A 55,704-nucleotide genomic window follows, 5' to 3' on the forward strand; every position below is an offset into this window, starting at 1 on the left:
GCGCTCGGCATCTTCCTCCTCGCGTCCCTGGCCTTCGGGTTCTACGTCGGGAACTTCAGCAGCTACAACCAGACCTACGGCGCGATCGGCGGAGTGATCATCTCCCTGCTCTGGCTCTGGATCCTGAACATGTCACTGCTCTTCGGCGCCGAATTCGACGCCGAAACCGAACGCGGCCGCCAACTCCAAGCCGGCATCAAAGCCGAAGAAACCATCCAACTCCCACCCCGCGACACCAAAAAAAGCGACAAACTCCAGGAAAAAGAAGAACAAGACATCACCCAAGGCCGCGAACTCCGCGAACACCACACCACCACAGACGGCGACAGCCCCGAATCACGAGGGCAGAGCGCTCGATCCGGCGGGGCCAGCACGATCGACCGCTCCGGCGAGGGCGGCTAGGCGGAGCATCACGGACGCGGATCCCGGGCAGCGGCGTAGGCACGCTCGCGCAGTTCACGCGCCCACCGGTAGGTGCCGGCGCCGGGCAGCGGATGCCTGACCGGGTCGAACCGGGTATTTAGGCCCGTTTCTCCGGGTTCAATGGTCAGCAACAGGGTGCCGAAGCGGATCCACGGCCCGGCGGGCTTGGCGTGGTAAAGCCCCAAAGCCCAGGTGCCGGTGGCAAGCCTCCGGCGGAACGCTGCGGGGGCGGCAGGAAGCCCCTTACCGGGCACGTCCGGCCGGGCCGCGAGCAGCACCGGTCCCCGGGACCCTCTATAGGGCATGAGTGAGGTCAGCGTGCTGGTGCTGGCGTAGCGGTGGAAGGTGAGCACCAGGCGCCCGGGCCAGGACAAGCCGGTCGATGCCAGTAAGACGTCCGCGGGTCCTTCCTCCGTCGTAATCCGAAGCGCCAGGCCAAGAATGTCCGGCCAGCCGGCAGGCAGGCCGAGGGACCGCGATAACCGGGCGCTCACCGCCGTGGTGCCGGGAGAATCGATCCACAGGATTCCGCTTTCGGGGGTACCTGGCAGTTTTTCGACGGTTCCAGTGAGTGCTACCCCCGCGGGATGGATGGGGCGGTCCGGGCGTACGATTTTCAGGGCTTTGAAAGCCGCCGCGAGTGCCCGGCCGGCAGCCCGGCTAAGAGAGTGCTTCATGCCGTGTTCCCTGCCGGGCAACGGTACGGTCCCTGGAGTAGCCATAGCCATACGTTACCGCCGGGCTACTATTGAGCCAACCAGTCGGCGTGCACTCCTGCCACGGCGGGAGCCGCCGGACAGCACCAGCAGGATTGGCCTCAGGACGCACCGGATCCGACCAGTCCGCCTACAGTTCCACGAAGTATTCGAACTTGGACGCCTACGTCGATGACCTCCTGGAGGTCTGTGCCGAACTTAACCTGCAGGACGTGGCGCTCGTAGGACACAGCGTCGGGGCCATGATGGCCGTCGGTGCAGCAGCCCGGGGCGACGGGCACCGGTTCAGCCGCCTCGTCCTGCTCACGGCATCGCCCGTCTACATGAATACGCCGGGCGCTCCCGAAATGGACCACGAGATCCAAGGCAGCTTCGGCCGGATCAACCCCCGGGTGGCACGCGACTTCGCCCGGGTGGCGTTCCTGTCCGATGTCCGGCACCTCCTCCGCGACGTCACCGTCCCCGTGCTGGTCCTGCAGAGCACTCACGACGTCGTCACTCCGGAGCACGTCGGAACGTATCTGCACCACGAACTCCCCAACAGCACCCTCGTGCGGCTCGCGGCCACCGGCCACTTCCCCCAAAGCAGCGCGCCGGAGGAAACGTCTGCGGCCATCCTCGAATACCTGAAGCAACGATGAGCGAGGCGACCGCGGCAGCGGTCAACTACCGGCAGCTCTTCCATCAGGCTCCCGCGGGGTACGTCGTGGCTGGCGTCGACGGGGCGATCCTCGCCGCGAACGCTACTCTCTGCGCCTGGGTTGGCGTCGGCGCCCTCGACGGGACGCGCCTGCAGGACCTGATGCCGGCGGGGGACCGGCTTATGTACCGCACGCAGGCCGGGCCGAAGCTGGAACGCGACGGCCACTTTTCCGAACTCTCGATCGAGCTGCTGGGCGCCGACGGGCAACGCCGGCCGGTGCTGCTCTCCGTCACCCGGACTACCGACGGGCCGGAGCCGCGGGACTTGATGATCTTCTTCGGGGCCCCGAGCGGCGGCGGTTTGAGCGTGAACTGGCCAGTGCGCACCGGCTGCTCGAGGACGCTGAGGCGGCGCGGGCCAGACTCCTGCAGGAAGCGCGCCACCGGGCCCTCACCCCGGCGAGTTGGAGACAGTGGCTGGGCTGGCCCGGGGCTGCCTCGCTGAAACTGTCACCGTCGCGGGCACGGAGCTCCAACTGGGCATGTCCGTCGGGCGGGCAGACACCGCCGTGCCAGCGGACGCGGGCGAGGCCGGTCACCAGGAACTGGCCAAAGCGCTGCTGATCGCCGCCGACCAGGACATGTACCGGGTGAAAAGCGAAAGGCGGCGAGCCGCGCTCCGGCGGCCGGCTGAGCCGCGCGGCCCGGCATCGGAACTGACGAACAGAAACAGAACGACGACGGCAGGAGATTCCCGCCGTCGTCGTGCCGTTACCTGGGCTGCGGGTCCTAAAGGTTAACCGTTTCGAGGTTCGCGGCGCCGTGACGCAGGCTCAGCGTGAAGGTGTTGGGTCCGCTGGCGTGGACGGCGATGTTGGTCTTGGCGGTGTTGTGGCGGACCGACAGGTCGTGAACCAGGGCGTCCAGTTCGCTGTGCATGCTTGCGCGGTCCCAGAGCTTGTGGGTTACCGATGAGTTAGCAGTTTCAAACGTCATTGTTCAGTGCTTCCATTCGTGATCCGGAGGTCCGGGCGCCGCACCGTTGCGGCTTGCCGGCCGGGACGTTCCCGTCCCAGGCTTGCCATTTCATGATGCACAGCGCCGGGAGGGGGTCTCAAGCCAAACGGCGATTATTGCAGGTGAGACTCCTCACAGTCCGGCCCGGACCTCCCATCTGGATGTCCGCCGGCGTTAAAAAGGATACGGCGCGATCTCCGGGCGCATGGTGAGCCACTGGACCTCGGTGAAGGCCTCGATATTCGCCGTGGCACCGCCGAACCGTGACCCTGTTCCGGAGGAACCCACACCGCCAAACGGCGCATTGGCCTCGTCCAGCACCGTTTGCTCGTTGATGTGCACCTTGCCTGAGTGGACCCGGTCTGCGAGTTTCATCGCCGTCCCGACGTCCCCCAGGATTCCTACGGAGAGGCCGTATTCATTGGCGTTGACGAGGGCCACCGCCTCGTCCACGGTGGAGAACTTGATGACCGGGGCGACGGGGCCGAAGATTTCCTCGGCGAAGGCCGGGTTGTCCGGGCTGAGGTCGGCCAGCACCGTGGGCCGGTAGAAGAGTCCGTCATGGGTGCCGCCGGCGGATAGCCGTGCGCCGGCCTGGACAGCGTCCTCCACGATTGCGTGGATGCGTTTGAGCTGTGTCTCGTCAATGATCGGTCCCAGCGCCACCGTGCCGCTTGCCGGGTCGCCGACCGGGAGGTGCGCGGCTTTGTCACTGAGCGCAGCCACGTAGGCGTCGTAGATGGACTCGTGGACGAGGTGCCGGCCGGTGGTCATGCAGATCTGGCCCTGGTGCATAAACGAGCCGAACGCACCCGCGGATGCGGCCTTGGCGAGGTCGGCGCCTGGAAGCACGATCAGCGCGTTGTTGCCGCCGAGCTCAAGGTGCGCCCGCTTAAGGTGCCGGGCTGCCGCCTCGCCCACCTTGCGGCCGGCCGCCGTCGACCCGGTAAACGAGACCACCCGGACCTCGGGGGCTTCGACGACGGCGGCGCCCGTTTCCGCGCCGCCGGGCAGGAGCGAGAGAAGCCCGGCGGGCAGGCCGGCTTCCTCGAAAACCCGCATCAGCGCGACGCCGCCGGACACTGCCGTCCGCGGGTCCGGCTTCAGCAGCACGGCGTTGCCCAGGGCCAACGCCGGGGCCACGGAGCGGATGGACAGGATGAGGGGAAAGTTGAACGGTGCAATCACGGACACGACGCCGGCCGGGCGGCGCCGCGCGAACGACCACCGCGCGTCATTGGAGGGCAGGACCTCCCCCGCCGGGTGCGAGGGCAGCGCGGCGGCCTCGTAGCATTCGTTGGCCGCGATGTGCGTCTCCAAGGCCGCCTTCGCCGGAATACCGCCGCTTTCGCGAATGATCCAGCCCTGGATTTCTTCGGCGTGCTCCTCCCAGAGTTGGCCGGCACGGCGAAGAACGGCGGCCCTTTCCTCGGGACGCGCGGCAGCCCACGCCTGCTGGGCGTCGGCGGCCGTGGTGGCGGCGAGCCCCACGTCCGCGGCCGTGGCGACGCCGACGCGGCCCAGGACGGCACCGGTGGCCGGCTCGATGACGTCCAGGCTTCCACCGGAACCTCCAATCCAGCCGGCGATGTTGATTTTCCCGTCCCAGCGGGCGGTGTCGAGGAACGTGTCGAGAATGGTGGGGGAGACAGCCATGGCGTGCCTTTCGGTGGAGTGGATCAGAACGGGGAGACGGTGGTGATGGGGACTTCGATCAGGGTGGGGCTGCCGGAGGCGAGCGCCTTGGTGAAGCAGTCCCGCAGCTTCTCCAACGAATCGGCGCGGTCCGCGTCCACCCCGTAGCCCGCGGCGAGCGAGACGAAGTCGATCCCGGGGACGTCCAGGCCGGGCGCGTCGAGGGCGTTAAGCTTGGCCGCGAAACCGCGGAGGGCCCCGTAGGTGCCGTTGTTCAGAATCACGAACACCACGGGGATCCCGTACTGCGCCGCCGTCCAGAGTGCTGTGATGCCGTAGTTCGCGGAGCCGTCGCCGATGAAGGCCACCACCCGGCGCTCAGGTTCCGCCAGTTGGACTCCGACCGCGGCCGGCATGCCGAACCCGAGCCCGCCGGAAGCGGGGAAGTAATAGCTGCCGGGGTGGCGCATGTCCATCCGGTCCCAGAAGGCGCCGACCGTCGACGTCGTCTCGTTGACGTACACGGCGTCCTCCGGGGCGAGCCCGTTGATGAGATCGAAGACGGCCTCCGGAGCCAGCCCGCTTCCGTCACCCGGTTCCTGCGCGGTCGGTGCGGTCAGGCCGCGCCTCTGACGCGGCTGCTGCTGCGCACCGTGCGGTGCCACTGCCGCGGCCAGGCGGCGCAGCGCCGGGCCGATCGACGCCACCAGCGCGCGCCCCATCGGTGCGCGGGCCGCCTCTGAAGGGTCGCAGGTGATCTGCAGCAGGGAGGCGCCCGCGGGGAGGTAGTTCCCGGGTTCGTATTGGTGGTACCGGAACACTGGGGCGCCAACCACCAGGATCAGGTCATGCCCGGCCAATACGCCGGTGATGCCCGCGACGGCGGCGGGCAGCACGCCGCGGAACGCGGGGTGGGTGGTGGGGAAGGGGCAACGCGCGGCGGACGGTGCCACCCAGACCGGGGCGCCGAGCCGCTCGGCGAGCGTGACGGCGTCGGAGTTCCCCCGGGCGGAGTCCACGTCAGGTCCCAGGACCAGCACCGGGTTCGCGGCGCCGTCGAGGGCTGCCACCAGGTCCGCGAGCTGGCCGTCGGAGAGCTCACCGGCGTGTTCGACGGCGCGTGCGGCCAGGTGCTCTTCTGCCGGTCCGGTCTCCTCCGCCCAGTCGTCGTAGGGGATGGAGACGTAGACGGGTCCGGACGGCTCAAGCGTTGCGGTGTGGATAGCCTGGCTGATAGTCCGGACGACGTCGTGCGGCGAGGCCGGCTCGGCGCTCCATTTGACGAGCGGGCGGGGGAGCGAAGCGGCGTCCACGTTGGACAGCATCACCTCCTGCCCGATGGTGGCGCGGACCTGCTGGCCCGCGGTGATCACCAGCGGCGTGTGCGAGTACCAGGCATTGGTGAGCGCGCCCATGGCGTTGCCCGAGCCCGAGGCGGCATGCAGATTGACCAGGGCCGGGCGGCGGGTGGCCTGGGCGTAGCCGTCCGCCATTCCTGCCACCACTCCTTCGTGGAGGCCCAGGACATACCGGAAATCCGCCGGCATGGCGGCGAGGAACGGCAGCTCGTTGGAGCCCGGGTTCCCGAAGATTGTGGTGAGTCCATGCTGGCGCAGGAGCTGGTACGTGGCGTCGTTGACAGTGGTCATGGTGGTGCGTTCCTATCCCGGGGCTGCTGGTCCTACAAAACTAGGATCCGAGCCCCTATGCCGACAAACAAATAATTCCATGCACCCGCATAGACGCTCTCTATGATGGGCTGGTGAGCCTTGACCTGAACCTGATCCGGACATTCCTGAGCATCTATGACCACCGTTCGGTGACCCGGGCTGCGCAGGAACTGTCGTTGACGCAGCCCACCGTCAGCCATGCCCTCGGCCGGCTGCGGCGCGCCTTGCATGACCCGCTGTTCGTCCGCGGCCCGGCCGGATACGCGCCCACAGCCCGAGCCTCGGAACTGGCGGCGGTGTTCCGTCAGGCAGTGCTCGCCGTTGACGACGCCGTGGACGCGGACCGGGTGTTCGATCCCACCCGCACTATCCGGACATTCCGGCTGTGCCTGACGGACATTGGCGAGAATGCGTTCCTGCCGCGGATCATGAAACAGCTGGTGGTCCAGGCACCCGGCGCCAGCCTGGAAGTGGTGCCCATGCAGATTTCCCAAGTCCGGACCTGGCTTGCCCACGGTGAGATCGATGGAGCCATCGCGAGCATTCCGCTGGAGGTCTCCGGCCGCCGCACCGTCGTGGCCGATGACCGCTACGTCTGTGTGCTGCCGGCCGACGCGGCGGCTCCGGGGCCGCGCATTGGCTGGGAGGACTTCCTGGCCCTCAAGCATGTGGCGATGGACCCGGCCGCGGGCCACGACCAGGTGGAACAGGCGATCCGGTCGCAGCAAGTGGAGCGGGTCATTGCTTTGCGGGTTCCGCACTTCTCCGCGCTTGCGGAGGTGGTGGTGGGCTGCCGCATGATGGCCATCCTGCCCCGGCAGATGGCCACCCGGATGGCGCAGCGCTGGCCCGTCGCCATCCGTGAGCTGCCATTCGATATGCCCCGGTTCGAAGTAAGCCTCTACTGGGATGCGGCCGTCTCGTCCACCGGCGCTGCGGCCTGGTTCCTGGAACTGGTGGCTGATGCGCTGGCCGAACCGGAGGAGTAAGGGCACCGGCGACGGTGACCGGTCCCGGGCGGCGGGGCCGGGCGCCGGACCGCGGCGCACGGGAGTCTCCGGCATCGCGGCGGCAACCTAGGAGATGCCGGCAGGCTTGGCCGACCCGGCGGGGGACTCCTCGGTGACCTCCGGGGCGCCGAGCTTGACCTTCGGGATGACAGCCACCGCGGCGACACCCAGCAGTGCGGCTGCCGCGAAGACGTAGAAGCTGAAGGGGTAGGCGATGCCGGCGACCACCAGCAGGCCCGTGATCCAAGGGCCCGAAATCGCGCCGAGGCGGCCGACGGCGGACACAAACCCCATACCGGAGGCCACGATGTGACGGGGGTAGAGGTAGCCCACGAAGCCGTAGACGAGCACCTGGGCGCAAAAGACGAAGAAGCCGGTGACGAAGACGATGCCGTTCAGCACCAGCTGGTTCTCCATCTTGATGCTCAGGATGGCCAGCAGTACGGCGGCAGCCGCGAACCAGAACATCGTGGTGCCCTTGACGCCGCGGCGGTCGGCGACCCGGCCGCCGACCAGCAGTCCGGCGATGGCACCCACATTCAGGACGAGGAGCAGGACGAGGGAGTCAGCCACGTTGTAGCCGGCTCCGCGCATCAGCTGCGGCAGCCAGGTGTTCAGGCCGTACACCAGCATGAGGCCCATGAATGCAGCGACCCAGAGGCCCAGCGTGATGCGCAGGTAACGCCCGCGGAGCAGACTGCCGATGCGGACCTTCGGCGCAGGCGCGCCCGCGGTCTTCGAGGCGGCAACGATAGGAGACGTTTCCGGCAGCTTGGCCCACATGAGGGGTACTGCGAGCAGCCCGAGAATGCCGCCGGCGTAGAAGAGCCATTCCCAGTGGCGGCCGACCAGCAGCGCGAGCAGCGACGCTGCGACGGCACCTACGTGGTAGCCGGTCATGGTGATGGTGCTGGAGTGCGCTTTGCCGTTACTGGCCGCAGCTTCCTGCATGGCCGTCACGGCGACCGGCATGCATCCGCCGAGCCCGAGTCCGGCCACCAGCCGGAGAATGCCCATCAGAGCCACGTTGGGCATCAGGGGGAACAGCAGGGTGAAGACGGAGAAAAGCGCCACGCAGATAATCAGGGGCAGGCGCCGGCCGAAGCGGTCCGAGATGGGACCGATCAGGGCCGCGCCGATTCCAACGCCGACGAGGGAAATCGTGGCCACGAAGGTGGCGCCCGCCGGGTCAATGCCTGCATGCTTGGTGTCCAGCAGGGTGGGAATAGAGGCGCCCAGGGCCACGAGGTCGAACCCTTCGAAGACGACCGTAAGCCAACAGAGAATGACGATCCATTTTCGTTGCGTTTGCATAGTGTGAACGTCCTTGGTCTACACAGCGGACACGGAAGCGTCCGGCGAAAATTTTGTTACTCCAAGTCTGGTGAGACCCACGACACATGTCCAATAGATAATAACGGCCCCGCGCATAGATGGGCTCTATGCGCGGGGCCGTTACAACAACCCGGGTTACGCGCCCTGGACCCGGTCCAGGAACTGCCGTGCGCGAAGCCGCAGGCCATGGATCTGGCGTTCGACAACCTCGGCAGGGTCCGGGTCGATCCCACTGACTGGCCGTGGCACGCGCACGTTGCCCGAGCACAGGAAGTCCGCGCAAGGGCATCTTGTCCTCCCGCCAACCGAGGACGTCCACATCCTCCCGCGTCAGCGTGCCAAAGAGGCGGGGAAGGTTGAGTTCGGCCGCCCGAGCAGCAGCCGACCTGCTACGGCAGCCGGGACGGCCGCAGCAACGTTGGGGTACCGGCCTGCCCGGGATCCAGGGGCACGGGGCTGATGAGCACCGCTGGTCCGCGGTGCAGGATGCCGTTCGAAAGCGGCTGGCAGCGGATGCCGCCCCGGCCCCGCATCGCGGCGTGCGCACCGGGGGCGAGCATCCGGTCCATCCAGGCACACGGATGGGCAGGCCGCCCGGCATGGAGCCGTACCAGGCCGCCCCGCGATTCCAAGCCGAACTCCCCGCCCAGCAGCGGGGCCAGCTGGGCGCCTCTGATGACCACATTGCGCCGGGTCAGCAGCGGATCAAACGGTCCGGTCCCCAGTTCCGCGGCCATGGCCTCAAGAGCCTCGGCGGAAATCAGGGTGACGGCCGCATCCATATGCGCGGCCTTGCCAAAGAACCGGTCCCCAACGATGCCCTTGCCCGCAACCAGCTCCACGCTCTCCGCATCAGCCGTCGGGACATCGGCTGCGCCGTCGCGGGCACGGCCGAAGTACGCGTGGGCCGGCGAGACGAGAAGGTGCAGGATCTCAACGTCATACCTGTAGCTGGGGGTCATACGTTTAAAACTATCCGCTGGCGGGGCCACCGACGGGGTCCTCTCCGCCGGCCTACCGCTGCCGGCCGCCGGCAAGCCGCAACCGGCCCACCCGCTCGCCCAGGATCCGCCGGGCCTCACCGGGCAGGCCTTCGTCGGAAATGAGTTCGTCGGCGTCTTCAAGACCGGCGATGGTGCTGATGCCCAGGGTGCCCCATTTGGTGTGGTCGGCCAGCACCACCACGCGGCGGGCCGCGGCCACGAACGCGCGGTCCGTTTCGGCCTCCAGCACGTTCGGCGTGGTGAACCCGGCGTCGGCGTCCACGCCGTGAACACCAAGGAACAACACATCGAGGTGCAGCTGCTTCAGGGCGGATGTGGCCAGCGGCCCCACCAGGGCATCGGAGGGGGTTCGCTCGCCGCCGGTGAGGATCACCGTGGACGGGGAGGAACTCTGGTGGAACACATCTGCGACGCGCACCGAGTTGGTGACCACCGTGATCCGGGGTCCGGCGGACAGCAGGTGGGCCAGGGCCCAGGTGGTGGTGCCGGCGCTGATGCCCACGGCCATGCCCTCGCGCACCTGCGCGGCGGCCTCGTGGGCGATGGCCATCTTCTCGTCCTGCAGCTGCGTTACCTTCAGGTCAAAGCCGGGTTCATGGGTGCTCACACCGCCGGGCAGTTTGGCGCCGCCATGGATTTTTTCCACAGCGCCAGCGGCGTCGAGCGCATCGATGTCCCGCCGGACTGTCATGAGTGAGACTCCCAACATGCCTGCGAGGTCCGCGACGCGAACGATGCGCTCGCGCTGGACTTCCGCGACGATGGCGGAGCGGCGGGCTGCGGCTAGCATGGAGCATCCTTCGTGGGGTGTTGAATTGGTAGCGGGGGAGTGGGGTGCGGGATGAACGCCAGCTTCCTCCTGCACATCCTAACTCCGCAGCCCGGTGCTTCATTTTGTTCTCTATTGTTTGATAATGTTTTGTCGTGTAGAAATGGATCCATGACGCGCATCACGAAGACCCGGCTGGGCGACGGCCGTGAGCTTTTCTACTTCGACGACGACGGCTCTGCCGAGCGGCCGGCCGCCTCCCTCGTGGACCACCGCGGACTGCCCAAACGGCCGCTGCCCGCTCAGCTGCGCTTCGATGCGCTAAGCCGCGAGTGGGTCGCCGTGGCCGCGCACCGCCAGTCCCGCACGCATCTGCCGCCCGCGGACCAATGCCCCATCTGCCCGACGACGCCAGCCAATCAAACCGAAATTCCGGCCCCGGACTACGATGTGGCCGTTTTTGAAAACCGGTTCCCCTCCCTCGGCCCGGACGCCGGCGGGATCCCCGCGGCACCGGGCTGGGGAACCACTGCGCCCGCCATCGGCCGCTGCGAGGTGGTGGCCTTCACCCCGCAGCACACCGCATCCTTCGCCGGCCTGGGCTGGCGTCGTGCCCGCACGGTGATTGACGCCTGGGCGCACCGGACGGAGGCCCTCGGCGCGCTGCCCGGAATCAAACAGGTCTTTCCGTTCGAGAACCGGGGCGCAGAAATCGGCGTCACCCTGCACCACCCGCACGGTCAGATCTACGCCTACCCCTACGTGACGCCCCGCGGGGCAGCCCTGGCCGCCGCGGCCGGCGCGTACCGGGAGGCGTCGGCCGGCATGGCAACGCTCACGTCGTCTTTGCTGCGGGCCGAACGCAGCGACGGCAGCCGCATGGTGCTTGAGGGCGAGCACTTCAGCGCCTACGTTCCGTTCGCGGCGCGCTGGCCGCTGGAGGTCCACCTGGTCCCGCACCGCCAAATTCCGGACCTGGCCGCCCTGACCGGGGCCGAGCGCGACGAACTGGCAGAGCTCTACCCGGAACTGCTGAAGCGCTTCGACGCACTGTATCCCACGCCGACGCCCTACATCGCGGCCTGGCACCAGGCCCCGCTGGAGCCGGCCCTGCGTCAGGCCGGTCACCTGCACCTGCAACTGACCTCGCCCCGGCGCGCGGCGGACAAGCTCAAATACCTGGCCGGCTCCGAGGCCGCAATGGGGGCCTTCATCAATGACACCACCCCCGAATCCGTTGCCATCCGGTTACGCGAAGTAGCGGGCGCCACGGTCCCCTTCGTCGCTAGTGAACCGGCCGGCGCCGCACGCCGCACCTCTCCAACCCCGGAAAGCACCCCCGCATGAACACCACACCACGCATCGACGCCGGGGCCCTGGCCCACCGATTCGAGTCCGTCTTCGGGGCGGCCCCGGACGGTGTTTGGGCCGCCCCCGGCCGGGTAAACCTGATCGGCGAGCACACCGATTACAACGACGGTTTCGTCCTGCCGTTCGCCATCGACAAGCGGGCCCGCACGGCCGTCCGGCTGCGCAGCGACGGCACCATCCGGCTGCTCTCCCTCTTTGGCGACCAGGGAATGGTCGAAGCCGATGCCTCGGCCCTGGCCCCGGGGGGCATCAAAGGCTGGGCCAAGTACCCCCTCGGCGTCATCTGGGCACTGCAGCAGCGCGGTATTGCAGTCCCTGGTTTTGAGCTGTTGCTCGATTCCGATGTCCCGCTCGGCGCGGGGTTGTCCTCCTCGCACGCGATCGAATGCGCCGTCGTCACGGCCCTGAATGACTTGACCGGCGCGGGGCTGACAGCCCAGGACATGGTCACACTGACCCAGCATGCCGAGAACGCGTTCGTTGGCGCGCCCACGGGGATCATGGACCAGTCCGCGTCATTGCGCGGCGCCCGCGGGCACGCGGTCTTCCTCGACTGCCGGGACCAGTCCGTGGAACTTGTCCCGTTTCAGGCGCAGGACGCCGGTCTGGTGCTGTTGGTCATCGACACCAAGGTGGCGCATTCCCACGCCGACGGCGGATACGCCTCCCGCCGCGCGTCCTGCGAGCTCGGCGCCGATCTCCTGGGAGTCGCGGCCCTGCGGGATGTCACCGTGGCCGACCTTGCGGAGGCCCGCGGGCTCCTCGATCCCGTCACCTTCCGGCGGGTCCGCCACGTGGTCACCGAAAACGACCGTGTGCTGCAGACGGTGGAGATCCTCCGGTCCCAGGGTCCGGACCAGATCGGCAGCCTGCTCGATGCCAGCCACGCCTCCATGCGTGATGATTTCGAGATTTCCTGCCCCGAGCTGGACCTCGCCGTCGATACCGCACGCGGTCACGGCGCCATCGGCGCCCGGATGACCGGGGGCGGTTTCGGCGGTTCGGCCATCGCGCTGACTCCGGTCGAAGCTGAGCAGGAGGTCCGGGACGCCGTCGCGCGGGCCTTCGGGAAGGCCGGGTTCACCGCGCCGGACATCTTCACCGTCACGCCGGCAGCCGGCGCAGAGCGACTGTCCTGACGACGACGGTTCTGCTAGGGCTGGAGGGGCAGGTCCAGCACGGTGAAGATTCCCAGCACGGCGAGAACCACAACGCAGCAGGCAATGGCTGCCGTCCCCTTGATATTCGCAGCCATCGCGGCGCCGCCGATGCCGCCGGCGTGGTGGTGGTAGCGGCGCCGCTGCGTCAGGGCAATGCCTGCGGCGGCCAGGAGGGCGGCCGTTACCAGGGTGCCGGCAAACCAGCCATGGAGCGGAACCCAGCGCAGGAAGACGCAGGCCGCGGTGACCAGCGTCAGTGCGGTCCGGCGCCAGGCGAGATCCGTGCGCTCGGGCTGGAGACCGGGATCATGGTGCAGCCTGGCGGGCCGGGCACCGGCCACGGCTAGGACGCCCGTCCGAGGACGAAAACCATCAGTACGGCAGCCACTATGGCGCCTCCTGCCGCCAGGACCGGGGCGAGCAACGGCGCGGGGAGGGGAATCTGTCGGCGCATGGCACGCTCCACATTGAGCCAGCGGAAGAACGAGCCACCACCGGTGACCAGGCCCAGCAGGAGTAACAGTACGGAGACCGTCTTGCGGAGTTCCGGAGTGAACAGTTCCAGGGTGAAGGCCTCGACGGCGATGCCGCCGGCCACCATGGCCAGCGAGGTCCGGATCCAGGCCAGGAAGGTGCGCTCATTGGCCAGTGTGAAACGGGGGTCGGGGTCGGTGCCGCCGCCCAGGGCGCGGGCCAGCAGTCCGCGCGGGCTCTGCCCGGGGTCCGGACCATTACCCACAGGACCGGGTGTGTTGTGTGCGTCTTCAGATGCGCTCATAGTGCTTTTAGGATGTCACTCAACCGGTGAAATCCACACTCTGCCGCCGCGGACCCTGCTACTCAGTTCTGAATGGCCGCATACATATTCAGGCTCGCCGAGAACACAAGCCACGAGAGGTAGGGCAGCATCAATAGTCCGGCAACCCTGCTGATGGGTCCGAAGTGGAGGACCGCGGCGGCCGCCGCCGCGGCGTGGGCACCAATGACGAGAAGTGCCAGCCACAGGGCGGCGGTCCCCAGTACCGGGTACAGGCCGAAGAACATCAGCGGCCACAGCAGGCACAGGAGCAGCAGCGCAGCATAGATCCTGAGTGCCGGCCGGCGGGCAACGTCCTGCTGCCGCCACACGAGCCACACCGCGACGGCCATGGCGGCGTAGAGCACCAGCCACGCGGAGCCGAACATCCATCCCGGCGGCGTCCACGGTGCCTTCTCCGCGGCCGCGTACCAGCCGTCTCCGGCCATTCGGATCGGCAGGGAGCCCAGCGCAGACACGCACCAGGACGCCGCCAGGAAGCCCAGGAGGGCCACCCTTTGCCGTCCCCGCGGGCCGCCTTCGGCCAGGGTGGGGCGCAGGAGGCTGTTGTTGGGGTTCGCGGGCACTGACCCACGGTGGCCAATCGGGGCCCGCGGGTCAAATGACAACGCTGACCTCCGGCCCGGCTACGCGGTTCGAACCAAGCCTCAGGCCTCCGGCACCCGCAGCACCTCCACGGCGGCCAGCAGGTACGGCACGGGATCGGGGTCCGTGCCTGCCGCCCACTGCATCCACGCTTCAAACGTTGCGGCAAGATAAGCCGCGCACAGGTACCCTGCTGTGGCCTCGGGAACGCCGAGACCCATGAGGTAAAGCCGTGCCCGTTCGCGCTGGGAGGCGAGGGACTCGTAGCTCCGGCTGGCCAGTTCCGGATGTTCGGCGATCAGCCGCAGCCGTCCGCGCGACACCGACAGATCGGGGATCACCGCCACGCCGGCGGCGGCGGCCGCTCGCAAGCCCGCCATAACTCCGCCGCCGTCAAGGCCACTGCCGGTCATCTCGAGGGCGTGCCCCGAGGCCTCGATCACCGGCTCCATGCCGCCCCAGATCAGATCAGCCTTGTTGGCGAAGTACCGGTAGAGGCTCTTGCGCCCGATCCCGGCTTCCCGGGCGATGTCCTCCATGGAAGTCCGTTCGTAGCCATTCTCGGCGAACAGGCGCAGTGCCAGGCTGGCGATGGCGTCCGGGTCAATGGTCGCCGGGCGCCCTGCGGCACGCCTGCCGGCGGGCTGGGGGCAGTGCGGGGACATCCCACCAGTATTCACCCTTTCATTATGACACAGCGTGTCATAAGGTGGTGTGATCAACAGCGGAATCATCGGAAAGGTCATTATGGGCAGCGAAGCCACTTGGCAGGAAACCATCACAGCGGGCCGCTTCACCGGCAGGACAGTGATCGTGACGGGCGCCGGATCCGGCATTGGTCTGGCTACGGCCCTGCGCGTCGCAAAGGAAGGCGGAAGAGTAATCGCCGCCGACATCAGCACGGAACGGCTGGACGAACTGGTCGCCGGGAACAGCAGCCTGGATCTGGTTCCTGTCGCCGGTGACATTGCGGATGAAGGCGTCGTCGCCGCCGTCGTCGCTGCTGCGGGCGGCCGGGTCGACGCCCTCGCGAATGTCGCAGGCATCATGGACCACTTCGCCCCGATCCATGAGGTTGACGACGCCACCTGGGAGCGGGTCTTCCTCATCAACGTCACAGCCTTGATGCGCCTCACCCGGGCGGTGGTGCCAGTGATGCTTGAGGCTGGTTCCGGCTCCGTGGTCAACGTCGCTTCCGAGGCAGGGCTGCGCGGTTCGGCCGCCGGCGCCGCCTACACGGCGTCCAAGCACGCCGTCGTCGGCCTCACCAAGAACTCCTCGGTGATGTATGGGCCGCGCGGCCTGCGCTTCAACGCCGTGGCTCCCGGTGCCACCCTGACCAACATCGAAGCAACCTGGGGCTCCCAGTTGGCGGCCGAGCGGCTCGGCCCGCTGATGGGCGCCAACATCCCGGCTCCGGCCACGGCGGCCCAGCTGGCGGCTTCGATCACCTTCCTGCTCAGTGACGACGGAACCAATGTCAACGGTGCAATCCTCGCCTCCGACGGTGGCTGGTCAGCGGTTTGATCTCAGCCGCCGAACGCGCCGATCCGGAAGAACGGACCGCTCTGGACGAGACAGGCGGACAACGGAAGCGGACGACGGCGGGAGCTACCCGCCGTCGTCCGCTTCCTGCTTGTCCGGCTGTTTGCCAGCCGCCGGGCCGGACTAGGCGGGCTTCAAGGCCGTCCGCCACACCGAGACGGCCTTGGCACTGAACGTCCAGGTGGCTGTTCCGCTGGCCCCCGCGGTGGCTTGCACTTTGTCCGCCAGTTCAGCAATCTGCGCATTGGCGGCCTCCCAGCGCTCGGTCCAGCCGCTCGGGGCGGTTGCCGCGGGTAAGGAGCTGTCGAAGCCGACACCGCCGATCAGCATCGCCTTGTTGCTGGCTGTGGTGATGCTGGGAGCCGTGATGCTGGTGGCTGTGTAGGTGGTGTTCGTGGCTGTCACCACCTTGGTGTCCAGCGGCGTGGTTTTGTTGACGCCCCGGTAGGCCGTCATGCCCCCGCCCCATTTCACCGCAGTACTTAGGGTCCAGCGATAGCTGGCAGGGTCAGCGGAACCCACCACGTGGTAGTACGCAAACACCCGCGCTCCGCTGCTGATGTTGAGGGTGTTCACGATCGGGGTCCAGCCCGAGGGGGCGCTGGCTGCCGGGTTCTTGTCCGCAGTGAAGGACGCGACCAGGACGTCGCCGGCAGCGGTACCTGAAGGCTTGTTCAGCGTCACGGCAGTGGTGGCCGTGTTGGCGGTCGTGGTGGTGGACGCGCCGACGGTGATACTCGACGTCGGCGGCGGGGGTGTGACCCCGCCCAGCGTCCGGTAGGAGAACCAGTAGCGCTTGGTGACGTTGTTGCTGGCCAGCACCACCAGGCCGGTGGTGCTGTTGACGCTTTGCTTGCTGGTGGTCACATCATTCATGTTCGAGCTGGCCCCGTCCTGGATGATCGGGGTGCCGCGTCCGGATTTGAAGACGGGGTTGTCCATGGAGGCCGTCTTCTCGTAGATGGCGCCGGGGATGCCGGAGTAGGCGCAGCCGCTGACACCGGTGCCGGGCGCCGTATAGAACGCGTGCACCACGTTGTTCTGCGTATCCAGGACGATCTGCGGGCGGGACACGCAGTCACCGAGCGTGGCGACGGTGGATCGCGTGAACGCGCCCGTAGCCGGCTTGAAAACCACCAGCAGCAGCTGTGGCAGGGTCTTATCGGTCGAGCTGTCGTTGAGGCCGGTCTTGATCGCCGCGAAGACACGGCCGGTGCTGTCGGACTGGAGTGTCTTAATACTCAAGTGGTCGTCGGCGAGCTTGTTCCCCTTGACGGCATCCTGGACCTTCCATGCGGACGCCGCGGTCGGACTCGTCCCGTCCGTGTGGGTCGCCCAGTGGACGGCACCGGCGCGCTGGTCGCTCCACATGATGCCGATCTTGTTGCGGCCGAAGGCCACAATGGCCGAGATGTCATCCGGGGCAGGGCGGGGGTTCACGACAGGAAGGACGAACGGAGAGCTCCAGCTGGTGCCGCCCACTGCGGAGCGGTTGACGTAGACGGTGTTGGTGAAGCCGCTGGTGGAGTTGCCGGCGACCTGCGTCCAGGTGGCCCAGATGGCTCCGGTGCTGTCCCTGTCAATCGTCAGTGACTCACTGCTGTTATTGGTGATGGTGGTTGGGAAGCCACTGTCCAGGGTGAACTTCCCCGCAGCGAAGCTGTAGCGGTAGAGCTTGGCCGGCTGACCCGAAACAGAAGCCTTGGGTGAAGAGTCACCGGACACGGTCACCACATGGGAGGCGATGTACAGGTGGCTGCCGTCCCACAGGGTGTCGGACAGTGTGGAGGCGCGGGTGTCGTTGGTGAGGCCGGTGCTGACCCACGTCTTCGTTGAAACGTTCAGGCGGTAGATTTGCCAGCCCTTGCCGGAGGTCCACATATCGGCCCACCACGACCCGCCCGTGAACCACAGCTTGCTCTGCGGTTTATCCGACGTTGGCGGGTTGCTGACTCCGGTGTAACTGATGCTCGGATAACCGTAGTTGGTGGCCGCCGAGGCGCTGCTGGTGATTCCCAGCAGGCCTCCGGTCACAATTAAGGCCATGACCAGGCTTTGACTAATCCAGCGGACTGTTTGTTTCATCGTGATCGCCGTTCCTTAATACGCATAATCGCGGTTTGCATGACGAGCTGCCAATATCTCCCGACTACGGTGATGCCAGCTACTCTTCCCGGAAGTGAAAAGGGTTCTTTCGCTAGTGGAGTTTTCTGTCTTTCGTGGCGGAGAAAGAGCTGACATGGAATACGCGATATGTCCCCCCGGGTGTCAGGCAACCTGCACCCGGCATCCCGTTTCCCCCAAAGTCGCAGCCGCGGGCAAGCGCTGCCTCGACTGCGGTGCGCCGGCCCTAGACCTTGTGCTGGGGGCGGCGTACGGTTCCAGTATCTGCACAAAAGCGCTCAAACTCAACGAATATCGGCGTCAAATCCACCGAGTGAGTACACCGCCGAAGAGCCAGTCCCGGTTCCCGAGTAGGCAGCCCCGGACACCCAAGTAGAGGTGCAGGGATAACGTAGTCCGCGGAACGGACAACCAAGTATTAGCCACTCGTGACACAACATTGGGTGAACTTTAGGCTCAGACCAGGTCACCCGCCGGTGGCCGCTGGGGGTTCGGGGTCGCGCATAGTTTGACGAATATCTCTGAATTCGTCCTTTAGGTTCTCATTCGCTGGTGGCAATGCTGTTAGCGTCCGAAATTTCATGAAGTGGTGAGGCTTTTGTCTATTCCAAACTTAGTTCCAGATTCGCCGAGTGAGCGAATCGACGGCTCGCCGAGAGCTTCGGTGAGCGTGGTAATTCCAACTCTTAATGAAGAAATGAATTTGCCCTGGGTGCTGCGGCGCATGCCGTCCTATGTGGACGAAGTGGTCATCGTCGACGGTCGGTCCCACGACCACACGATCGACGTCGCCAAGGCGCTGAGGGTGGACGTTGTTGTCGTGGCGGAACCGCGCAAAGGCAAAGGCATCGCGGTCCGCGCCGGCTTCGCAGCGGCGTCCGGAGACATCATCGTCATGCTGGACGCAGACGGAAGCATGGACCCGCAGGAAATCGGCTGGTTCGTCTCCCCGCTTCAGCATGACTATGACTTCGTCAAGGGTTCCCGGTACGTCACGGGGGGCGGGTCGGAAGACCTGACCTGGTTGCGGAACGCCGGAAACCGGGTGCTGACAGGGCTCGCGAACACGGTGCTCAGGAGCAACTATTCGGACCTGTGCTACGGCTACATAGCACTCCGCCGGGAGTGCCTTGAGGTTCTCGAGCTGGAGTCCGACGGCTTTGAAATTGAGACGGAACTGATCGTCAGGGCCGCCCGTGCGGGTCTGCGGATCGCGGAAGTCCCGAGCTTCGAACTTGACCGCATCTCCGGTGTTTCAAACTTGCAGACCTTCCGCGACGGCTGGCGGGTTCTCCGGACCCTGGCGAAAGAGTGCACTGCGTGGGAAGCGCCGACCGCGGGGGCAAGGCCGGAAGCCCTCCGTCGGGTCAAGTACACCTATCCAAATGTCCGCTTTGCCCGCACACCTACGGACCCGCGGAGCGTGCTTACCGCGGTGGAAGGAGCCTAAGGTGCTCGACTTCAATTTCCGACCCAACGCCTCCGTGGTCATCTGCTCCTACACCGAGCAGCGCTGGGACCTGCTCATGGACGTCCTTGACTCGGTCCACGCCCAGACACTTCAGCCGAAACAGGTGATCGTTGTGGTTGACCACAACGAGGACCTGTATAAGCGGCTGGTTGCCGCTGTTCAGGACGTCACCCTGGTGGAAAGCACCGGGCTGCAGGGACTTTCCGGGGCACGGAACACCGGCGTCGGCCTGGCCACGTCGGAGATCGTTGCATTCCTGGATGACGATGCTGTAGCGGCTCCGGACTGGCTTGAAAAGCTGACGGCGCTCTATGACGATTCCGATGTCCTGGCTGTCGGGGGCAAGGTTGAGCCTTCGTGGGAAAGCGGACGCCCCGGACATTTCGGCCCTGAACTGGACTGGATTGTGGGGTGCAGCCACCGGGGCATGCCCAAGGTGGCCTCCGAAGTCAGGAACGTCATCGGCGCCAACATGTCCTTCCGGCTGCAGGTTCTGCAGCAGGTGGGCGGCTTCAACCTTTCCCTTGGCCGCCAGGGCACCAAGCCGCTGGGTTGCGAGGAGACCGAGATCTGCATCCGGGCCGGGGTCGGTTCCCCGGGTTCGCGCATCGTGTATGAGCCCGCAGCCTTGGTCCATCACTACGTCCCCCTGCAGCGCGGCACCTTCCGCTACATGCTGGAGCGTTCCTGGTCGGAGGGAATTTCCAAAGCCCAGGTCAGCCACATTGTGGGCCACAAACGGGCGCTGGGCCCCGAGCGGCGCTACGTGCGCAGCGTCCTGCCGCGAGCGGTTTTTTCGTCCCTGGCCTCGTGGGGCCGTGGTTCCGACCCTCAGGGTCTGCGCAGGGCGGGAACCTACGTGGCCGTTCTGGCTGTTACGGCGGCGGGATACTTCCGGGGCCGCCGTTCTGCCCACGGCGCCGGATCTCTCCTGGCCGGCTCCACTCCCGTCCCCCTCAGCGGCCCTCCCTGGAGGGAAGCCACGTGATTGCAGTCGGAAACGAGTTTGTGGTGGATATCGCGGACGCAGGGTTGGATCTCGCTCCTTCGATGGCAAACGAAGCCGTCCCCGACTGGTCGGGAGCTTTGTGGGTAGGTGCGGTGGATCTGGAGTCCCTCGCGGGCTACACCCATCTAAGACTGCAGGATTCGGTGGGTTACCACCGTGCACGCCTGCTGGTGCGCAGCGGACCATCCGTCCGGGGCTTCGTCGACGTCGACGCTCCGGGCGGTGTGGTGGATCGGGAGGATCTTGAGACTGCCGCGTCGGCTCTGCCGGCCGCGGTGGCACAGCAGGAGTCCTCGACGCCCTCCATCACGGTGATTGTGTGCACCCGGGACCGTGTGTCCCAGTTGCGTGGCGCCATCGCTGCGATCTTGCGTCTGGACTATCCAAACTTCGACGTGATCATCGTGGACAACGCGGCAAGCGCCGACGAAACCCGCGAGCTTGTGCGCAATGAGTTCCCGGACCCCCGGCTGACACTGATATCGGAACCACGGCCCGGGCTCTCCAGGGCCCGCAACGCCGGCATGTACCGCGCCGGCGGCGACATCGTCGCGTTCACCGATGACGACGTCGCGGTGGACACTTACTGGCTGCGGGGCATTGCCGCCGGGTTTGAACAGGCTCCTGATGTTGCGTGTGTGACCGGGCTGGTGCCGGCCGGAGAGTTGCGGTCGCCCGCGCAGGGCTACTTCGACGACCGCGTCAACTGGTCCAAAATCGTCGCACCAAAAGTTTTCTCCATGGCGGATCCGCCGGCCGACCTGCCGACATTTCCGTTTTGCCCGGGAGCTTTTGGCACGGGAGCGAACTTCGCACTGGATCGGCGTTCCGCCCTGGCGCTGGGAGCCTTTGACCCGGCGCTAGGCGTCGGTACGCGCACGGGAGGGGGCGAGGACATTGACATGTTCACCCGGGTAATACTCGAAGGTCACTCGCTGGTGGTCCAGCCCTCAGCGATTGTCTGGCACCGCCACCGTGCAGAGCTCGATGACCTGATCGTGCAGGCCCGCGGGTACGGCAAGGGCCTCGGATCATGGTTGACGAAGATCCTCTTGAACCCGCGCACAGCACGGTTCGCGATCGCCCGAAGCCCGCAGGGTGCCCTGCATTTCCTGAAGAACGCCCGGAACCATTCCTTGGGACAAAGTGCGGCAACGTCAGTCCCGGCGCACCAGGACCCTCGCATCGCGAAGGTCCTGCGCGCTGAGCTGGTCTCCGTCGGACGGGGACCACTGAACTACCTTCTTGAGCGGCGGTCGGGACACACATAGGCAGGCTTCCCGGCCTCCGGCACGGTATTCAGAGTTCCTTGGGGGAACGCGTCAGAAGGGGACGCTGCCTTCCTACCTGCACAGTCCCCGAAGATCGATCAAGAAAGTATCACCGATATGGGTCTCTTACTCCACGATGAAACACCCTCCGCCAAACGCCCACGACCAACGGTGGCGGCGCTGAGGGCAGACAGGCCATTGGATTTCGTGCTGGCCCTGGCAGGCCTCGTTCTTGCCGTCCTCATCCTCCTTGACCTCGGCGGCCCGATCCTAGCGCCTGTGACCTTCCTCGGCTGCCTTGTGCTGCCGGGGTGGGCCCTGGTGCGGCGCCTCCCGGATGCTGATCCGGCGGCCCGGGTGGTGTGGACTGTGGTGATGAGCGCGGCCATCTACACCGTTCCGGCCGCGGTCATGGCGTGGGTCCATTTCTGGCAGCCCCGGCCCGTGGCAGCTGCCATTCTGATTGCTGCGGCGGCCCTCATCGCACTTTTCCCCCCGCCGACCAGAACGGGCCGGCACGCAATCTACGGGCACCCGGTCAGCCGGCGCTCGCCGGATTGGCGTTCGCTGTGGACCCTGGGGGCATTCCGCGGCCACGGCCTCTCAACCTACCTGCCGTGGGCAGTGCTTACGGTCGCGCTGATCCTCTGGGGAATGGCGCTGGCGATGACGGGGGAAGCACTCGTCGGGAACCGGGGGCTCCTGACAACGTTCCCCCTGCTCTGGTACGTTGCCCTGGCCGTCGTCGTAGCGCTGTGCATCTGGGCCGTGGCCGCCAAGGAAATGGCTTCCAATACTTTCCTGGCCGCCTCCACGACGGGCCTCGTCGCCATGCTGTACGCCTCGGCCCCCATGCTGGTCAGTGTTCCGCGCCTGCCATGGTCCTACAAGCACATCGCGGTAACGGACTACATCGGTGCTACGGGCCAGGTGGATCCGTCGATCGACATCTACAACCGGTGGCCCGGTTTCTTTTCAGTCAGCGCGTTCATGGGCGAGGTCGTCGGGTACCGCGACGCCGTGGACTACGCGGCCCTGGCGGAGTTCGGCTTCGCCTTGCTAAACGTTGTGATTGTTCTCGCCATCGCGAGGACCCTCACCTCCAACCCGCGAATTTTCTGGACCGCAACCCTGGTCTTTGCCCTTACCAACTGGGTGAACCAGAATTACTACTCACCGCAGGCGTTCTCCTACACCCTCTACCTCACGATGTGCCTGATCGCGTTGACGTTCCTCCGCGGCACACCGGTGAGCATCGCCAGCTCCATTGAGGGCCGGCTGCACAAACTGCAGGGCCGGTTCAACCGGAAAGTTCCGGCGACCGCCAAGCTTGACGAAATTCACTCCAGCCGCGCCATGGTGTTACCCGCCACGGTGGCGATCCTCCTTCTGCAGGCCGTGACGGTGGTAAGCCATCAGCTGACGCCCTACATGGCGATCCTGGCGCTCTTCCCGCTTTTCGTCGTCGGGTACTTCCGGCCGAAGTGGATTGGCCCGGCGATGGCGGCCATGGCGATCCTCTACCTGCTGCCCAACCTGGACTACGTGGACAACAAGTATGGCCTCTTCAGCGGATTCGACATCTTCAAGAACGCCAGTTACGCCCCGCCCCAGGTCATCAATATTGAAGACGCTTCCGGCTGGCTTGGCCGCGCACCGGAAGTCCTCTCGCTCGTCGTCGGCCTGCTGGGTGTGGCCGGGCTGTTCCGCAACTTCCTCCGTGGCAACGTCAGGCAGACCGTAATTGTGGCTTGGCTGGCGGTGGCCCCGCTGTTTTGGCTCCTGGGCCAGTCCTACGGCGGAGAGGCCAAATTCCGGGTCCTGCTTTTCGCCCTGCCGTGGCTGGCGATCGGTACGGCCTGGCTGTTCTGGTCCGGGCCGGTCCGCACCCGTAAAGCGGTCACGGGCGCCATCGCTTCGCTGACCATTATGGCCGTCCTCTTCACGATTGTTTATTTCCAGGCCGAAGCGAAATTCCGGGTTCCCAAAGCGGACGTGGAGGCTGCGCAGTGGCTGGACGCCCGGGTGGGTCCGCGGGACGTGATTTTCGAAACCAACGCCTTCTTCCCGCTGCTGATCGGGCCAAACTACCCCAGCTACCTCGAATGGGGCCGGGTGACGTCCCTGACCAAGTTCCTCCAGGGCTCCCAACGCAGCCTGACACCGGAGGGCGTGCAGCAGTACGCGAACAACAACTGGAAGCCTGAGCGCGTCTTTGTTGTCTTCTCGGATTCACAACGGGACCAGGCGATCAAAGACAAATTGTTCGATGCCAACATGCTCCCCGCTCTTGAACGGGAGATAGCCGTAGGGGATAAATCCGATCATGTCTATGACAATGGAGCCGTCCGTATCTACCAGATCAAAAAAACCGGCTAACTTGGGGACGGGCGGCGGCAAAACCGCCAAAGCCATTATGGTCGTCGTCGCAGTAGCGATGCTGGTCGCGGTGGCTTTGTTCTTCCCAAGGCGGCCGGATCCCACCGGCATGCCGGTGGGCGACCTCCCCGGCTGGAAGCAAACCGGAACCCAGGATTTCACCACACCGGCCCGGCTGGGCCGGGTGGGGGAGGTCTACGGACCTGACATGCGCGGTTACCACGATCTCGAGGACACCTCCGGTGAAGGCCGCTACACGCCGGACTCCGTGCTCTCCGTCAAGGACGGAAAGCTTGACTACTATCTCCACACGAAGAACAGCACCCCGCGGGTAGCCAGCATCGTCCCCTTTGGCTACGAGGGCCAGACCTACGGCCGCTATTCCATCCGGTTCCGGTCGGACAGCCTGCCAGGCTACAAGATCGCCTTTATGCTGTGGCCCTCCAGCGATGACTGGCTGGACGGCGAGATTGACTGGCCGGAGGGCGAGCTGAACGGGAAGATGTACGGGGTCTCCGCTATCAAGGATTCTCCTTTGAAAGGACCGGAGAGATTTGACCCGGCCACACGGTATTACTCGAAGACCGATGCGACGGACTGGCACGTGGCGACGACGGAATGGACGCCCGGAAAAGTGAAGTGGTTCTGGGACGGTGAGTTCGTCGGAAAGACGACCATCCCGGAAGGTGTTCCCACCAACAACATGCGGCTGACGCTGCAGGCGGAGACGAAGGACGGAGCCGACAGTTCGTCGCCCCGGCCCGAAACCGCCGGCCATCTGGAGGTTGATTGGGTCGTGCAGTATGCCTACGCTCCCTAGAACGGTCCGCGTGAACAGTCCGGCAGGATTTGCCGACATGATTTCCAGTGTTACGGCGGAGGAACAGATGGAAGTCTCGAGCAACGGCCCGGCCGACCCGGGGGAGTGGAACGGTGAGCAGCCGGAGATCCACCCCATGATTGCGTCGGCGTTCCGGGCGCTTGACGGGCTGGGCCCCTGGGTCCTGTTGCGGGGCGAAGATGATCTGGTCCGCCCCACCGGCGACGTCGACGTCTTGGTGGGAGACGGCCACATCCAGCACCTGGACGAGATGTTGGAAGGCGTCGGATTCCGTCGGCTGCTGGCACCAGGGCACGGAAGTCACCGGTTCTATTTCTGCTACGACTCCGCAGCGGACCTGTGGCTCAAACTGGACGTCGTCTCGGAGATCTCCTTCGGCCCGTATCAGCAGTGGCAAACCCCGCTGGCTCGCGGGTGCCTCAGACGCCGCATCCGCAACGGACTGCTGTGGCTCCCCGCCACAACCGAGCAGGCCTGGCTCCAGCTCCTTCACACCATGCTGGACAAGGGCGGCAGGGTCAGGCCCGGCCGCCTGGACACCGTCCGGATCGCCGGCACCCTGGCCTCGACCAATGATGCGGTCGCAGCTTACGTCGACCGGCAAGTAGGGCCGGGAACGGCCGCTCAGTTACTCGAACTCGCCAGATCCGGCAGCGTTGAGGATTTGCCCGGGCCGGCCCACCGCATGGCGGCGGCCCTGACAGCGAACGCGCCGTTGCGCTCCCGGCTGCTCGCTGGTCGAAACAGGGCGTCCCGGCTGATCAGCCCGACTTTTCGGGGGCGCTTCGGCCGGGGGATTGTGGTCGGCGTGGTGGGCCCGGAGGGTGAGGCCAAAACGGCGCTGCTGCGCGGACTGAGGGAGGCGTTTCCCGTGCCCGGCCGCCTCGTGCACGTGGGCGGGGATGAACCCGGACGGTGGGACGACTGGCTCAGAAGGGTCCCCGGCGGCCGGCTCGGCCCAGAAATGATCAAGCGGCTCCGTGGTGCGGTGGCCGCCCGGTACCACTGTCGACGGGGCCGGCTGGTCCTCATGGACGGTCCGGCCTACGAGTCATCGTTGCGCCGTTCTGCCGGGCCCGCTGCCGGAGGCCGTCGGCGGGGGTCCTGGGCGCCCCGACCCGACGTGCTGCTCGAGCTGGACGCGCCCGGCCGGACTGTCTCGGGGGCGAGACGTCTTCGCAACAGGTGGGTTCTCGATTCTGCCGAACCTCAGCCGACACTCCAGCGGCTTGCCGCCGGGATAGTCTGGGCGCAGGTGACGGGGTCCGCCCCGGCGCAGGCCGCGTCCGGGGGTCCAGCGACGCAGGATGGGAGCGTGGGAGAGCAGGCATGAACTTTATCGATTCGGTACTCCGTGAGCACCACCGCGAATGGGACCTGGCGGCCTTCGGGCTGGGGGCAGAGTGGTCCACCGTCCTGGTCACGCCGCAGTTCACCACGTCCCGGCATGTTGTGGGCCTCGTTTTCGCGGCCGGGGACCGCCACCCAAGTTTGGTGGTCAAAGTGCCCAGGTGCCCCGGAGACAATGAAGGTGTCCAGCGGGAGGCTGACATGCTCCGGCAACTGACCGCGGTCAGCCGCGGGCGGGTGGAAGGAATTCCGCGCGTCGTGGCAACCCTGGACCGGGGGGACCACACTGTACTCGTGGAGACAGCCCTGACCGGGTCTCCGCTGGACCCGGACCGGGTGGCAGAAAATCTTCCCGCGGCGGTCACCCTCGGGATGGACTTCGTGGCGGCCCTGCCCTGTACCCGGCCGGGCGCGGTTAACGGGGACTGGTACGAACGGGCCGTCGCCCGTCCGATGCAGGCCCTCGCCTCGCTGCTCCCCGGTGATGCCGAGGTTTCCGGCCTGGTTCACCGTACCCACGAGCTGCTCGCACCCCTCCGGCTCCGCGCGCTGCCGGCCGTTTTTGAACATGCCGACTTGAGCCACCCCAATCTTCTGGTCCAGGCCGGTGGGCACCTCCAGGTTATGGACTGGGAACGTTCGTCGCTTCACGGCATGCCCGGGCACGACCTCATCTTCTACCTCCAGTACCTCAGCGAGTCGTCCGATATGGCGTTCAACCGGGTCGCCCAAATGGCGGCGTTCGACAAAGCCTTCGGACCCGGCGGGTGGGCGCTGGCGCCGCTCCGCGACCACCTGGTGCTCCGGGACGTTGACCCCGGGTTGCTCCCGCTGCTTGTGATTGCTGCCTGGGCCCGCTCGGCATCCACCCTGGCCTACCGCCTGGCAAGCGAGGGCACCCCGGCGCCGGGATCAGCCCGGCTGCGGGCCGCGGTACTGGATGACCGGGACTTTTGGTTGTGGCGGCATGTGGTGACCTCGGGTGTGAACTAGACCTGCCGGACTGGTCCCGCTGGACCGGTCCGGATTCGCTGGCAGCGGCGGTTCACGGCAAGATGTTGACCATGGAGCACACTGACCAGCAGCCCTGGGTGAAGAACTACCAGCCGGGCGTCCCGGCCGATATCGAACTGCCCACGGAGTCCCTTGCCGTGATGCTGGAGCGGTCCGTTGCGGAGGCCGGCACCGCGCCCGCGCTGGAGTTTTTTGGGCGCCGAACCAGCTACACCGAACTGGGGGAACAGGTGGACCGGGCGGCCGAGGGACTGCGCCGGCTCGGGGTCCGCGCCGGCGACCGGGTGGCCCTGATCCTGCCGAACTGCCCGCAGCATGTCATCGCGTTCTACGCCGTGCTGCGTCTGGGCGCGGTGGTCGTCGAACACAACCCGCTGTACACCTCGCGCGAACTCCGGCACCAGTTCGAAGACCACCAGGCCCGCGTCGTCATCGTCTGGGACAAAGCTGCTGCCGCCGTCCGGGATTTCCCGTCCGACATCGAGATTGACCACGTGGTCTCGGTTAACCTGCTTGAGGCTTTCCCTGCCGTCAAGCGCCTCGCCCTGAACCTGCCCGTCAAGAAACTGCGGAAGTCCCGCGCGGCGCTGACCGGCCCCGCACCAGGGACCACCCCGTGGAAGGAACTCCTCCGCCACGGCCGGATAAGCCCGGACCACCCCCGCCCCTTGGTCAACGACCTCGCCGCGATCCAGTACACCTCGGGAACCACCGGCCGGCCAAAAGGCGCGATGCTCACCCACTTCAACCTGCACTCCAACGCCCTTCAGGGTGAAGCCTGGATGCACGGGGCGGAGTACCGCAAGGAGGTTTTCTACGCGATCCTGCCGATGTTCCACGCCTTCGGCATGACGCTTTATTTGACCTACGGCATCCGCAAGCAGGGTCTGCTGGTTCTGTTCCCCAAGTTCGAACCGGATCTGATCCTGGCGGCCATGAGGAAGTCCCCTGCCACGGTTTACTGCGCGGTCCCGCCGATTTACGAACGCACCGCCATGGCTGCGAAGGAGGCAGGCATCTCACTCCGGTCCTGCAAATTCTGCATCTCCGGGGCCATGAACCTGCCGGACCACGTGGTGGAACTGTGGGAGTCAGTCTCCGGCGGGCTGTTGGTGGAAGGCTACGGAATGACCGAGTCCTCTCCCGTGGCGCTGGGCAACCCCTTCCACCCCACCCGCCGCAACGGCACTATCGGCGTACCATTCCCGTCGACCCTCATGAAGGTCGTCAGCCTGGACGATCCCACGGTCGAGGTAACGCCGGGGCAGCCGGGGGAGTTGCTGCTGAAAGGACCGCAGGTGTTCCAGGGCTACTGGAACAACCCGGAAGAAACAGCGAAGACCCTCACCGCGGACGGCTGGCTGCGGACCGGGGACGTCGTGACAGTGGACGCGGACGGTTTCACCACGATCGTCGACCGGGCCAAGGAGCTCATCATTACCGGCGGCTTCAACGTCGCACCCACCGAAGTGGAGGCGGTGCTGCGCCTGCACCCGGACGTCAAGGACGCTGCCGTCGTCGGCAGGCCACTGGAGCGGGGCGGCGAGATGGTGGTCGCCGCCGTCGAACTTGAGCCGGGCAGCACACTGGACGAGGACGGCCTCCGTGGGCACTGCCGGGAGCACCTGGCCGGCTATAAGGTGCCCAAGCGTATCGTTGCCATTCCGGACCTTCCCCGTTCAATGCTGGGCAAAATCCTTCGCAAGCAGGTCCGGGAGCAGGTGCTGCCCACACTGTGAGAAGGCGGAGCGAGTAGGCGCGGGTGGGATGGAACAGCCGGCCCAAGTAGCACCCGGGCACCGGTCCAGAAGCCGCTACTAGTGACACCCGTTGGTGTGGATCGTAGGCTTCAGTACACAGTTGGGACGGCTGTTCCGTGACTGGAAACCCTGGCCAAGGAGGTCTCACCCCATGGTTCATCCGCTCCGGAGCGCCGCTCCTGCACCGGCACTGCCACGGCACGCCCGACGGCGGCGCGCATGACCGCGGACCCGCTCGCCACCCCTTCGGCGGTCCACCCGACGGTCGCCAAAGCCTTCCAGGCACTTGAGGCAACGGGTGTGCCCTGGGTGTTGCTGCGCGGCGAAGACGATCTCCTCCAGCCCTCCGGTGACGTGGACATCCTTGTCGCCCCGGATCTGCTGCCGGATCTGGACCGGGTGATGAACGGAATCGGGTTGTGCCGGGTACACGCCACCGGACACGGAAGCCACCGCTTCTACTTCGGCTATTCGGAGTCCGGTGAACTGTGGCTGAAACTGGACTTCGTCACGGAGATTTCCTTCGGGCCGTTCCAGCAATGGCAAACCCCCTTGGCGCCTGGTTGCCTGGCGCGCCGCATCCGGAAGGGTGACTTGTGGCTGCCCGCCCCGGCCGACCAGGCGTGGCTGCAACTGCTGCATCTACTGCTGGATAAGGGCAGCATTGAGCCGCAACGCCAGGAAACCGCCCGGGCCGCCGCCGCCGTCGTGACCCCCGAGGACGTTATCGCCCGCTACGTCGATGGTCGCAGCGGAGCAGGCACCTCTGCCCGAATACTGGGCCTGGTCCGCTCCGGCAGGTTCGGCGGGGCGCCCGGGATGGCCGCGGGGCTGCGGTCCGGCTGGACTGCCGGGGGGCCGCTGCGCACCCACGGGCTTGCCCTGCGGAACAGGGCGATGCGCCAGCTCAGCCCGAGGCTCCGAGGCCGGGGCCTGGTGGTGGGTGTGATGGCTCCCGACGGCGCGGGCAAGACCACCTTGCTGAACGGCCTGCGGGGGGAGTTTCCCATTCCCACGGCCTACGTGTACATGGGCTTGTGGGGCGCTGGCCCCTGGGACGGCTGGCTCCACCGGGTTCCCGGCGGACGGACCGCGAAAAAGATGTACCGGGTCCTCAAGGGCGGGACGGCCGCACGGTACCACCGCGCCCGGGGCCGGGTGGTCCTGATGGACCGGGTGGCCTACGACGTCCTGCTGCCCAGCGCCGCGCCCGGCAAAACAAAGTCCAGTGTGTCCGATTCGCTCGCTGTGCGGCTGGCTGCTGCCCCTGACCTCCTTCTGGTCCTGGACGTTCCGGGCGAGGTGATGTTCTCCCGCAAAGGAGAGCACACGGCGGAGATTCTGGAGGGCTGGAGGCAGTCCTACCTCCAGCTCGCGGACCGGCTGCCCGGATCCCGCATCCTTGACGCCGCCCAGCCCCAGCATGTGGTCCAGGCCCAGGCAACCCAGACGGTATGGGGCAGTATGTGCCCGGGAACCGCCGGGGAACTCCCGGAGGATGCTGCCGCCCTTTCGCTGCACTTGTGGCGGCTGCTCGATTGGCGGTTCCTGGTGCCGGTGCTGCAACCCCGCAATGTGGGCTACGGCGGCGCGGTGGGCGCGGATCTACTGGCAGCGCTTCATCTGCTGGACCCCGACGCTGTGCGCATTCCGCTGGGTGGCGAGGGCATAGCGGCTGATGCGTTCGACGTGGTACTTCTCCGGGAACCTGACCTGCAGCTCTTTGGCAATGCAGCGTCGGCGGTAGAACCCGGGGGGTGGATGTGCGCCCAGGTGAAACGTTCGTTCCTGCGGCGTTCCGGTCCGCGCACCCTGGCTGGATGGAAGCGGACGTTTAAGCGGCGCGGCTTCGATGACGTTAGTGTTCACTGGAACGCCACCACCCTGGACAGCCCGGGCCGGCTGGTGCCGACCGCATCGGGCACCGCGGTCCTGGACACGCTGTCGCTGCACAAGGGAGTCCGCTTCGGGCTGGCAAAGGCTGTTATGGCACGGCTCGCCTTGATGTTGCGGCTGTTCGACGCTGCCGTCCCGGAAGGAACCGTGACGGGCCGCAGGCCCGGAACCTGAGCAGCTCCACAGGTTCAGGCGGTGCCGGCGGCGGGGGCCGGTCCGGCGGCACGCCTGCTCACCGGCGTCGGATCAGCTGCACCAGCTCGTCATGGAGGGGCCGGAAACCGAAGCGGAGAATCGCGTAGACGACCGCGACGGCGCTGGGCACCACCAGGGCCAGGGTGAGCACTTCGCCCAGCACCGGCGCAGCCAGGACACCCAGCCCAACCACTCCCACGGCCACCCCGCAAACCAGGCCGGGAGCCATCGCGCGGAGCAACTCGCCGGTGCGCAGCTCGATCACCCTGGCGGCCACGAGCTGCATGCCGCACGCAAACAGCACCGCCACCACGAACTGGGCGCAGGCCACGCCCACGATGCCCCACTGGGTGGCCCACAGCAAGACCGGGAGGAGAATGACGAGACGGACGAGCGAGACCCAGATGGAGAGGCTCGGCCTGCCGATTGCCTTATAAACGTCGTTGGCGCCCGCGCCCAGGGAGCGGGCCGCGGCATAAAGGGCAAGGAATACGAGTGGCAGCACAGCGTCCAGCCACTTCTCCCCGAAGACCAGCGGCACCAGCACTGGAGCCACCACCGCCAGCCCCACGCCCGTGGTGACCCCGTACAGGGACTGGACCCGAACGCTGGTCAGATAGCCGGAGCGGAGCCGTTCCGGTTCGCTGCGGACTTTGGCGTACAAGGGAAACAGGACAGTTGAGAGCACGAAGAAGACGTTGAGGATCAGTGCCTCGGGGAGGCGGAATGCCAGGGTGTAGTAGCCCAGGGCGTGCGCCCCGAGTAGCAAGCCAATGATCAGATAGTCGATGTCGAAGATCAGCCGGGCAAGCATGCTGCTGCCGGCGACCGGTGCTCCGTATTTCAGGTTGGCTTGGAGGGCATCCTTGCGAACACGCCAGATTTGCCAGGGCGCCGCTCTGCCCACCAGGAACCAGCACGTCGCCGCGTACGCCACCGACCCTGCAGCCGTTCCCACCGCCAGCGACCATGCCCCGTGGCCCGTGAAGGCCAGGCTGAGGGTGACCGTCCCCATCGTCGCGGCACGGATGACGGGGGCCGCCGTGAGCTTCCGGAATTGCAGATCGCGCCGCAACAGGGCTTCGGGAACGGCGCCGAGCGATGTCGCCAGCACCGAAATGCCCAGGACCTGCACCAGGGGCTGCACTCCGGGAAGGCTGAAGATCTCCGCCACCAGCGGCGCGAGGAGGAATGCGCCCAGCCCTAAAAGGAAGCCCAGCACCGCGGAGATGAGCAACGCGGATCTCGCAATGACACCGGTGCGTGGCAGGTACACCAGCGCCTGGGCCACGCCGGCGTCGGCGATCGTCTCCGCGTAGCCCATGAGCACGAGGGCCAAGGCCACCAGGCCGTATTCCTCGGGCGACAACAGCCGCGCCAGCACGATGGTGGTGACCAGGACGATTATTCGTCCGCCGGCGAAGGCCAGCCCCTGCCACACGGCGCCGCGGACGCCGGTCCGGGCCAGTTCCCCGGGCGCGTACGTCATGCCGGTGAACTTCCGAGGGGAAGGCCGGCGTTGCCGGATCGAATTGCGTTGCGCAGCTCGTCCAGGTATTCCTGGGTGCACACCTGCCAGGTCCGGACCTCGCCGGCGGTCCGTTCTGTGTCTTCCGGCCGCGGCCCCGTCAGCCGGTTGATGACGTGGTCGGCAAAGCTCGCGGAGTCCTCTTCGATGGTCAGCAAGGGGTGGGGGTCCTGCTCGCGGGCGGCGACGGGGGTGGCGACAACGGGGAGCCCGGAAGCCAGAGCTTCCCGGACGGAGTTCCGGATGCCGACCCCGTGTTCGTCAGGGAACGCTGCCACATCAGCGGACTGGAAGACCTCCAGGACCGACGGCACGTTCGCCAGGACCTCCACCCGGGGGCCCGCCAGGGAGAGAACCTCAGGTTCCGGCCGGCGGCCGGCGAGGACGAACCTCGCGTCCGGGACCTTCTCCCAGACCAGGGGGGCGATGGTGCCGACGAGGACTTTGGCGCTGTCGATGTTGGGTCCGTAGTTCAAGCTGCCGACAAAGCAGACCACAGGCCCGGATCCCCTGACGGCAGGACGGAGGGCCTGCTCGGCTCCGTTCGGGATGCTCCGCACCGGCCGCGCCAGACGGCGGGACCATTCGACGGCGTCCTGGGCTCCCACCGTGAGGAGGCGGGCCCGGCCGGGGAGTCGGCGCTCGGCCTGCAGCGCCAGGCGCTCTCGTGCTTTGTACGCAGGCCGCAGCCGGCCGGCGATGGCGGTGTCCATCCCTGCCCGGATCGACCAGGGATCCACAGTCTGCAGGACCAGCGGTCCCTGCACCTGGCGGGCAAGGAAGAGCGCGTGCGGACCGTGGATCAAGGTGGCGTCGCACTGCGCGGACAGCCTCGCTGCCGCCACGAGGGCCTCCGCCGTGGAACGCTCATGCTTTCCCACGCCGTTCAGGCCCCCAACCGACAGCGCCAGGGCCGACCGGCGGCTCCGGGGAGCCAGGACGTGCACCTCCGCGCAGCGGCCACGCACCTCGTCCGGAAGTTCGACGGGACCCGCGAACGTCAGCAGAATCACGTCCACCTCAGCCGGCAAATTCCGCAGGATCTCATAGGGGATCATCGAGCTGCCATCACCGAAGACGGGGTCCCGGTTGGGCACACTTTCTGTAATGTACAGAAGCTTCATTGCACGAGTGTACTGGACCGCGCGGGCGCGGGGCCGGGCTTTTGGCGGCCGGTTTTGGCCCGCGGGCCTGAACCCCCTGAAGTCAGCCCAGCAGGTCGTCCACGTAGCACCAGCGCCAGTTCTCGCCCGGTTCGATGCTCCGCATAACGGGATGGCCCGTGGCGGCGAAATGCTTGGAGGCATGGGTGCCGGACGACGAATCACAGCACCCCACGGTGCCGCAGGCCAAACACATCCGGAGGTGGACCGGCGTCGTGCCTTCCCGGACACAACCCGCGCACAACGCATCTGCGGCCACCACGGGATCCGGCGCAGTCTCCAGGTGCGGGCACACCCCGCCCGGCTGCGCGAGGCCCTCGCCGCCGCCGCTGGACAGGTCCAGGTCCTCCACCGCCGCGTCCAGCATCGATTCCTCCACATCCAGCCGTTCCAGGACCGAGCTGAGAACCTCATGCGGGTACCCGCCTCCGCGGCGCAATTCCAGCACCTTGGTCCGTTCAGCATCCAGCATCGCAAGACGCAGCTGGGCGTAGCGTTGACTCGGTGTTGCCGCCTCGGCCGAGGGCCTGCCCAGGCGCTCCCACGCCGCCAACCCGCGCTCCTGGGCCCGCCGTTTAAGCATCGCCATAACCTCGGGCGGATCGGCCTCGGTCCGGAGTTCATGCAGCCGTTCCACCCCGGCCGCCGTGGCCAGCTGCATCAGGGACGCCTGATTAAGGGCGTCCTCCCGCTGGTCAGGGCCCTGGACGCGCAGCAGCCGGACCAGTGAAGGCAAGGTAAAGCCCTGCAGCGCCAGAGTTCCGCCCACCACCACCATGGCTGCCAACACCAACACGGAACGGTGCTCCAGATCCGCAGGCAGCACCAGCACCGCCGCGAGGGTAACGACGCCGCGCATGCCCGCCCAGGACACAATCGCGGCATATTGCCACGGCGGGGCGGGCTCCTTCTTGCGGACGGCCGGAATGAGCCGGGGCAGGTACGTTGCGGGAAAAACCCAAACCGGCCGGAGCAGGAGCACGGCCAGCAGGATCACGGCGCAGCCGGCCCAGATCCGGGGCGCACCCAGCGAATCGCCCTGAACGCCCTGGATGATGGTGCTGACCTGGAGCCCGATCAGCAGGAAGACAGCGTTCTCCAGCAGGAACTGCACCGTGTGCCAGTTGCTGCGCTGGCTCAACCGCGCAGCCCCGTTCGGCATGGAAGGAGCCTTCGTGCCCATCACCAGGCCGGTGACGACGACGGCGAGTACCCCGGAGGCATGGATCGCCTCCGCCGGGAGATAAGCGATAAAGGGTGCCATTAGCGAGATGGACGTGTTGATCGCGACGTTCCGGATCCGTTTGCGCAGTTGTGTCAGCACAACGGCCGCGGCCAGGCCCACCGCGAGCCCGCCCCCGGCGGCGAGGAGAAACCCGCCGGCCAGCCCGGTAACCGAAACGGTTCCGGCGATGGCGGCGATGGCCGCCCGGAGGCAGACCAGGGCGGTTGCATCATTGACCAGGGATTCACCTTCGAGGATGGTGACGATCCGGCGGGGCATGCCCACCTTCCGTGCGATGGCGGTCGCCGCGACGGCGTCCGGCGGCGCCACCACGGCGCCCAGGGCGATCGCTGCGGCGAGCGGTATCTCGGGGAACAGCCACCAGACGACCAGGCCCACGGCGATCGTGCCAAAGATGACGTAGCCGACCGATAGCAGGCCGATGTCGCGCCGGTTCGAGCCGAAATCGAATAGCGACGTCCGCAGCGCCGCGGCATAGAGAAGGGGCGGCAGCAATCCCACCAGAACGAGCTCGGGGTTCAACTCAATGTCAGGGACGAACGGCAGGTACGACCCGATGACGCCTGCAAGGACCAGCACCAGGGGCACGGAGACGTTGATCTTCCGGCCCAACGCGCTGCCCGCGCAGATTACTGAAGTGAGTGCAAGCAATCCCAGAGCGACTTCCATGGGGCTATTGTGTCAGGCGGGGCGGGAAGGCCGGCCGGCAGCCCGGCGCCCGGCCGGGTCAGTACGCCGCGATCTGCGCCAGATACCCGTAGTACTTCCCGTCGATCGGACGGAACGGATCGCCGTCGAAACCGAAGCTGCGGTGCTGGCCGTTGTAGGCGGCGGTGATGTCGAGAAATTGGGACATCAGTGCTTTGCCCGAGCCCTCGCACTCACCGTCACTGATGCACAACGCCAGTGAGCCGGCGACGGCGGGGCTCGCAAAACTGGTTCCGTGACCCACTGCATAACCCTCCGGCTCCGGGGACGTGGAAGCCACGCAGAACCCGGGGCCTGCGATCGTGTGGGCCACGTCCCTGGACCGGCTGGCGAAGTTGGAGAAGAAGGCCGGCTGGTCGTCCAGTTGGCCGGCAGTGGACCAGTCCTCCGCCCCGCAGATCGGGGACGCGAGGCCGCCCCGCTTGCCATCGAAGTCTGCCATCGCCGTCGCCGTAAGCACCTCGTCGTAGGCGGCGGGAACGAAGCCGGCAATATCTTCGCCGGAATTTCCGGCGGCTACGGCGTAGGCGACGCCGGCCTTGACCGAGCGGCAGATGGCGTAATGCATCGGATCCGTACCCTTACCGCAGTCGGGGGTGTCCGCGCCGCGCCCGCCGATGCTGATGTTGGCCACCTCAATGTCATTGTCCGGGTCCGCGTCTTTGCGGGTCGACGTTACCCAGTCGATGGCGCAAATGAGCATTTCCTCGGTGATCATTCCGTTGTTGTTCACGACGCGCACGGACCACAGCGGCGTTCCCGGTGCTGCGCCGATCACGCCCTGATGGTTGTCTTTCGCGCCGATTACACCGGCCACGAAGGTTCCGTGTCCGACTTTGTCCGTCGAGGTCACTTTAACCGGCGATCCGGTGGAGCAGTCGATGCCGCCGCGAACGTTAAGGTCCGGGTGGGTGGCATCAATGCCGCTGTCGATCACTGCCACGTTGACGTCGACAGCGTTGTCCGCTCCGTGGTGTGTCCGGTCACCAGGGGTGCCGCCCATCCTCTGCCACCAGTCCGGTGCCAGTTGGGTGCTGGGTTGCGGGTCCGTGGGCTTCTGGAATTCCCGGGCTGCAGTGACGAAGTCAACGCCCGGGTCGGCAGCGAGGCGGGCCGCCGCGGAGGGGGTCATGGTGGCTGCGTAACCGTTCACTGCACTGCGGTAGACAGTGGAAACCGTCAGCCCGTAGCTGCCCTGCTGGGCCGCCGCCGCGGCTCCGGCGTCCGCAACACTGTCCTTCAGCACCACAATGTAGCTTTGTTCCTGCTCGGACGCGGTGGAGGGGACTGCCGCGACGAGGACCCCGGCCACAGCCAGGGCCAGTGCTGCAAGCCCGCCTGCCAAGGACCGCATCCGCAGCCTCCGCAACGCCGCGGACGGCGAAGCCGCGTTGCCGGGATTCCGAGGCGGGCGCGCTGCTGCGATCGCCCGTCGCCGGTACGATCCTGGGTGTCGGACGTGGCTGAACATAGTGGCCTCCTCAAGCGTCTACGCTAACGAGTGCCCCCCGGTCATAGCTTAGGCCCGCGAGTGTGCATTGCACACGGACTTATGCCCCTAGGCCCTTAGCCAGTCCTGTTCGAAGTCCGGGTGGTCGAAATAGGGCAGGGCCAAGGTGTGGAGCGAGTGCTCCATCCATTCAAGGGATTGCGGGATCCAGCCGGCGTCCCGGCCGGCATCGCTGACCAGTGTGGCGAGGGCCGCCTGGCGGGCGGATTCCACGATGCTGATCAGGCGCCGCTTTGCCTCGCACTCCAGCAGCAGCCGCTGTTCGTACCAGGCTCCGGATTTCGAGACAGTCCGGTCGCCGAGGAGGGTTTGAGCCGCGGCCTCGTCCTCGCTGATCCGCTCGGACAGGAATTCGACAATGTCCACACCGTGAGCGTACGCGCCGCCCGCACCAGCCAACCAGAGACGGCGTACCTGGCGGTCAGTGCGTCGCCAGATGTGCCGGGTCCCCGGGACCGACATGGTGGTCAGGCCCCTGGTGCCTAGGTGGTGTCCTTGCCGTTAAATTTCTGCATCAGGCCCGGTGCCGGGTGCAGGCCTCGGGGGTATATTTCGAAGGAGAAGGATCCTGAATCGATGAGTCACGAGGGGCGTGCCATGACGGTGCCACATTCGGAGGAAACCGGCGAGCGGGCGCCGGGGCTGCAGGACACTGACCCGATCGGTGCCGAGGCACTCGCCACCCGGCTTGGTGATATCGCGCGGGAGCTCCAGCAGGAGGACGACCTTGACTCCATGTTGGCCGGAATCGTGCACGCCGCACTGGAGCTTGTGCCGCATGCTGCCGAGGCCTCGGTCAGCCTGATCGCGGGACGCCGGAAGATTGACTCGCGTGCTGCTTCCAGCGATTTGCCGCGCCGGGTGGACGCCCTGCAAAGCGAAACCGGTCAGGGACCGTGCCTGGACGCAGCCTATGATAAGCGGATTGTCAGCACTCCCGACCTCAGCACCGATACGCGCTGGCCGGAGTTCTCGCGGCAAGCGTTCATGCTCGGAGCGCGGAGCATGCTGTCCTTCCCGCTCTTCGTGGACAGTGATCACCTCGGAGCCCTGAACCTTTTCGGGAATGACGTGAACGTCTTCGACGCCGATTCGGAGCGGATCGGGGCCTCGCTGGCCGCGCACGCCGCCGTCGCCGTGGCTGACACCCAACAGATAGGCCAACTGACCCTTGCCCTGGATACCCGGGACCTGATCGGACAGGCGAAAGGAATCCTGATGGAGCGCTACAAGATCACCGCCCAGCAGGCCTTCCTGCTCCTCTCAAGGGCCAGTTCGGAGCTGAACATCAAGCTCCGCGATGTCGCGGAACGACTCACTGTCAGCGGCGAGATGACCAAGAGGCACTGACTCCCCGACGCCGAGGTGTCAGGCCGGGTGATTGTCCGCGACGCCGGCACCCGGGTGCTGGCCCGTGATCAGCGTGGAGCACACCCGCGATATCGGTTCACCGCTGGTCCGGGCGCGGTGCAGTAACTCCCGAAAGGCTTCCTCGGCTGACAGCCCGCTGCGTTCCATGAGGATCCCGCACGCGCGGTTGGTGTTGTCCCGGGCCTCCAGTGCCGCTTTGAGCGGGTCGCTCAGGCGCTGCGGCGTTGCCGGTCCCTGGACGTGGGCGAGCAGCGTGGCAGTGGGAACGGCAAAACTTTCCAGCAGATGCCCGGTGTTGGCCGTATAAGCAGCCGGCAGGGCGGCATAAAGGGTCAGGGTACCGATGGTGCCGCCTGCAGCGGACAGCGGTGTGCTTACAACAGAGCGGACCGGAAGGGAGACTGCCGTCTGGCTCCAGAGCGGCCACCGGGCGTCAGCGGCGGCGTCGTGCACCATGATGGTTTTATGTGTCGTCCACGCGTCCAAGCTTGGCCCCTGGCCCAGACGGTGTTGGGCGGCGTCCGCCTGCTCCCCGTAACGTCCCGTAGCCGCCGTGGTGCGTCCTTGTCCCAGCGCGTCGAACACGGATACACCTGCCCCGGCGGATCCGGGGATGACGTCCTTGACAGCCTGGACGAGCAGTTCGAGGGCGCGGTCCACCTTGTCTTCGGTGAGGAGGAGCCCTTTGATCCGCGCGAAAACAGCCGTCAGTTCATCGATCGGAAGGGGATTGAATGGCTGGTTGAGCACTTTAGCCTCATGCCGTGCGGGGGCAGTCGCCCTGCGTATGCCCCCTGCTGAGCCGGGACGCCTCAACCGGCGGTCCACTACCAGCATAGGCCCTGAAGCTAGGACTCGTAGTCTTCCACTTGCTCGACAGGGCGTGGCTGGGCGTCGTCCGGGTTTTCCCCGTACTGCCGCTTGGCCCTGCGCTGCCGCAGGAGGTCCCAGCACTGGTCCAGATCCTCCTCAATGCGCTTTAACCTGGCGTGCTCCGGGCCGTGTTCGTAGTCCTGGGCGGCAGACGGTGCCTTTTCGCGGAGGACTTGCTCTTCCTCCACCAGCGCCGAAATCCGTTCCAAGAGGTGTTGTTCGTCCATGGCGGCCTTCTTCCTGGGTAGCAATCTTCCCGCCAGAGTAGCGACGCAACGATCCGCTGGCCAGAGGACCTTTCGTTGGCAGCAAGATCAGACGCCAACGATATAATCAGCTTGCTTATTAGTTTGTTGCTTTCTACAGTGGATCCCGGTAAGACATCAATCTTTCCGGTGCAGGATCCCGCTGGCGCGAGCGCCGCCGGCTCCGTCCGGATACTCAAGGAGGAACCATGTCAGAGCACAACATTGCCGGTAAGAAGGTCGCCTTCCTGCTCACGGACGGCGTGGAACAGGTAGAGCTGACCAGCCCCTGGGACGCGGTGAAAAAAGCCGGCGGCGAGCCCACCCTGGTGGCCCCCAAAAGCGGGAAACTGCAAGGCTATGACGGTACCGAGAAAGGCCAGGAGTTCGACGTCGACCTGACCGCCGCCGAAGCCAACGCTGCTGACTTCCACGCTCTGGTGATCCCCGGCGGTGTTGTCAACGCCGACCACCTCAGGGTCGACAAGGATGCACAGGCATTCGCCCGCGCCTTCTTCGAACAGCACAAGCCGGTCGCTTCCATTTGCCACGGCCCCTGGCTGCTGATCGATGCCGGCGTGATCAGTGGCCGGAACGTCACCTCGTACCACACGCTCCAGACCGATTTGAAGAACGCCGGTGCCACCTGGAGCGACGAGGAAGTCGTCGTGGACCAGGGCCTCGTGACCAGCAGGACCCCTGATGACCTCACGGCCTTCAATGACAAACTGCTTGAAGAAATCGAAGAGGGCGAACACGCCGGACAAACGGCCTGACTACCTGCCTGCCGCAGCCCGGCCGTGCGTCCGCAGCACCTACCCCGCTCGGAGGATTTGGGGCAGGATACCCCTGTAACGTGCACAGCCCCGCCGTACCACGGCATTCCGGCCGGCACCCAGCTGCAAGGAGTCCAGGCGATGACCACACTCAACCCCTACCTGAGTTTCCGCGACAACGCCAAAGAAGTCATGAGCTTCTACCAGTCGGTCTTCGGCGGCGAGCTGAACATGAGCACTTTCGGCGACTACCACGCCAGTGAAGACGCCACCGAGCAGGACAAGATTATGCACGCCATGCTGACCACCAGTCATGGGATGGTGCTGATGGGCGCGGATACGCCGAACGGCATGGCCTACACGCCCGGCAGCAGCATCTCGGTCTCCCTCAGCGGCACCGACGAAGCCGAGCTGCGCGGCTATTTCGACAGGCTGGCCGACGGCGGAAAGGTGACCGTACCCATGGAGAAGTCTCCCTGGGGAGATGTCTTCGGGATGTGCACCGACAAGTTCGGCACCGACTGGCTCGTCAACGTCGGTTCCGAGCCGGGTCAGGAGGGCGGCGCGGGCTGAGCTTCCGCCCGTCCCTCGCCCCCCTGTCCCCGGTCCACGCCTCTGGCCCAGGGCCGGGGACCGGCGTATGCTCCCACCATGGGCCAAGATCCGGTGGTGTCGAATCCCGGCTTGTACCGGGTGGTTTTCGAGAACGAGCGCGTCCGTGTGCTTGAATACCGTGACCGGCCGGGGGACAGGACCGTCGAGCATACCCATCCGGACAGCGTCATGATCACTCTGACGTCCTTCCGCCGCCGGCTGTCCGGCCATGGGGACGCTGTCGACGTCGACATCCCGGCCGGGGCAGCCCGCTGGCTCAAGGCCCAGGAGCATTCCGGCGAGAATATTGGTGACTCGGAAACGCACACCATGTTCGTCGAACTCAAGGAGCCTGGTGCTGGTGCTGGTGCTGGTGCTGGCGACGGGGTGGTGTTGGGTCCGTCAACCAGCTGAGCGGAGTTCGGGTTGCCGGTCCCACCGGCGGCCCGCCGTATTCCCCTCCTTCGCCGGCCCGGTTATCCTTGGAGCGGCCCGGACGCAGCACACGTCGGGCCTTCGAGTCCGCCCCAGAGAGGCACGCCATGACTGAAAAGCTTCACCTCACGCCGGAGGACGAGTTCCCTGAAGACCTCAACGAGGTGGATGATAAGGAATTGCAGGTCCTGGACAGCCAGGTCCAGCGGCAGCTGGATCACGAGTATGTGGCAGACGGCGAACCGAACCCGGAGACCGAGTTCCGACACTACGAGCTCGATGAGGAATTCAGCCAGCGGGACGAACGGCACGACTGACAGATCAACTGTCAGTATGCTTAGTAGGCGCTGACAGTCGCGCAGCCCGTATGAGCCGAACAGAAATGAGCCACCATGAGCAGACCCGAGCGGCTTGAGATCGAGGTCGCAGGGCATCTGGGCCACGTGTTCGTCTCCAAGAGACCTGCCCCGGAAGATGCACCACGCCCGGCCATCGTGCTGGTCCACGGGATCGGCGTCTCGCATCGCTACCTCAGCAGGCTCCAAAGGGTGCTGGCGGACTCGGCGGATACCTACTCCATCGACCTGCCCGGCTTCGGCTCCACCCCGCGGCCGGACCACACCCTCTCCGTGCCGGACCACGCCACCTACATCCTCGGGGCCCTGGAACAGCTCGGCGTCCTGAGATTCGCGCTCGTCGGACACTCCATGGGGAGTCAGTTCGCAATCGACGCCGCCCTGCAGCAACCCGAGCGTATTACCCAGCTGGTCCTCATGGGGCCCGTCGTCGATGCCAAGCGCCGGACCGTTGCGCAGCAGGCCCTGGCCCTCGGGCGGGACAGCCTTTTCTTCGAGAGTCCGTCCTCGAACCGTCTGGTTCTGACCGATTACGTCCGCTGCGGCCCCACCTGGTATATGAAAACCCTGCGGGTCATGATGGGCTACCCCACCGAAGAGCGGATCACGGATGTCACAGCACCGGTCCTCGTCATCCGAGGAGCCAACGATCCCGTCGCCTCCGAGGACTGGTGCAGGCGGCTAGCCGGACGCGCAGCCACGGGTCGGCTCGTCGAAGTCAAGGGTACCGGTCACGTAGTGCAGCACACCCGTTCACAGGAAGTGGCAGAAGCCATCCTGGACTTCGCCGGCATCAGCCAGGCAGCGGAGGATGCCACCCGGATGGGCCGCGCGTGACAAGCATGCTGCAAACCGGGCGCTGGTGGCTTCAGGACTACATCTACGCAGCTGGACGCCAGCTTCTGAGCGCCGTGTCCCGGACCAGGCCCGATGATTTCCTCAGCGGAACCGGGCGGCCGGTGGTGGTGATTCCGGGAGTCTACGAGGACTGGCGCTTCATGCTGCCGTTGGTCAACCGGCTCCACCAGGCAGGCCACCCCGTGCATGTGCTGGGCCTGTTGCATCGGAACCGGCTCGCCGTTCCGAAGGCCGCGGACCTGATTGCCGCCTACATCCGGGACCGCGACCTTTCCAACGCAGTGATCGTGGCCCACAGCAAGGGCGGGCTGATCGGCAAGTTCGTGATGATGCAGTTGGACCCGGAGCACCGGATCACCCGCATGGTGGCGGTGTGCTCGCCGTTCTCCGGCTCCCGTTACGCCTCCTTCATGCTGCTGCCAAGCCTCCGGGCATTCTCCCCCCGGAATGCCGTGACCATGCAACTCTCGCGGGAGGAACGCGTCAATGAGCGCATCACCTCCGTCTATGGAATCTTTGACCCGCACATCCCCGAGGGCAGCGAGCTCCCCGGCGGCCGGAATATCCAGCTAGACACTGCCGGGCATTTCCGGATCCTGGCCCATGAGGACACGATCCGGACCATTTTGGACATCGCAGCCGCGCCGTAGCGGGCGATCGTCCCGAACCTAGGCGTCGAAGTGAGTCCTCGCCGGGCCCTTGCCGAGCGATTCGACCACCCCTGCCGCCACCAAATGCACCTTGATGCTCCGCGCGCTGGAAGCGGCCTTGAGGAGTTGGAAGGCCTCGGCCTGGCTGCAACGGTTTTGGTCCATAATGATGCCGACCGCCACGTCAATGCCGGTTCGTGTCTCCAGAGTCGCTTTGAGGTTCGCCGCCGTGTCACTTATGTGCGCAAAACGTACCGCCGGATCGCGGATGTGGACGGTCTCCTGTTCCCGGGACGCTGTTACGCACGGGCCGTCGCCATAGGTGTACCGGATTTCGTCCATGGCCTGGGCAGCTGCGTTGCTGCTGGCCACCGTCGCGCCCTTCCGGTGCCGGAAGAGTGTGATGCCGCAGAGGATGTCATCGCCGGGCTCGGAGAGGCTGCTGGCGGAAACCCGTGCCAATTCGCGGAGGAAATCCTCGACGTCGGAGCTTGCTGCAAAACGGTACCGGAAGACTATATACAGCAGGCTCCCGCGTTCCTCACCCGCCCCACCCTTGACAGGCGCGGGCGGGAAACCGTCCGGCGGTCCGGCTGTGGACGTACCCTTGGACATAACCCGACGCTTGAACGGAAACTCCATGCCACAGCTCGAGACCAGGGAACCGGCCTCCCAGCCTCTCGCGATCACCGACGCCGCGCACCGGCCGGCGGAGGAGGTGCTCGAACGGCTCGGAGTGAGCACGGACGGCCTCAACAGCGCCGAGGCCGCCCGGCGCCTCGAGGAGCTGGGGCCCAACGCGGTTCGTACCCACCAGGCCAGCGGATGGTCCGTTCTTGGCCGGCAACTGCGCAGCCCCATCCTGATTCTGCTCCTCATCACGGCCGGACTTTCGCTGTTTCTGGGCGACGCGACGAATTCGATCGTGATCGGCGTGATCCTGCTGGTCAGCGTCGGCCTCGGGTTCAGCAACGAATTCCGTGCCGAACGCGCCGCGGAAGCGCTGCACTCCCGCGTAACCCACCGCGCCGTCGTGGTGCGCGACGGAACACCCGAGGAAGTGGACGTCACCTCCCTGGTTCCCGGCGACGTCGTGCACCTGGCCATCGGCGCGGTCATCCCGGCTGACATGCGGCTGCTGAGCGCGAAGGACCTGCTCTGTGATGAGAGCATTTTGACCGGGGAATCCATGCCGGTCAGCAAGGATCCCGCCCGGGTACCCGGCGCGGCGGCGCTGGGGGATCTGGCGTCCTGTCTGTTCATGGGCACCGTCATCCAGGCCGGAAGCTGCACCGGCGTGGTGGTTTCCACCGGCGGACGGGCCGAATTTGGTCGGATCGCCCTGGGCCTGGGCGAGCGCCAGCCCCAGACCGAATTCCAGCTTGGCCTGCAACGCTTCTCGTACCTGCTGCTGCAGGTGGCGGTGGGCCTCACGTCCCTGATCTTCATCGCCAATCTGCTGCTGCAGCGGCCCATCATCGAGTCCCTGCTGTTCTCCCTTGCGATCGCCGTCGGGATCACGCCGCAGCTGCTGCCCGCCATCGTCAGCACGAGCCTGGCCACGGGAACCCGGCAGCTGGCCAAGCGCAAGGTCCTGGTCAAACGCCTGGTCTGCATTGAGGACCTCGGTGACATGGACATCCTGGTGACTGACAAGACCGGAACGTTGACAGAGGGGCGGATCAGTTTCACTGCGGCCCTGCCTGCCGGCCCCGGCGCTTCCGCCGGGGAGCTGCTGACCCTGGGGCTCCTCGCCACAGAAGCTGACTACGCCCAATCGCAGGGGTCGCCGGTGGGTCTGAACCCGCTCGACGCGGCGTTGTGGGCGTCTACCGGCGCGGCCGCTTTCGCGCCCGCCCGGTATGAGCGCCTCGACGTCATCGACTTTGACCACCTGCGGCGGCGGACCAGCGTGCTGGTCAGCGAAAAGGGAGCGGCGGCCCGGATCATCACGAAAGGGGCGCCCGAGGACGTCCTGGCCCTTTGCATCGGCACACCGCCCGGCGTGCAGGCCATGCTGGATGAACAGTTCGACGCCGGATCCCGGGTGGTTGCCGTCGCCGCCCGGGCAGCCGATGGCCTGGCCGCGATCAGTCCCGCCGACGAAAAGGATCTGGTCCTGGCCGGTTTCCTCATCTTCCTGGACCGGCCCAAGGCCAATGCCCGGGTGTCCCTGGACCGGCTGGGGGAGCTGGGCATCACGGTCAAGATTGCTACCGGTGACAACGCCAAGGTGGCGGAAAAAGTCTGCGACGAACTCGGGGTGCTTTCCGGCGGAACACTCACCGGCGCCGCGGTCGAGGCCATGTCAGATCCGGAACTGGCTGCCGCGGCCCGCGAGGCCAGCATCTTCGCCCGTGTATCGCCGGAACAGAAAGCAAGGATCATTCGGCTCCTGCGGCTGAGCGGGGGGTCGGTCGGCTTTATGGGCGACGGCGTCAACGACGCACTGGCGCTGCATGCGGCGGACATCGGCATCTCCGTCGACAGCGCCACCGACGTCGCCAAGGATGCCGCCGACGTCGTGCTGCTGGACAAGGACCTAGGCGTCCTGGCGGAAGGGGTGATGGAGGGCCGGCGGATCTTCGCGAACACCATCAAATACGTGCTGATGGGAACCTCCAGCAACTTCGGCAACATGTTCAGCGCTGCCACTGCCTCCGTGGTGCTGAGCTTCCTGCCGATGCTGCCCGGGCAAATCCTGCTCAACAACCTGTTGTACGACGCCGGCCAGCTCGCCATCCCGGGGGACCGGGTGGACAAGGAACAGCTCCTGGCACCCTCGCACTGGGACATCAGCTTCATCCGGCGTTTCATGTTCCTGTTCGGTCCAATCAGCTCGCTGTTCGACTTCGCCACGTTCGCCCTGATGTTGTTCGTTTTCGACGCCGTGCCGGGTGAGTTCCGGGCCGGCTGGTTCATCGAGTCCATCGTCACGCAGACGCTCATCATCTTCGTGATCCGGACCCGACGGGTGCCTTTCTTCCGCAGCAGGCCCTCGCCCGGCCTGGTGGGCGCCTCCCTCGGCGTTGTGGCCTTGGGCGTCTACCTTCCGCTTTCGCCGTTGGCCGGTGTGCTGGGCTTTGATCCCCTGCCTGTCCCGTTCTTCCTCGCCCTGCTGGGGATGGCCGCGGTGTACCTGGTGCTCGTTGAACTGGCGAAACTCTGGTTTTACGCCCGCGCCGCGCAGCAGCCCGTTTCGCCCCGGATCGCAGGAGTACGGCGCCGCGGTAAGACGCACACCATCGCGCGCCGGGCAGCACGTTTCAGCACGGCGAGGTCCAGCCCTCTCCTCCTCAACCGGGGCCCGGGGCGGCACGGCCGAATCCGGGCACAAAGGCCCTCACATCCCCGGGGCTCCTGACAGATAGTGGGAGGGAGCGGCCACCTGGTCAATTTCCCAGCCTGCGGAGCGCATGGCTGGATGTGACGCGGCCGACGCCCCGAATGGAAAGCCATTGTCATGAGCATCTTCGAAGACAGGGTCGACGCCGGCCGGCAACTCGGCCGGCGGCTCGCGGGCCTGCGGGGCCAGGACATCGTGGTCCTGGGACTGCCCCGCGGCGGAGTCCCGGTCGCCTCCGAAGTCGCTGCGGCCCTCGATGCGCCCCTGGACGTGATCGTAGTTCGGAAGCTGGGCCTTCCCTACCAGCCCGAGCTCGCCATGGGAGCGGTCGGTGAGGGCGGCGCCCGGGTGCTTGAAGAACAGGTGCTGGCCCGCGCGGGAATCAGCGAGGCGGAGCTGCAGGCCGTCGAAGACCGCGAACGGGCGGTACTGGAATCCAGGGTGGCCCGGTTCCGGAAGGGCCGCTCGCGGCAGGACCTGACCGGGCGTATCGCCGTCATCATCGATGACGGGATCGCCACCGGATCCACGGCCAGGGTAGCCTGCAGGGTCGCCAGGAAACTCGGCGCGGCGCGGGTGATCCTCGCCGTCCCGGTCGCCCCCGCCGACACCCTCAAGCGCCTGAGCGGTCCGGATGAGATTGTCTGCCTCGCCACCCCGGACCCGTTCACCGCCGTCGGGTATCACTACCGAGACTTCGCTCCGACGGAAGATGACGAGGTAGTCCGGCTTCTCGACACTGCGGCCAAGCGGCTGCAGAGTTCGCCGGTGGCATCCCGGAAGGCCGCCGCGGCCGGTACCCGGGGCGCTGCGGAGTTCGACGAGGAGGTGGAGATTCCGACGCGCGGGGTTCGTCTTCGGGGCCAGTTGCACCTTGCGGCCCCGGCCCGGGCCGTGGTGCTGTTTGCGCATGGCAGCGGCAGCAGCCGGCACAGCCCGAGAAACCGGTACGTGGCAGGCGTGCTGCAGCAGGCCGGGCTCGGTACGCTGCTGCTGGACCTGCTGACGCCGGTGGAGGAGCGCAACCGCGCGAATGTCTTTGACATTGAGCTGCTGGCCCGCAGGCTGTCCTCGGCCACTGGCTGGCTCGCTGCCCGGCCGGACACGGCACGCTGCGCAGTGGGCTACTTCGGGGCCAGCACGGGAGCCGGTGCCGCGCTTTGGGCCGCCTCCGAACCAACCGCCAGAGTTGACGCCGTCGTCTCCCGCGGCGGCCGCCCCGATCTGGCCGGTCCCCGGCTCTCCTCCGTCAGGGCTCCCACCCTTCTCATTGTGGGAAGTTACGACCACGACGTGCTGGAGCTCAACCGCAAGGCGAAGTCGGTGCTGCGCTGCCCCAATCAGCTGGCCGTCGTCCAGGGCGCCACGCACCTGTTCGAAGAACCCGGGACGCTGGCCGCGGCTGCCATTCTTGCCCGGGACTGGTTCGTCGACTACCTTCTGCACGCCAAAACCAGCAACAAGGAGTAACTCCATGGGCTACACCTATACGGCAGCCGTCCCGCTGAGTTGGAAAGACGCTCTGGACAAGGCCCGGGCCGCACTTGCCGCCCAGGGATTCGGGATCCTCTCGGAAATCGACGTGCGCGCCACCTTCGCCGCCAAACTCGGCGAAGACGCTGCGGAAGCCTTGGGCGACTACGTCATTCTCGGGGCCTGCAACCCGATGCTGGCCAGCCGGGCATTGGCGGCCGAACCGGAAATGGGGGCACTCCTGCCCTGCAACGTGGTGGTCCGGCGCGGCACCGGCGCCAGCGAAACGACGGTCCACGCCATCGATCCGCAAACCATGGTGCAGTTCAGCGACACCGCCGTGGTCCGGGAGGTGGCGGAGGACGCCGGCACCCGGTTGCGCGCGGTCATTGCCGACCTTTCGGGGGTCCGCTGACCAGTCAGACCCCGTGCACCCTCCGGTGTCCGCCGGTGCGGTGGCGGTACGCGTAAATGAGCAATGCTGCCCCGGCGAGCACCAGGAGCGCCGGAACGAAGAATTCGCTCGCAGTGATCAGCGCCGAAGCCTGCAGGGCGAAAAGCAGCCCCATCATGGCCAGGACCGATGCCGGGATCAGCGGCCACTTCATTCTGGTTGATTCCGTCGCCGCGGACTGGTCGGGCAGGAGGTTCTGCTGTTCCGGTCCGGGGCGGGGACCCGGCCGGACGGGAACGAGGGAGAGCGCCGCGAACGTGGCGGCCAGGCCCAGGAAGAGGACTGCGGCAACCGGCATGCCTTCCCAGTTCTGCGGGAGGGCCACCACCACCGAAAGAGTCAACATCACGCCGCAGGGGATCAGTGCCCACCAGTTGGAGCGCTCGCGGACGTAGACCGCGCCGAAGCCCGCACCCATGAAGAGAAACAGAAAAGCGCCGGCCCAGTCGGCCGCCGCGGCCGGCCAGAGCAGGGCAATCAGGATGACCGCCGCGAGGCCCAGGAAGACGGAGCCGGGGATCGCAGCCCACCAGTTGTCCCGGCCGCGGAAGAACACAATGATGAAGGCAGTCCCGGCTGCAGCGAATATCAGCGGCCACACCAGGGCGGCACTGTCGAGGACTCCGAGCAGGTCCAGTAACAGCAGGACACCGGCCGCCATCAGTGCGAGGCCTGCGGAGATGGTGGTTTTCGGTGATTTCACCGGTGCCTCCCGGAATCTTGCGGACGACGGGGTCCGCCCACGGACTTTGAGACCGGGGCGATAGCGCCTTCGGGGTGCAACTCGAGTCGCCCCAGGTGCAGCCCACCCAGGACCAGGAAGAAGGCGGACAGCAGGACCGAGGACCAGAGGGACACCGCCGATACGGGGATGTTGAAGAACGGCTTAAACAATTCCCCCAGGACCAGGGAGAAAATCAACGTGAAGCCCAGCAGATACAAGGCGGGCATTAACACCAGTCCCGGCCAGCGGCCGCGGAACGTCAGGACAGCAAGGATGAGGAACGCCGGCATGATGAAACACAGATCAAGGATGAAAACGGAGTACAGCGAATCGATCTGATCACCGGTCCGCATCAGCGGCAGCAGCATGCTGATCCACAGCGGATAGAAGATGGCCGGCTGCAGGAGCGCGCCGGTGGCGGACAGGATCCGCACACCTTTGGGCAGCTGGGCGCGCTTCGGGCCCTCGGCCCGGAGGTCCAACGCCGTGTAGAGCATGGCCCAGAAGGACAACGCAAAGATTGCCAGATAAACGAGGTAGAAGCCGTTGTAGGTCCGCTCCATGGAGTAGATGCCGTAGGCGTAGAACAGATAACCCATAATTCCTAAGGCCACCACGTGCGTTTTGGGCTGCCCCCGCCGGACGGTCACCGCCAGGCACAAGAGGGCAACGCCGGCAACAGCCGACATCAGGTCCTGGGATACCGCGCCGGGCAGCAGGTCCACGGCGACGACACCCCGGTAGATCTCCGGCAACAGCAGGCCGGACAACGCAGCAGGGAGGGTCAGGACACCGGTGGCTATCCAGAGCGCCCGCACCGGCAATGGGCTACGGATCATGTTCCTGACCCGGGCGTGCCTGCTTGCTCGCCGACCACCAGCACCGGGCAATGCGCATGAGCCACGCAGGCTCCACTGACGGATCCCATCACCTGGGCGAGGAAACCGCCCCGGCCGCGGCGGCCCACCACTAGCAGCTGGGCGTTCCGGCTCTCCTCCACGAGGACTTTGGCCGGGGCCCCGAACTTCACGGTCCGGGTCAAGCCCTCCGGAACGGAGTCGCCGAAGGCACGTTCCAAGGACTCGCTCACCAGCCGTTTCGCCGTCTCTTCGAGCTGGGTTGTGGTGGGGGAGCTGTCCTCGGGCAAATGGGAGGCGAGGAAAAGATCAGAGGTGCCCAGGCAGGTGACCAGCTCCAGGGGTGCGTCGAGGCCCCGGGCCAGGCGCCCGGCGAGCCGGAGTGCCGTCGTCGAGAAATCCGAACCGTCCAAGCCCACGACTATCCGCTGATCAGCTTTCATGGGCCCAGCCTGCCCGCTGGACGCTGGCGCGCCTAGGGCCAAAAGTCACCCGGGGGTGTGCACGGCCGCCGGGCCCCTTTAGGGTGGAACAAGTGCCACACCGCACCACTACGCGAGGAGTACCAATGAGAGTTGCTGTAACCGGAGGAAGTGGAAAGCTCGGCCGAAGCGTCGTGCGACGGTTGGACGAAGACGGCCACGAGGTCACCAATCTGGACCGTACCGGAATCCGCGGCCACGGTTTCACGGAAGTAGACCTGCGCAACTACGGTCAGGTGCTGGATGTCTTCCTGGGACTGGAAGACCGGCATGCCGGGTTCGACGCGGTGGTCCACCTCGCTGCGATTCCGGCCCCCGGCCATGCACCGGACGCTGCGACCTTCGAGAACAACATGCTGGCCACCTACAACGTGTTCCAGGCGGCCCGCCGGGCCGGAATCCAGAAGATTGTCTACGCCTCCAGCGAGACGGTGCTGGGACTGCCGTTCGACGTCGACCCTCCCTACATCCCGGTGGATGAGGAATATCCTGCCCGGCCGGAAAGCACCTATTCCCTGGTCAAGCACCTGGAAGAACAAATGGCCATCCAGCTGACCCGGTGGGATCCGCAGCTCAGCATCACAGGGCTGCGTTTTTCCAACGTGATGGATCCGGAGGACTATGAGGAGTTCCCCGGCTTCGACGCCGATGCGAAGCTGCGCAAGTGGAACCTCTGGGGCTACATTGACGGCCGCGACGGTGCCCAGGCTGTGGCCCGTGCCCTCGAACACGGTGCGCCGGGGTTCGAGGCGTTCATCATCGCCAACGCGGACACGGTGATGAGCCGTTCCAGCGCTGGCCTCGCCGCCGAGGTGTTCCCCAACGTCAAGGTGGTCAAGGAGCTCGGCGAGCACGAAACGCTGCTCTCGATCGACAAGGCCAAACGCCTGCTGGGCTACGCGCCGGAGCACAGCTGGCGGAACTACCACCCGTTGCGCACCACCTCCACCGAAGACTGAACAGGAGTTCCATGAGACACCGCACCCTGGGCGCCAGCGGCGCCGTCGTTAGCAATTACGCGCTGGGCACCATGACCTTCGGCGCCGAGGCCACCGAGGAACAGTCCCACGCGATCCTGGACGCGTACGTGGCGGCGGGCGGCAACTTCATCGATACCGCAGACGTCTACTCCGCGGGCGTCTCGGAGGAGATCATCGGCCGCTGGCTCGCCGCGCGCCCGGAGGCACGGGACCGCGTGGTGCTCGCCACCAAGGGCCGCTTCCCGATGGGCCCGGGACCGAACGACGTCGGCACGTCCCGACGGCACCTGAACCGCGCGCTGGATGACTCGCTGCGCCGCCTCGGCGTGGAGCAAATCGACCTCTACCAGCTGCACGCCTGGGACCCTGTCACGCCCCTGGAGGAGTCCCTGCGGTTTCTTCACGACGCCGTGAGCAGCGGGAAGATCGCCTACTACGGCTTCTCCAACTTCCTGGGCTGGCAGCTGACGAAGGCTGTCCATCTGGCCCGCTCCCACGGCTGGAGCGCCCCGGTGACGCTGCAGCCGCAGTACAGTCTGCTCGTCCGCGAGATTGAGTCGGAAATCGTGCCGGCCTCGCTCGACGCCGGGATCGGCCTGCTGCCGTGGTCGCCCCTGGGCGGGGGCTGGCTCTCGGGGAAATACAAGCGGGACCAGCCGCCGACCGGAGCCACCCGCCTGGGGGAGAATCCCGAGCGGGGCATGGAGGCGTGGAAGGCCAGGAACGCGGATCCGCGCACGTGGGAGATCGTGGAGGCGGTGCACGACATCGCCGCACGGCACCAGGCCAGCGCCGCCCAGGTGGCCCTGGCCTGGCTGGCGGAGCAGCCGGCCGTGACCTCGGTGATCCTTGGCGTGCGCAGCACGGAGCAACTCGCCGACAACCTCGCGGCCGCTGACCTCGCCCTGACGGAGGGGGAGCAGAGGCGGCTCACGGAGGTGAGTCTCCCGCGCGTCGGCGTCTATCCGTACGGTCCAATGGCCCAGGAACAGCGGAGCCGCAAGATTACCGGCGGCCGCTAAAAGCGCAGCACGGGGCACGTCGCGTCCATCCGGCTGCCTCTGATGGGCGCGACGTGACCCCGCGTTGTGGTTTCAGGTGCTGGCTCCGGCGGCCGGCTGCTGATGGCTGGACCAGATGTGTCCCATCTCCTCGCTGGACTGCTCCACGATCCTGCTCATCGCCGCGTGTGCCGCGTTTGCTTCGCCGCGCTGGATGGCGCTGGCCACCTCGACGTGCAGCTGCAGCGCCTCATGGTGGGGCAGGTGCGGCATCAGGCCGTGCTCGGTGCGGCCGGTCAGGACCTCTGTCACCAGGTTGTGCAGCTGTGAAAACATCGCATTCCCGGAGGCTTGCAGTACGGCGGCGTGGAAGTCGATGTCGAGCCGGAGAAATTCGTCCTGGTCCCCGCGCTGGCCCGCTGCCCACAGCCGGGCGGCCTGGGAGACCAAATCGCTGCCGGCGTCCCAGGATGCGCGGCCCGCGGCCAACCGGGCGGCCTGAGGCTCTATCGCACCGCGGAGTTCATTGAGCGCCTGCAATTGCTCAAGCCTTCTGGAGGACGCAAGGCGCCAGCGGATGACCTGCGGGTCGTAGGCGTTCCAGGAGTCCTCCGGCTGCACCACCGTACCCAGCCTGCGCCGGGATTCCAGCATCCCTTTGGAGGACAGCACGCGGGTGGCCTCCCGGACCACCGACCGGGACACGCTGTACTGCGCCTCCAACTCGTCGAGGCGCAGGATCGAGTGCGGCGCCAGGGTCCCCTCGGCGATGGCGAGTCCCAGCTTCTGAACCAGCGCTGCATGCAGGTCGCCGGTGGACTCCGCCTTGGGGGTTTTCATAAATAAATCATACGGGTGGGCCGCAAGGGGTTGTTTAAGTCTGCTTTATTTCTCTAAGATCGCTTGCAGAGCAGATGTAAAGATGCATTTGCAGCCGGCTGGACAGTGACGCCAGCCCTGACTGAACCAAGGGAGTCGTAATGAAGCGACGTTCGATCCTGCAGTACGCGGCTGTCGCCGCGGCCCTGTCGTTGGGCCTGACCGCTTGTGGCGGAGGCGGCGGCAGCAGCGATGCCAAAGCCGCCGGCACCGTCCGGGTCACCCTCGCGAACCATGTCTGGACCGAAGGCATCAAGGCCGCCATTCCGGAATTCGAGAAGTCCAGCGGCCTCAAGGTCGAACTGACGCAGCTTGGCGAAGACCAGCTCTCGGACCAGTACAACGTCAAGCTCAACGCCGGCAGCGACGAGATCGACGTCATGATGTACCGCCCGCTGCAGGAAGGCAAGGCGTTCGCGAAGAACGGTTACCTCGCGGACCTGACGTCCAAGGTCTCCGCCGACTCCGGCTGGGACTGGAAGGATTACCAGGAGGGCCCGGTCAAGGCCAGCACGGTGGACGGCAAGGTCGTAGGCGTGCCGATCATCACCGAACGCGAGGTGCTCTACTACCGCAAGGACCTGCTGAAGGCTGCGGGCCTTGAGGTTCCCAAGACCATGGACGAGCTCGAAGCCGCCGCCAAGGCCATCAAGGCGTCCGCACCTGACACCGCCGGCTTCGTGGCGCGCACGGGAAAGTCCGCTGCGGTCACCCAGTTCTCCAGCTTCCTGTACAGCTTCGGTGGTGACTGGACCGATGACAGCGGCAAAGCCGCCGTCAATTCCGACGCCGCCAAGGAAGCCTATGCCTACTACGGCGGCCTGATCAGGAACTACGGTCCGGCCAACGTCAGCACCGACATGAGCTGGCCTGAGGCGATGGCAATCTTCACCCAGGGCAAGGCTGCCTTTTACACCGAGGCCGATTCGCTCTACAAGAACGCCACCGACCCGGCCAAGTCCAAGGTTGCCGATACTGTCGGGTTCGCGGCCCTGCCTGCCGGCCCGGCCGGTTCCAAGCCGTACAACATCCCCTCCTGGGGACTTGCTGTCAACCAGGCTTCAAGCAACCAGGACAACGCCTGGAAGTTCATCCAGTGGGCCACCAGCAAGGAACGCACCCTGGCGGCGCAGAAGGCCGGCGTCCCCGGGCCCCGCGCTTCGATCTGGGCCGACCCCGCTGGAACGTCCACGTACCCGAAGGACCTCGCCGAGGCCATCGCCGCCAGCGCCAAGAACGGCGTCGGCCATGACCGTCCCGAGGTTGTCACGGTGGGCAAGGCCCGCGAAATCGTCGGCGGCCCGATCGTTGATACCATCACCGGCGCCGACTCCGGCGCCGCCGCTGACACGGCCAACGAGGCATTCCAGAAGTTCCTGGACAGCGAAAAGAAGTAGCTTGCCCCGGCGCAGTCCGCGCCGCCCGCACCACCGCCCGGCAGGGCGGCGGCCCCACCGCCGCCCCGCCGGGCCAGCTCGTCACTTCACCCCCGACTCCTTAGGTGAACCATGTCTGTATTGACCCCACCCCGCAGCGCGCAGCCCGGGTCCCCGTCCGGCCGGAATGCCGGCGCCGGGTCCGGAGCCCGTGAGAACTTCTCCGCCTGGGCGAACCGGCACCGCAAGTGGCTGTTCGCCGCCCCCGCGATGATTTTCGTCGGTGTCCTCATCATCTTCCCGCTCGCCTGGACCCTTTATCTGAGTCTGACCGATTCGCAGGGCTCAGTACGGGCCGCGTCCGAGTTCGTCGGCCTGCAGAACTACCTCACGGTCCTCGCCGATGCGGAGCGGTTCTGGCCCGCCGTCGGACGTACGCTGACTTTCACCGGTGTCGCCCTGGTGTGCGAGGTGGTGCTGGGCATGTGCATAGCCCTGCTGCTGTGGCGCCCGTTCCGCGGTGAAAAATGGGTCCGTGTGGCCATCCTCCTGCCGCTTGTCGCCACCCCCGTGGCCGTCGGCATGATGTGGCGGCTGATCTTCGATCCGAACATCGGTTTCGCCAACCAGCTCCTCGGCATGATCGGCATTCCGCCGCAGCCGTGGCTCTCCGGCCAGGACACCGCCCTGGGCACCACCATCTTCATGGACGTGTGGCAGTGGACGCCCATGGTGGTGCTGATTCTGCTGGCCGGCCTGACCTCGTTGTCCGAGGAGCCCGATGAGGCCGCCAGGATGGATGGCGCCAAC

Annotated in this window: 55 protein-coding genes (1 of these 55 only partly in view); 30 read left to right on the forward strand and 25 right to left on the reverse strand. The window is 66.5% G+C overall.

What is annotated here, in order from left to right; translation table 11 throughout:
• Positions 1-402, forward strand: a 402-nt coding sequence (locus RCH15_RS00005) for a YihY/virulence factor BrkB family protein (protein ID WP_326956790.1), incomplete at its 5' end; no start/stop codon positions are given.
• 8 nt (positions 403-410) lie between these two features.
• Here RCH15_RS00005 and RCH15_RS00010 read toward each other — a convergent pair.
• Positions 411-1,100: a hypothetical protein gene (locus RCH15_RS00010; protein ID WP_326956792.1), complete on the reverse strand. Its 690-nt coding sequence runs from the start codon at positions 1,098-1,100 to the stop codon at positions 411-413.
• A gap of 89 nt (positions 1,101-1,189) precedes the next feature.
• Between RCH15_RS00010 and RCH15_RS00015 the strand changes: the two genes are divergently transcribed.
• Together RCH15_RS00015 and RCH15_RS00020 are read left to right on the forward strand one after the other, a co-directional pair.
• Positions 1,190-1,780 (forward strand): alpha/beta fold hydrolase, encoded by a 591-nt coding sequence (locus RCH15_RS00015; protein WP_326957691.1) that lies wholly within the window; start codon positions 1,190-1,192, stop codon positions 1,778-1,780.
• Positions 1,777-2,286 (forward strand): PAS domain-containing protein, encoded by a 510-nt coding sequence (locus tag RCH15_RS00020; RefSeq protein ID WP_326956794.1) that lies wholly within the window; start codon positions 1,777-1,779, stop codon positions 2,284-2,286. Before RCH15_RS00015 ends, RCH15_RS00020 begins: the two co-directional genes overlap by 4 nt.
• A 284-nt stretch (positions 2,287-2,570) precedes the next feature.
• Here the strand turns inward: RCH15_RS00020 and RCH15_RS00025 are convergent, their stop codons facing one another.
• The 3 genes from RCH15_RS00025 to mdlC all read right to left on the reverse strand — a co-directional run bounded on the left by RCH15_RS00025 (position 2,571) and on the right by mdlC (position 6,082).
• The gene (locus RCH15_RS00025; protein WP_326956795.1) at positions 2,571-2,777 is read right to left on the reverse strand and encodes a hypothetical protein; all 207 of its coding nucleotides are present in this window, start codon (positions 2,775-2,777) and stop codon (positions 2,571-2,573) included.
• 195 nt (positions 2,778-2,972) lie between these two features.
• Positions 2,973-4,454 carry a benzaldehyde dehydrogenase gene (locus tag RCH15_RS00030; protein WP_326956797.1) on the reverse strand — a complete coding sequence of 494 codons (1,482 nt, stop codon included), beginning with the start codon at positions 4,452-4,454 and terminating at the stop codon, positions 2,973-2,975.
• Between the two features lie 23 nt (positions 4,455-4,477).
• Positions 4,478-6,082: a benzoylformate decarboxylase gene (gene mdlC, locus RCH15_RS00035; protein WP_326956799.1), complete on the reverse strand. Its 1,605-nt coding sequence runs from the start codon at positions 6,080-6,082 to the stop codon at positions 4,478-4,480.
• Positions 6,083-6,195: 113 nt separating this feature from the next.
• Between mdlC and RCH15_RS00040 the strand changes: the two genes are divergently transcribed.
• Positions 6,196-7,092: a LysR family transcriptional regulator gene (locus RCH15_RS00040; protein ID WP_326956801.1), complete on the forward strand. Its 897-nt coding sequence runs from the start codon at positions 6,196-6,198 to the stop codon at positions 7,090-7,092.
• A gap of 87 nt (positions 7,093-7,179) precedes the next feature.
• Here RCH15_RS00040 and RCH15_RS00045 read toward each other — a convergent pair whose 3' ends face one another.
• The 4 genes from RCH15_RS00045 to RCH15_RS00060 all read right to left on the reverse strand — a co-directional run bounded on the left by RCH15_RS00045 (position 7,180) and on the right by RCH15_RS00060 (position 10,242).
• Positions 7,180-8,427 carry an MFS transporter gene (locus RCH15_RS00045; protein WP_326956803.1) on the reverse strand — a complete coding sequence of 416 codons (1,248 nt, stop codon included), beginning with the start codon at positions 8,425-8,427 and terminating at the stop codon, positions 7,180-7,182.
• A 156-nt stretch (positions 8,428-8,583) separates the two neighbouring features.
• The gene (locus RCH15_RS00050) at positions 8,584-8,769 is read right to left on the reverse strand and encodes an FBP domain-containing protein (RefSeq protein WP_326956805.1); all 186 of its coding nucleotides are present in this window, start codon (positions 8,767-8,769) and stop codon (positions 8,584-8,586) included.
• Positions 8,770-8,837: 68 nt separating this feature from the next.
• Positions 8,838-9,410 carry an MOSC domain-containing protein gene (locus RCH15_RS00055; RefSeq protein ID WP_326956807.1) on the reverse strand — a complete coding sequence of 191 codons (573 nt, stop codon included), beginning with the start codon at positions 9,408-9,410 and terminating at the stop codon, positions 8,838-8,840.
• 52 nt (positions 9,411-9,462) lie between these two features.
• On the reverse strand, positions 9,463-10,242 hold the full coding sequence (locus tag RCH15_RS00060; RefSeq protein WP_326956809.1) for a DeoR/GlpR family DNA-binding transcription regulator: 780 nt from the start codon (positions 10,240-10,242) through the stop codon (positions 9,463-9,465).
• 150 nt (positions 10,243-10,392) lie between these two features.
• Between RCH15_RS00060 and galT the strand changes: the two genes are divergently transcribed.
• Positions 10,393-11,568, forward strand: coding sequence for a galactose-1-phosphate uridylyltransferase (galT, locus tag RCH15_RS00065; RefSeq protein WP_326956811.1), 1,176 nt, complete (start codon positions 10,393-10,395; stop codon positions 11,566-11,568).
• Entirely contained in the window at positions 11,565-12,731 is a 1,167-nt protein-coding gene (gene galK, locus RCH15_RS00070) for a galactokinase (RefSeq protein WP_326956812.1), read from the forward strand. Before galT ends, galK begins: the two co-directional genes overlap by 4 nt.
• A 14-nt stretch (positions 12,732-12,745) precedes the next feature.
• Here the strand turns inward: galK and RCH15_RS00075 are convergent, their stop codons facing one another.
• The 4 genes from RCH15_RS00075 to RCH15_RS00090 form a co-directional block, all read right to left on the reverse strand.
• Complete coding sequence (locus tag RCH15_RS00075) at positions 12,746-13,093, reverse strand: DUF202 domain-containing protein (RefSeq protein ID WP_326956814.1); 348 nt, start codon at positions 13,091-13,093, stop codon at positions 12,746-12,748.
• 2 nt (positions 13,094-13,095) lie between these two features.
• Positions 13,096-13,530: a YidH family protein gene (locus RCH15_RS00080; protein WP_326956816.1), complete on the reverse strand. Its 435-nt coding sequence runs from the start codon at positions 13,528-13,530 to the stop codon at positions 13,096-13,098.
• A 62-nt stretch (positions 13,531-13,592) separates the two neighbouring features.
• Positions 13,593-14,135, reverse strand: coding sequence for a TspO/MBR family protein (locus tag RCH15_RS00085; protein ID WP_326956818.1), 543 nt, complete (start codon positions 14,133-14,135; stop codon positions 13,593-13,595).
• 81 nt (positions 14,136-14,216) lie between these two features.
• Complete coding sequence (locus RCH15_RS00090; protein WP_326956820.1) at positions 14,217-14,819, reverse strand: TetR/AcrR family transcriptional regulator; 603 nt, start codon at positions 14,817-14,819, stop codon at positions 14,217-14,219.
• Positions 14,820-14,901: 82 nt separating this feature from the next.
• Between RCH15_RS00090 and RCH15_RS00095 the strand changes: the two genes are divergently transcribed.
• Complete coding sequence (locus RCH15_RS00095) at positions 14,902-15,681, forward strand: SDR family NAD(P)-dependent oxidoreductase (protein WP_326957693.1); 780 nt, start codon at positions 14,902-14,904, stop codon at positions 15,679-15,681.
• Positions 15,682-15,822: 141 nt separating this feature from the next.
• Here RCH15_RS00095 and RCH15_RS00100 read toward each other — a convergent pair whose 3' ends face one another.
• Positions 15,823-17,784, reverse strand: coding sequence for a hypothetical protein (locus RCH15_RS00100; RefSeq protein ID WP_326956822.1), 1,962 nt, complete (start codon positions 17,782-17,784; stop codon positions 15,823-15,825).
• A 709-nt stretch (positions 17,785-18,493) separates the two neighbouring features.
• Here RCH15_RS00100 and RCH15_RS00105 point away from each other — a divergent pair.
• The 9 genes from RCH15_RS00105 to RCH15_RS00145 all read left to right on the forward strand — a co-directional run bounded on the left by RCH15_RS00105 (position 18,494) and on the right by RCH15_RS00145 (position 30,988).
• Positions 18,494-19,273, forward strand: a complete 780-nt coding sequence (locus RCH15_RS00105; protein WP_442784495.1) for a glycosyltransferase family 2 protein — start codon at positions 18,494-18,496, stop codon at positions 19,271-19,273.
• Between the two features lies 1 nt (position 19,274).
• Positions 19,275-20,282 (forward strand): glycosyltransferase family 2 protein, encoded by a 1,008-nt coding sequence (locus RCH15_RS00110; protein WP_326956826.1) that lies wholly within the window; start codon positions 19,275-19,277, stop codon positions 20,280-20,282.
• Positions 20,279-21,574: a glycosyltransferase family 2 protein gene (locus RCH15_RS00115; protein WP_326956828.1), complete on the forward strand. Its 1,296-nt coding sequence runs from the start codon at positions 20,279-20,281 to the stop codon at positions 21,572-21,574. Before RCH15_RS00110 ends, RCH15_RS00115 begins: the two co-directional genes overlap by 4 nt.
• Positions 21,575-21,691: 117 nt before the next feature.
• A complete protein-coding gene (locus RCH15_RS00120) occupies positions 21,692-23,953 on the forward strand; it encodes a hypothetical protein (protein ID WP_326956830.1) in 2,262 nt (753 codons plus the stop codon).
• A 37-nt stretch (positions 23,954-23,990) separates the two neighbouring features.
• Complete coding sequence (locus tag RCH15_RS00125) at positions 23,991-24,773, forward strand: glycoside hydrolase family 16 protein (protein ID WP_326956832.1); 783 nt, start codon at positions 23,991-23,993, stop codon at positions 24,771-24,773.
• A gap of 37 nt (positions 24,774-24,810) precedes the next feature.
• Positions 24,811-26,127, forward strand: coding sequence for a hypothetical protein (locus RCH15_RS00130; protein ID WP_326956834.1), 1,317 nt, complete (start codon positions 24,811-24,813; stop codon positions 26,125-26,127).
• Positions 26,124-27,137, forward strand: coding sequence for an aminoglycoside phosphotransferase family protein (locus RCH15_RS00135; RefSeq protein WP_326956836.1), 1,014 nt, complete (start codon positions 26,124-26,126; stop codon positions 27,135-27,137). Before RCH15_RS00130 ends, RCH15_RS00135 begins: the two co-directional genes overlap by 4 nt.
• A gap of 71 nt (positions 27,138-27,208) precedes the next feature.
• Positions 27,209-28,897 (forward strand): long-chain-fatty-acid--CoA ligase, encoded by a 1,689-nt coding sequence (locus tag RCH15_RS00140; RefSeq protein WP_326956839.1) that lies wholly within the window; start codon positions 27,209-27,211, stop codon positions 28,895-28,897.
• Between the two features lie 240 nt (positions 28,898-29,137).
• Positions 29,138-30,988: a hypothetical protein gene (locus RCH15_RS00145; RefSeq protein ID WP_326956841.1), complete on the forward strand. Its 1,851-nt coding sequence runs from the start codon at positions 29,138-29,140 to the stop codon at positions 30,986-30,988.
• A gap of 58 nt (positions 30,989-31,046) precedes the next feature.
• Here the strand turns inward: RCH15_RS00145 and RCH15_RS00150 are convergent, their stop codons facing one another.
• From RCH15_RS00150 to RCH15_RS00170, 5 genes are all read right to left on the reverse strand, one after another.
• On the reverse strand, positions 31,047-32,498 hold the full coding sequence (locus RCH15_RS00150; RefSeq protein ID WP_326956843.1) for a lipopolysaccharide biosynthesis protein: 1,452 nt from the start codon (positions 32,496-32,498) through the stop codon (positions 31,047-31,049).
• Positions 32,495-33,661: a glycosyltransferase gene (locus tag RCH15_RS00155; RefSeq protein WP_326956844.1), complete on the reverse strand. Its 1,167-nt coding sequence runs from the start codon at positions 33,659-33,661 to the stop codon at positions 32,495-32,497. Before RCH15_RS00155 ends, RCH15_RS00150 begins: the two co-directional genes overlap by 4 nt.
• Before the next feature lie 82 nt (positions 33,662-33,743).
• Positions 33,744-35,615, reverse strand: a complete 1,872-nt coding sequence (locus tag RCH15_RS00160; RefSeq protein ID WP_326956846.1) for a Na+/H+ antiporter — start codon at positions 35,613-35,615, stop codon at positions 33,744-33,746.
• A gap of 58 nt (positions 35,616-35,673) precedes the next feature.
• Positions 35,674-37,008, reverse strand: coding sequence for a S8 family peptidase (locus tag RCH15_RS00165; protein WP_326956848.1), 1,335 nt, complete (start codon positions 37,006-37,008; stop codon positions 35,674-35,676).
• Between the two features lie 204 nt (positions 37,009-37,212).
• Positions 37,213-37,530 carry a DUF6221 family protein gene (locus RCH15_RS00170; RefSeq protein WP_326956850.1) on the reverse strand — a complete coding sequence of 106 codons (318 nt, stop codon included), beginning with the start codon at positions 37,528-37,530 and terminating at the stop codon, positions 37,213-37,215.
• Positions 37,531-37,761: 231 nt separating this feature from the next.
• Between RCH15_RS00170 and RCH15_RS00175 the strand changes: the two genes are divergently transcribed.
• Positions 37,762-38,514, forward strand: a complete 753-nt coding sequence (locus tag RCH15_RS00175; RefSeq protein ID WP_326956852.1) for a GAF and ANTAR domain-containing protein — start codon at positions 37,762-37,764, stop codon at positions 38,512-38,514.
• An 18-nt stretch (positions 38,515-38,532) separates the two neighbouring features.
• Here RCH15_RS00175 and RCH15_RS00180 read toward each other — a convergent pair whose 3' ends face one another.
• Both RCH15_RS00180 and RCH15_RS00185 read right to left on the reverse strand, forming a co-directional pair.
• Entirely contained in the window at positions 38,533-39,285 is a 753-nt protein-coding gene (locus RCH15_RS00180) for a GAF and ANTAR domain-containing protein (RefSeq protein ID WP_326956853.1), read from the reverse strand.
• Positions 39,286-39,383: 98 nt separating this feature from the next.
• The gene (locus tag RCH15_RS00185; RefSeq protein WP_326956855.1) at positions 39,384-39,635 is read right to left on the reverse strand and encodes a DUF2630 family protein; all 252 of its coding nucleotides are present in this window, start codon (positions 39,633-39,635) and stop codon (positions 39,384-39,386) included.
• Positions 39,636-39,862: 227 nt separating this feature from the next.
• On the opposite strand from RCH15_RS00185, the gene RCH15_RS00190 reads away from it, so the two are divergent.
• The 6 genes from RCH15_RS00190 (at position 39,863) to RCH15_RS00215 (ending at position 43,322) form a co-directional block, all read left to right on the forward strand.
• Positions 39,863-40,429: a type 1 glutamine amidotransferase domain-containing protein gene (locus tag RCH15_RS00190; RefSeq protein ID WP_326956857.1), complete on the forward strand. Its 567-nt coding sequence runs from the start codon at positions 39,863-39,865 to the stop codon at positions 40,427-40,429.
• Between the two features lie 141 nt (positions 40,430-40,570).
• On the forward strand, positions 40,571-41,002 hold the full coding sequence (locus tag RCH15_RS00195; RefSeq protein ID WP_326956859.1) for a VOC family protein: 432 nt from the start codon (positions 40,571-40,573) through the stop codon (positions 41,000-41,002).
• 78 nt (positions 41,003-41,080) lie between these two features.
• Positions 41,081-41,437, forward strand: coding sequence for a cytoplasmic protein (locus RCH15_RS00200; RefSeq protein ID WP_326956861.1), 357 nt, complete (start codon positions 41,081-41,083; stop codon positions 41,435-41,437).
• Positions 41,438-41,565: 128 nt separating this feature from the next.
• The gene (locus tag RCH15_RS00205; RefSeq protein ID WP_326956863.1) at positions 41,566-41,775 is read left to right on the forward strand and encodes a hypothetical protein; all 210 of its coding nucleotides are present in this window, start codon (positions 41,566-41,568) and stop codon (positions 41,773-41,775) included.
• Positions 41,776-41,850: 75 nt separating this feature from the next.
• Complete coding sequence (locus RCH15_RS00210; protein ID WP_326956865.1) at positions 41,851-42,651, forward strand: alpha/beta fold hydrolase; 801 nt, start codon at positions 41,851-41,853, stop codon at positions 42,649-42,651.
• Between the two features lie 5 nt (positions 42,652-42,656).
• Positions 42,657-43,322: an esterase/lipase family protein gene (locus RCH15_RS00215; protein ID WP_326957695.1), complete on the forward strand. Its 666-nt coding sequence runs from the start codon at positions 42,657-42,659 to the stop codon at positions 43,320-43,322.
• A gap of 18 nt (positions 43,323-43,340) precedes the next feature.
• Here the strand turns inward: RCH15_RS00215 and RCH15_RS00220 are convergent, their stop codons facing one another.
• Positions 43,341-43,937 carry an ANTAR domain-containing protein gene (locus tag RCH15_RS00220; protein WP_326956867.1) on the reverse strand — a complete coding sequence of 199 codons (597 nt, stop codon included), beginning with the start codon at positions 43,935-43,937 and terminating at the stop codon, positions 43,341-43,343.
• A gap of 25 nt (positions 43,938-43,962) precedes the next feature.
• Here RCH15_RS00220 and mgtA point away from each other — a divergent pair, with 25 nt between their 5' ends.
• The 3 genes from mgtA to RCH15_RS00235 all read left to right on the forward strand — a co-directional run bounded on the left by mgtA (position 43,963) and on the right by RCH15_RS00235 (position 48,556).
• Complete coding sequence (mgtA, locus tag RCH15_RS00225; RefSeq protein WP_326956869.1) at positions 43,963-46,686, forward strand: magnesium-translocating P-type ATPase; 2,724 nt, start codon at positions 43,963-43,965, stop codon at positions 46,684-46,686.
• Between the two features lie 99 nt (positions 46,687-46,785).
• Complete coding sequence (locus RCH15_RS00230) at positions 46,786-48,138, forward strand: phosphoribosyltransferase (protein WP_326956871.1); 1,353 nt, start codon at positions 46,786-46,788, stop codon at positions 48,136-48,138.
• 4 nt (positions 48,139-48,142) lie between these two features.
• Complete coding sequence (locus tag RCH15_RS00235; protein ID WP_326956873.1) at positions 48,143-48,556, forward strand: DUF302 domain-containing protein; 414 nt, start codon at positions 48,143-48,145, stop codon at positions 48,554-48,556.
• 4 nt (positions 48,557-48,560) lie between these two features.
• On the opposite strand, the gene RCH15_RS00240 is transcribed toward RCH15_RS00235, so the two are convergent.
• Genes RCH15_RS00240 through RCH15_RS00250 form a run of 3 tightly spaced genes read right to left on the reverse strand, consistent with a single transcriptional unit; the run spans position 48,561 to position 50,619 of the window.
• Positions 48,561-49,298, reverse strand: coding sequence for a hypothetical protein (locus tag RCH15_RS00240; RefSeq protein WP_326956874.1), 738 nt, complete (start codon positions 49,296-49,298; stop codon positions 48,561-48,563).
• Positions 49,295-50,158 (reverse strand): hypothetical protein, encoded by an 864-nt coding sequence (locus tag RCH15_RS00245; protein ID WP_326956876.1) that lies wholly within the window; start codon positions 50,156-50,158, stop codon positions 49,295-49,297. The genes RCH15_RS00240 and RCH15_RS00245 overlap by 4 nt, the downstream gene beginning before the upstream one ends.
• Positions 50,155-50,619 (reverse strand): universal stress protein, encoded by a 465-nt coding sequence (locus RCH15_RS00250; protein WP_326956878.1) that lies wholly within the window; start codon positions 50,617-50,619, stop codon positions 50,155-50,157. The genes RCH15_RS00245 and RCH15_RS00250 overlap by 4 nt, the downstream gene beginning before the upstream one ends.
• Before the next feature lie 125 nt (positions 50,620-50,744).
• Between RCH15_RS00250 and RCH15_RS00255 the strand changes: the two genes are divergently transcribed.
• Positions 50,745-51,617, forward strand: a complete 873-nt coding sequence (locus RCH15_RS00255) for an NAD-dependent epimerase/dehydratase family protein (protein WP_326956880.1) — start codon at positions 50,745-50,747, stop codon at positions 51,615-51,617.
• An 11-nt stretch (positions 51,618-51,628) separates the two neighbouring features.
• Positions 51,629-52,660: an aldo/keto reductase gene (locus RCH15_RS00260; RefSeq protein ID WP_326956882.1), complete on the forward strand. Its 1,032-nt coding sequence runs from the start codon at positions 51,629-51,631 to the stop codon at positions 52,658-52,660.
• Between the two features lie 72 nt (positions 52,661-52,732).
• Here the strand turns inward: RCH15_RS00260 and RCH15_RS00265 are convergent, their stop codons facing one another.
• Positions 52,733-53,479, reverse strand: a complete 747-nt coding sequence (locus RCH15_RS00265; RefSeq protein ID WP_326956884.1) for a FadR/GntR family transcriptional regulator — start codon at positions 53,477-53,479, stop codon at positions 52,733-52,735.
• 140 nt (positions 53,480-53,619) lie between these two features.
• On the opposite strand from RCH15_RS00265, the gene RCH15_RS00270 reads away from it, so the two are divergent.
• Together RCH15_RS00270 and RCH15_RS00275 are read left to right on the forward strand one after the other, a co-directional pair.
• Positions 53,620-54,915 (forward strand): ABC transporter substrate-binding protein, encoded by a 1,296-nt coding sequence (locus RCH15_RS00270; RefSeq protein ID WP_326956886.1) that lies wholly within the window; start codon positions 53,620-53,622, stop codon positions 54,913-54,915.
• Between the two features lie 111 nt (positions 54,916-55,026).
• On the forward strand, positions 55,027-55,704 hold the 5' portion of the coding sequence (locus RCH15_RS00275; protein ID WP_326956888.1) for a carbohydrate ABC transporter permease. Its footprint extends 291 nt past the window's final position; only the first 678 of its 969 coding nucleotides appear in the window; its start codon is at positions 55,027-55,029; its stop codon lies off the right edge, out of view.

Source organism: Arthrobacter sp. MP_M4 (genome assembly GCF_035984855.1).
Lineage (GTDB): Bacteria > Actinomycetota > Actinomycetes > Actinomycetales > Micrococcaceae > Arthrobacter.

Coding starts and splice junctions, on each gene's coding strand:
- RCH15_RS00090 (WP_326956820.1), bottom strand. CDS start 14,819: ATGTCCCCGCACTGCCCCCAGCCCGCCGGCAGGCGTGCCGCAGGGCGC.
- RCH15_RS00235 (WP_326956873.1), top strand. CDS start 48,143: ATGGGCTACACCTATACGGCAGCCGTCCCGCTGAGTTGGAAAGACGCT.
- RCH15_RS00230 (WP_326956871.1), top strand. CDS start 46,786: ATGAGCATCTTCGAAGACAGGGTCGACGCCGGCCGGCAACTCGGCCGG.
- RCH15_RS00195 (WP_326956859.1), top strand. CDS start 40,571: ATGACCACACTCAACCCCTACCTGAGTTTCCGCGACAACGCCAAAGAA.
- RCH15_RS00140 (WP_326956839.1), top strand. CDS start 27,209: ATGGAGCACACTGACCAGCAGCCCTGGGTGAAGAACTACCAGCCGGGC.
- RCH15_RS00245 (WP_326956876.1), bottom strand. CDS start 50,158: ATGATCCGTAGCCCATTGCCGGTGCGGGCGCTCTGGATAGCCACCGGT.
- RCH15_RS00030 (WP_326956797.1), bottom strand. CDS start 4,454: ATGGCTGTCTCCCCCACCATTCTCGACACGTTCCTCGACACCGCCCGC.
- RCH15_RS00135 (WP_326956836.1), top strand. CDS start 26,124: ATGAACTTTATCGATTCGGTACTCCGTGAGCACCACCGCGAATGGGAC.
- RCH15_RS00010 (WP_326956792.1), bottom strand. CDS start 1,100: ATGAAGCACTCTCTTAGCCGGGCTGCCGGCCGGGCACTCGCGGCGGCT.
- RCH15_RS00260 (WP_326956882.1), top strand. CDS start 51,629: ATGAGACACCGCACCCTGGGCGCCAGCGGCGCCGTCGTTAGCAATTAC.
- RCH15_RS00130 (WP_326956834.1), top strand. CDS start 24,811: ATGATTTCCAGTGTTACGGCGGAGGAACAGATGGAAGTCTCGAGCAAC.
- RCH15_RS00165 (WP_326956848.1), bottom strand. CDS start 37,008: ATGCGGTCCTTGGCAGGCGGGCTTGCAGCACTGGCCCTGGCTGTGGCC.
- RCH15_RS00120 (WP_326956830.1), top strand. CDS start 21,692: ATGGGTCTCTTACTCCACGATGAAACACCCTCCGCCAAACGCCCACGA.
- RCH15_RS00100 (WP_326956822.1), bottom strand. CDS start 17,784: ATGAAACAAACAGTCCGCTGGATTAGTCAAAGCCTGGTCATGGCCTTA.
- RCH15_RS00095 (WP_326957693.1), top strand. CDS start 14,902: ATGGGCAGCGAAGCCACTTGGCAGGAAACCATCACAGCGGGCCGCTTC.
- RCH15_RS00025 (WP_326956795.1), bottom strand. CDS start 2,777: ATGACGTTTGAAACTGCTAACTCATCGGTAACCCACAAGCTCTGGGAC.
- RCH15_RS00045 (WP_326956803.1), bottom strand. CDS start 8,427: ATGCAAACGCAACGAAAATGGATCGTCATTCTCTGTTGGCTTACGGTC.
- RCH15_RS00210 (WP_326956865.1), top strand. CDS start 41,851: ATGAGCAGACCCGAGCGGCTTGAGATCGAGGTCGCAGGGCATCTGGGC.
- RCH15_RS00265 (WP_326956884.1), bottom strand. CDS start 53,479: ATGAAAACCCCCAAGGCGGAGTCCACCGGCGACCTGCATGCAGCGCTG.
- RCH15_RS00145 (WP_326956841.1), top strand. CDS start 29,138: ATGACCGCGGACCCGCTCGCCACCCCTTCGGCGGTCCACCCGACGGTC.
- RCH15_RS00125 (WP_326956832.1), top strand. CDS start 23,991: ATGGTCGTCGTCGCAGTAGCGATGCTGGTCGCGGTGGCTTTGTTCTTC.
- mgtA (WP_326956869.1), top strand. CDS start 43,963: ATGCCACAGCTCGAGACCAGGGAACCGGCCTCCCAGCCTCTCGCGATC.
- RCH15_RS00220 (WP_326956867.1), bottom strand. CDS start 43,937: ATGTCCAAGGGTACGTCCACAGCCGGACCGCCGGACGGTTTCCCGCCC.
- RCH15_RS00250 (WP_326956878.1), bottom strand. CDS start 50,619: ATGAAAGCTGATCAGCGGATAGTCGTGGGCTTGGACGGTTCGGATTTC.
- RCH15_RS00055 (WP_326956807.1), bottom strand. CDS start 9,410: ATGACCCCCAGCTACAGGTATGACGTTGAGATCCTGCACCTTCTCGTC.
- RCH15_RS00160 (WP_326956846.1), bottom strand. CDS start 35,615: ATGGAAGTCGCTCTGGGATTGCTTGCACTCACTTCAGTAATCTGCGCG.
- RCH15_RS00205 (WP_326956863.1), top strand. CDS start 41,566: ATGACTGAAAAGCTTCACCTCACGCCGGAGGACGAGTTCCCTGAAGAC.
- RCH15_RS00215 (WP_326957695.1), top strand. CDS start 42,657: ATGCTGCAAACCGGGCGCTGGTGGCTTCAGGACTACATCTACGCAGCT.
- RCH15_RS00060 (WP_326956809.1), bottom strand. CDS start 10,242: ATGCTAGCCGCAGCCCGCCGCTCCGCCATCGTCGCGGAAGTCCAGCGC.
- RCH15_RS00270 (WP_326956886.1), top strand. CDS start 53,620: ATGAAGCGACGTTCGATCCTGCAGTACGCGGCTGTCGCCGCGGCCCTG.
- galT (WP_326956811.1), top strand. CDS start 10,393: ATGACGCGCATCACGAAGACCCGGCTGGGCGACGGCCGTGAGCTTTTC.
- galK (WP_326956812.1), top strand. CDS start 11,565: ATGAACACCACACCACGCATCGACGCCGGGGCCCTGGCCCACCGATTC.
- RCH15_RS00190 (WP_326956857.1), top strand. CDS start 39,863: ATGTCAGAGCACAACATTGCCGGTAAGAAGGTCGCCTTCCTGCTCACG.
- RCH15_RS00155 (WP_326956844.1), bottom strand. CDS start 33,661: ATGAAGCTTCTGTACATTACAGAAAGTGTGCCCAACCGGGACCCCGTC.
- RCH15_RS00185 (WP_326956855.1), bottom strand. CDS start 39,635: ATGGACGAACAACACCTCTTGGAACGGATTTCGGCGCTGGTGGAGGAA.
- mdlC (WP_326956799.1), bottom strand. CDS start 6,082: ATGACCACTGTCAACGACGCCACGTACCAGCTCCTGCGCCAGCATGGA.
- RCH15_RS00200 (WP_326956861.1), top strand. CDS start 41,081: ATGGGCCAAGATCCGGTGGTGTCGAATCCCGGCTTGTACCGGGTGGTT.
- RCH15_RS00175 (WP_326956852.1), top strand. CDS start 37,762: ATGACGGTGCCACATTCGGAGGAAACCGGCGAGCGGGCGCCGGGGCTG.
- RCH15_RS00255 (WP_326956880.1), top strand. CDS start 50,745: ATGAGAGTTGCTGTAACCGGAGGAAGTGGAAAGCTCGGCCGAAGCGTC.
- RCH15_RS00150 (WP_326956843.1), bottom strand. CDS start 32,498: ATGACGTACGCGCCCGGGGAACTGGCCCGGACCGGCGTCCGCGGCGCC.
- RCH15_RS00020 (WP_326956794.1), top strand. CDS start 1,777: ATGAGCGAGGCGACCGCGGCAGCGGTCAACTACCGGCAGCTCTTCCAT.
- RCH15_RS00050 (WP_326956805.1), bottom strand. CDS start 8,769: ATGTGGACGTCCTCGGTTGGCGGGAGGACAAGATGCCCTTGCGCGGAC.
- RCH15_RS00080 (WP_326956816.1), bottom strand. CDS start 13,530: ATGAGCGCATCTGAAGACGCACACAACACACCCGGTCCTGTGGGTAAT.